The sequence below is a fragment of the Streptomyces sp. NPDC002669 genome (assembly GCF_042889165.1).
In the GTDB taxonomy this organism is placed as follows: domain Bacteria; phylum Actinomycetota; class Actinomycetes; order Streptomycetales; family Streptomycetaceae; genus Streptomyces.
In genome coordinates this window covers 1-57,671 of the sequence record NZ_JBIAQQ010000028.1, presented here as the reverse complement: position 1 = coordinate 57,671, position 57,671 = coordinate 1, and the positions used below count along the sequence as shown (strand labels likewise).

The window sequence follows — 57,671 nt, the reverse complement described above, 5'->3', positions numbered from 1 at the left end:
TCCAGCCAGGTCCCGGTCGCGGGCCTGGGCGGCGGACGCCACGGCTACCTGCACGAACTGCGGGACCAGAAGGCGTCGTTCCGCGACGTCGTGAAGTCGGTGCACACCGTCCGCGCGGCCTCCCAGATCCCGTCGGCGATCGCCGCCGCCTGGGAGTCCGCGCTGACCGCCCCGCACGGACCGGTCTGGGTGGAGATCCCGCAGGACGTGCTCCTGGCGGAAACCTCCCTGCCCGTCGTCACGGCGATGGACGCCACCCCGCGCGAACCGCAGGCCCGCCCCGAACTGATCGCCGCGGCCGCCGACCTGCTGTCGCGGGCCGAGCGCCCGGCGATCATCGCGGGCGGCGGAGTCGTGCGGTCCGACGCGTCCGGCAAGCTGCTGGCGCTCGCCGAGCGGCTCGACGCCCCCGTCGTCACCACCTTCGGCGGCAAGGGCGCCTTCCCGTGGGAGCACCCGCTCTCGCTCCAGTCCTGGCTGGAGGACCGCTGGACGACGGACTTCCTGGAGTCCGCCGACGTCCTGCTGGTCGTCGGCTCCGGACTGGGCGAACTCTCCTCGAACTACCACACGTTCCGCCCGCGCGGCCGGCTGATCCAGATCGAGGCGGACGCCGGGAAGCTGGAGTCCAACCACCCCGCCCTCGGCATCCACGCCGACGCCCGCGGGGCCCTGGCCGACCTCCTCGACACGGTCGGCCGCCGCACCGACCCGACCGCGCCGGAGCGGGTGCGCGCGGTGCTCGACGCGGTACGGGACCGGATCGCGGCCCAGGAACTCACCCTGGAGCAGCGGCTCGTCGCCTCGGTCCGCGAGGCGCTGCCCGACACGTCCCCCAGCTTCTGGGACATGACGATCCTCGCCTACTGGGCCTGGTCCGCCTTCGACGCCCGCCGTCCGAACACGATGCACTCGGCCCAGGGCGCGGGCGGCCTCGGCTACGGCTTCCCGGCCGCGCTCGGCGCGGCGGTGGCCGACCGCACGAGGCCGGTCCTCGCGGTCTCCGGCGACGGCGGCGCGATGTACTCGATCGCGGAACTCGCCACGGCCCGCCAGTACGACCTCCCGGTGACCTGGCTGATCGTGGACGACGGCGGCTACGGCATCCTGCGCGAGTACATGACGGACGCCTTCGGCGCGACCGCGGCCGGGGCCACCGAGCTGACCCGCCCCGACTTCGTCGCCCTCGCCGAGTCGTTCGGCGTACCGGCGGTCCGCACGACGCCCGAAGAGCTCGCCGACGACCTGGCGAAGGCCCTCGCGGAGCCCGGCCCGTCGGTGGTGGTGCTCCCCGCCCTGCTGAGGATGTTCGAGCCGACGCACCTGTGACGCCGTGACGTGCCCGCAGGGCGTGTCCCCCGCCCGCGCACCCGTTCCCGGGGCGCGGGCGGGGCCGTTCCCGGGCTCACTTCCCGGACAGGTGCTCCTTCGTGATGAGCGCCGCCTGCTCCTCGCGGCCGCGGTGGAAGTCCTCCCGCTCGTCGGGGTGGAGGCTGGTGGGCACGGCCCGCGCCGGCGGCAGGAAGTCGGTCAGCGACCGGAAGACCGGGTCCGCCGCCGCTCCCCGGCCCCGGATCCTGGCCTGCACCAGGTACTGGACGATCTCCCGCAGGGGCTCCCGCAGAACGGGTTCCGGCCGTGCGGCGGCCTTCTCCGCGACTCCCTGCTGCCCCAGCGCATGGTGTTCGTTCTGCGCGAGCCGTTGCAGGGCCGCGACCGCCGCGAAGAGCCGGCCGCAGCGGTATGCCTCGGGGTGCCGGACCGGCTGAGCGCTCGTCAAGGTTCCCTCGATTCGATCAAGGTGCCGGGTCGTACCCGGTGACCGATACCCGCGCGACGGGCGACGAACCACACAGCCGGCGACGCGCAACTTTCCGGCCCGTCGTGAGTCGTTACTCACGGGTGCGCCGGGGGCGCACCGTACCGATCCACCCATGGGGGACCAGCCGCATGAAAGAACAGCCCTGCATATCCCGTCGCGCCAAGGCCCCGCTCGCCGTCGCGCTCGCCGCGGGCGTACTCGTGCCGGTGGCGGTCGGCGCGGCGCCGGCCTCGGCCGCGACGCCGACCGTGAGCTGCACGTCCGCCCAGGCCGGGCTCGCCGCCAAGCTGTCGAAGGACATCACCGCCGCCCTCAAGGGGCGCAAGTCGACCACGGCGGTGGCGCTCTACGACCGGAAGACCAAGACCAACTGCACCCTGCGGGCGACGACGAAGTACGACTCCGCCAGCGTCGTGAAGGCGACCGTGCTGGCGACGCTGCTCTGGGACAACAAGAAGCACAACCGCTACCTCACCCAGCGCGAGATCAACCTCGCCACCGCCATGATCACCAAGTCCGACAACAACGCGACCACCAGCCTGTGGAAGCAGCTCGGCGTGACCAAGATCAAGGCGTTCCTCAAGGCCGCCGGGATGAAGAACACCGTGCCCGGCTCCGGCGGCTACTGGGGGCTCACCCAGATCACCGCCCAGGACGAGCTGCGGCTGCTGCACCTGCTGACCGTGAAGAACTCGGTGCTGAGCGACAACGCGCGGGCCTACGAGCTGGGGCTGATGAAGAAGGTCGTCTCCTCGCAGCGCTGGGGCACCCCCGCCGGGGCGCCGTCCGGAGTGACCGTCCAGGTCAAGAACGGCTGGCTGCCGCGCGCCACCCACGGCTGGCGGGTGCACAGCATCGGCGCCTTCACCGGGAAGGGGCACGACTACGCGATCACCGTCCTCACCCAGGACAACAAGACGATGAACGACGGCGTCGCCACCATCCAGGCCGTCGCCCGCGCCGTGCACAAGGACCTCAACCCGGCCGTCGCCGCCAGGACGACCACGACCGTCGCCCCGCCCGCGGCCCCGCAGGAAGCCGTGCCCGCGGTGCCGGAGGCCCCGGCGGTGCGCATGCTCACCGCGTCACCGCAGCCGTAACGGGTGGTGGCGCCCCGTATCCGGCCCGGATGCGGAACCGCGCCGTCCGTGGAAGGGTCGTACGGCGGTCCCAGGACCGCCGTACGACCCTTCCGCACCTCTGGCCCCGGGTTTGTGACAGCGGGATGAAATCCACCGCCCACCGTGTTGGTTTCTTCCGGTAGAGCAGGTCGAACGGGGAGGTACCGGTGACGGACGCGGCGGACACGGAGGGCGTGGCACGGGCCCCGGGCTGGGCCCGGCGGCTGTGCGGCTACGCATGGCGCTACCGGCTCAATGTGCTGCTGGCGCTCGGCTCGTCGCTCGCCGGCATGGCGGTGATGGCCCTCGTCCCGCTGATCACCAAGGTGATCATCGACGACGTCGTCGTCGACCGGACCCGCTCCCTCGCCCTGTGGACCGGCCTCCTGATCGCCTCCGCCGTGGTCGTGTACGTCCTCACGTACATCCGCCGCTACTACGGCGGCCGGCTCGCCCTCGACGTGCAGCACGACCTGCGCACCGAGATGTACGGAACGATCACCCGGCTCGACGGGAAACGGCAGGACGAGCTGTCCACCGGACAGGTCGTCGGGCGCGCCACCAGCGACCTCCAGCTGATCCAGGGACTCCTGTTCATGCTCCCGATGACCATCGGGAACATCCTGCTCTTCCTCATATCCCTGGTCGTCATGGCGTGGCTCTCCCCACTGCTGACCCTGGTGGCGATAGCCGTCGCCCCCGCCCTCTGGTACATAGCCCGTCGCTCCCGCAACCGGCTCTTCCCCGCCACCTGGTACGCCCAGGGGCAGGCCGCGGCCGTCGCCGGAGTGGTCGACGGGGCCGTCTCCGGGGTCCGGGTCGTCAAGGGATTCGGGCAGGAGGAGCAGGAGACCGGCAAGCTGCGCGAGGTCGGGCGGAAGCTGTTCGCCGGACGCCTGCGGACGATCCGGCTGAACTCCCGCTACACCCCCGCCCTCCAGGCCGTCCCCGCGCTCGGCCAGGTCGCGATGCTGGCCCTCGGCGGCTGGCTCGCCACCCGGGGCGAGATCACCCTCGGCACGTTCGTCGCGTTCTCCACCTACCTCGCCCAGCTCGTCGGCCCGGTCCGGATGCTGGCCATGGTGCTCACCGTCGGACAGCAGGCCCGCGCCGGCGTCGAACGCGTCCTGGAGCTGATCGACACCGAGCCGACCATGAAGGACGGCACCAAGGAACTCCCGGCCGACGCCCCCGCGAGCGTCGAATTCGACGACGTACGGTTCGGCTACGACCGGGAGCGCCCCGTCCTCGACGGGTTCTCGCTGACCATCGAGCCCGGCGAGACCGTCGCCGTCGTCGGCGCGTCCGGCAGCGGCAAGTCCACCGTCTCCCTGCTGCTGCCCCGCTTCTACGACGTGACGCACGGCGCCGTCCTGGTCGGCGGCCACGACGTCCGGGAACTCACCCAGCGGTCCCTGCGCGCCGCCATCGGCCTCGTACCGGAGGACAGCTTCCTGTTCTCCGACACCGTCCGCGCCAACATCGCCTACGGCTTCCCGGACGCCACCCAGGAGCAGATCGAGGAGGCGGCCCGCGCCGCCCAGGCCGACCGGTTCATCGCGGAGCTCCCCGAGGGCTACGACACCAAGGTCGGCGAGCACGGGCTCACCCTCTCCGGCGGCCAGCGCCAGCGCGTCGCGCTCGCCCGCGCCATCCTCGCCGACCCCCGGCTGCTCCTCCTCGACGACGCCACCTCCGCCGTCGACGCCCGCGTCGAGCACGAGATCCACGAGGCGCTGCGCCAGGTGATGGCCGGGCGCACCACGCTGCTGATCGCCCACCGCCGCTCCACCCTGGGCCTCGCCGACCGGATCGCCGTCCTGGAACACGGCCGGCTCGCCGACATCGGCACGCACGAGGAGCTGGAGCGCCGCTCCGCGCTCTACCGGCGGCTGCTCACCGACCCGGACGAGCTGGGCGGCACCTCGCCCGGACACCAGCCGCAGGCCGTCGAGGCCGCCCCCGAGGACGACCGCGCCCTCCAGGAGGAGCTGGACGCCGAGTTCGACGCCGAGCGCGGCATCAGCCCCCGCCTGTGGGTCCGCAAGGAGGAGCCGCGCGACACCGGCGCCGCCGGCATGCCCGCCACCCCCGAGCTGCTCGCCCAGGTCGAGGCGCTGCCGCCCGCCACGGACACGCCCGACATCGACGAGGCACGGGCCGTGCGCCCCGAGGACTCCTACGGGCTGCGCAGGCTGCTGCGCGGCTTCGGGCTGCCGCTGCTGGTGAGCCTGGTGCTGGTCGCGGCCGACGCGGGCGCCGGGCTGCTGCTGCCGGTGCTGATCCGGCACGGCATCGACCAGGGCGTCTCGCAGCTCGCGCTCGGCGCGGTCTGGGCGGCGTCCGCGCTGGCCCTGGTGGTCGTCCTGGTGCAGTGGGCCGCCCAGATCGGCGAGACCCGGATGACCGGCCGCACCGGCGAGCGGGTGCTGTACTCGCTGCGGCTGAAGATCTTCGCGCAGCTCCAGCGGCTCGGTCTGGACTACTACGAGCGCGAGCTGACCGGCCGCATCATGACCCGGATGACGACGGACGTGGACGCGCTGTCCACGTTCCTGCAGACCGGCCTGGTCACGGCCTTCGTCTCCGTCGTCACCTTCTTCGGCATCATGGTCGCGCTGCTGGTCCTGGACGTGCAGCTGGCCCTGGTGGTCTTCGCGACGCTGCCGGTGCTGATCATCGGCACGTTCTTCTTCCGCCGCAGGAGCGTCAAGGCGTACGAGCTGGCCCGGGAACGCATCGGCGTGGTCAACGCCGACCTCCAGGAGTCCGTCTCCGGGCTGCGGATCGTGCAGGCGTTCCGCCGCGAGCACGACGGCGCGGAGCGGTTCGCGGCGCGCAGCGACCACTACCGCGAGGCCCGGGTCCACGGCCAGTGGCTGATCTCGGTCTACTTCCCGTTCGTGCAGCTGCTGTCCTCGGTGGCCGCCGCGGCCGTCCTGATCGTCGGCGCGGGCCGGATCGACAACGGCACCCTCACCACCGGCGCGCTGGTCGCGTACCTGCTCTACATCGACCTGTTCTTCGCCCCGGTGCAGCAGCTGTCCCAGGTCTTCGACGGCTACCAGCAGGCCACCGTCTCCCTGGGCCGCATCCAGGAACTGCTGCGGGAGCCGACCTCCACCGACACCGCCGACGAACCGCTGGCGGTGCCGTCGCTGCGCGGCGAGATCGCCTTCGAGAACGTGTCCTTCGGGTACGGGGGCGGCGACGGCGCCGAGGAGGCGCTCACCGGCGTCGACCTGCGGATACCGGCCGGGCAGACGGTCGCGTTCGTGGGCGAGACCGGCGCGGGCAAGTCCACCCTCGTCAAGCTCGTCGCCCGGTTCTACGACCCCACGGGCGGCCGGGTCACCGCGGACGGCACCGACCTGCGCCGCCTCGACCTCACCGGGTACCGGCACCGGCTCGGGGTGGTCCCGCAGGAGGCGTACCTCTTCGCGGGCACGGTCCGCGACGCCATCGCGTACGGGCGGCCCGAGGCCACCGACGCCGAGGTGGAGGCGGCGGCGCGGGCGGTCGGCGCCCACGACATGATCGCCACCCTGGAGGGCGGCTACCTGCACGAGGTCGCCGAGCGGGGCCGCAACCTCTCGGCCGGTCAGCGCCAGCTGATCGCACTGGCCCGCGCCGAACTCGTCGACCCGGACGTCCTGTTGCTCGACGAGGCGACCGCCTCCCTGGACCTGGCCAGCGAGGCACTGGTCAACCAGGCGACCGACCGCCTCGCCGGCCGCCGCACCACCCTGGTCGTCGCCCACCGGCTGACCACGGCCGCCCGCGCCGACCGGGTCGTGGTGATGGACCACGGCCGGGTCGTCGAGGACGGCACACACGACGAACTCCTCGCCGAGGACGGGCGTTACGCCGTGCTGTGGCGCACCTTCATCGGGGAGGACGAGCCCGCCGGGGTCTGAGGGAACGGGGCCGCCGAGGCCCGACCGCACGGGGTCGCCGGGCACTTCCGGCGGCTCCGTGCGGTGCCGCGTGCCCGGGCCGGTCCCCTGCGGGGTTCGGCCCCGGTCCTCAGTCGCCGATGTCGGAGATCCTGCCGGTCGCCAGGTCCGACCGCACGGTCAGGTACGAGTACGTGGGGTGCTCGCCGCGGCTCCAGGTGAGCCGCACCGTCGACCAGGTGTGCCCGGCGGCGCTGTCGCCCGGGGTGACCCGGAGGGCGAGCGGGACGTTCTGGGCGCGGAGCACCCCGTCCGCGTGGTTGCGCCGCTCCCAGGCGTCCAGCCGGGAGCGCAGCTGCGGGGTCAGGTAGAACTTCCGCAGGGCGGTGGCGAGTTCACCGCCGCCCTTCCCCGAGACGGCGTCGATGTAGGCGCCGTAGAAGTGGGCCACCTGCTGGTACGCCGGGGCGCCGAGGCTCCCGTGCGCCGCAGGGCCGGCCGCCGGTGCCTGCTGCGTCGGCCGGGCCTGCTGGGTCTGCTGTTGAGCCTGCTGTGCCTGCGGGGCCGCCGCGACGGCCGGGACCGCGGCGACGGCGGTGAGCGCGGCGGCGGCGAGCAGCGTCCGGCCGAGGGTGCGCCGGCTCCGGGACCCCTGCGCGATGCGGAGTTGAAGCATGACAGTTCCTGCCTTTCGTATGGCTCTGTCCTGTTGGAGTCATGCTGTGGCGATTCGGTTGCTCCGGGGTGTGGCACGCCGGATGCAACCTTCGGATGGACTCCTGCGTCGTACGCGTGTATGCGTGTGTACCGGGCCGGGGTGTAAATGTTCGATTGGCGATGGGGTTACTGGTGAGCAAAAAGGCCGTTGAGTCCGGAAAGGCCGAGATAGCCGGTTTGTCCTTCGGGGGCGGGAAAACCGCCGCGGCCACCGGTGGGGCCAAGGGCTTCGGGCGGGCGGCGCGTTCGCTCGCCCTGCCGGTGGCGCTCGCCGTCGGACTGGTCCTCGGCGGCCCCGCCGTCGGCAGCGCCGACGCCGTATCGGCCTGCACCGGGCGCCTCGCCAAGACGGTCCCGTTCAAGACCGGCAAACTGCACATCTACAAGAGCCGTTCCTATGCCTGCGCGATGGCCGTCGCCAAGGAATCGGGGCCGCGCCGCTCGATGTCCGTGACTATCCAGGCGCGCGGCGGCAGCCCCGTCACCGACCGGGGCAAGTACACCAAGCAGGCGGGCCCGGTGACGGTCCACGCGCTGAACAGGTGCGTCAGGGCCTCGGCCAGGATCTCGGGCGCGTCGGCCGCCACCGGCTGGATCCTCTGCTGACGGCGCCAATCACAGCCGACCGCTTCCGTCAAGGTCTGGCGGCAGGGGTGCCTCCCCGCTAGGTTCACGGCGAACGTTGTGAATCTTGGGGAGGGTGTATGCGCAAGGCGCTCAGAGGATTCCTTTCGCTCGCGGTGCTCATCGGCACGGTGAGCGCGACGGGCGCCTCGGCCGGGGCGGCCACCGCCGCGGAACCGGCCGGGCCGGTGAGCCGGGCCGTCGACGACGGCACCACCACCGACATCAAGGACCGCATCCTGGCCATTCCCGGGATGAGCCTCATAGAGGAGAAGCCCTACGCGGGCTACCGCTACTTCGTCCTCAACTACACCCAGCCGGTCGACCACCGGAACCCGTCCAAGGGCACCTTCCAGCAGCGCATCACCCTGCTGCACAAGGACACGTCCCGCCCGACGGTCTTCTACACCAGCGGCTACAACGTCTCCACCAACCCCAGCCGTTCCGAGCCGACCCGGATCGTCGACGGCAACCAGGTCTCGCTGGAGTACCGGTTCTTCACCCCGTCCCGCCCGGCGCCCGCCGACTGGTCCAAGCTCGACATCTGGCAGGCCGCCAGCGACCAGCACCGCGTCTTCACCGCCCTGAAGCGGATCTACACCAAGAACTGGCTGGCCACCGGCGGTTCCAAGGGCGGCATGACCGCCACGTACTTCGAGCGCTTCTACCCCCGGGACATGGACGGCGTCGTCGCGTACGTCGCGCCCAACGACGTGGTGAACAAGGAGGATTCGGCCTACGACCGGTTCTTCGAGAACGTCGGCACCAAGGAGTGCCGCGACCGGCTGAACGGGGTGCAGCGCGAGGCGCTGGTGCGCCGCGAGCCGCTGGAGAAGAAGTACGAGGAGTACGCCGCGACGAACGGCTACACCTTCGACATCACCGGTTCGCTGGACCGGGCGTACGAGGCCGTCGTCATGGACTACGTCTGGGCGTTCTGGCAGTACAGCCTGCTGTCCGACTGCGACACGATCCCGGCCGACGCCGCCTCCGCGTCCGACCAGGAGATCTGGGACTCGATCGACTCGATCTCCGGCTTCTCCGCCTACGCGGACCAGGGCCTGGAGCGGTACACCCCGTACTACTACCAGGCGGGCACCCAGCTCGGTTCGCCCGACATCAAGCAGCCGTGGCTCGGCAATCTGAGCCGGTACGGGTACCAGCCGCCGCGCAACTTCGTGCCGCGCTCCATCCCGATGAAGTTCCAGCCGTCGGTGATGCGCGACGTCGACAAGTGGGTCAAGCGGCACGCCGACCAGATGCTGTACGTCTACGGGGAGAACGACCCGTGGGGCTCGGAGCGCTTCCGGCCCGGCGCGGGCTCCCGTGACAGCTACGTCATGACCGTGCCCGGCGGCAACCACGGCGCCAACGTGGCCGGGCTCGGCGAGAAGGACCGGGGCGAGGCCACCGCGGCCATCCTGCGCTGGGCGGGCGTCGCCCCGGCCACCGTGCAGGACGACCCGGCGAAGGCGAAGCCGCTCGCGAAGTTCGACGCCCGGCTGGACAAGCAGGACGTGATGAACGAGCGGGAACTGCGCCCGTAACCGGGCCCTCCCACAACGGGCCTTCCCGTGACGGACCTTCGGGCCGGGGTGTACGCGCGAATCGAGTGCGCGTACACCCCGGCCCTGCTTCTAGCCCTGGTTCTGGCCGCGCCGGCGACGCGTGAACATGAGCAGGCCCGCGCCGAGCACACCGAGGACGGCCGCGGCGGTCGCGTAGACGCCGACCTGCGCACCGGTGCTGGCGAGGAAGCCGCCCTCGTCCTTCGGCTCCGAGGTGGGCGCGGACGGGGTGGGCACCGGCGTCGGGGACTCCTCGGACCCGGACGGCTCCGGCGTCGGCGTGCCCGACTCCGGGGCCGAGGGGGTCGGGGTGCCGGGCTCGGCCGGCGGCTGCGACGGCTGCCCGGGCTCGGACGGCTTCGGCGTCGGGGTGCCGGGCTTGGACGGCTCGGGCTTGCAGGTGAAGGCCGGGGAGCCGTTCCACGGGTAGTTGTGGCTCTCGTTGCCCGTGCCGTGGGTCTTCACGTCCCCACCGACGTACACCCGTCCGTTGGTGCTCGCGGTGAAGTCCGCGGAGGCCTCGGGGGCGAGGATCGAGCCCATGAAGTTCCCGCCGCCGCCGAGGGTGAGCGAGGTGGAGTCCTCGAAGTTGTACAGGATCCGCGAGGCGGCGTCGCCGAAACCGGCCGAGCTGTAGACGTCGACGCGGTCGTCGTTGAAGCCCACGGACATCGGCGATATCGACACCGCGTGGGAGCCCGTCACGTTGACCACGACGGAGTCGCCCTCGGGGATGGAATCGAAGTCGAACGACGAGGCGCCGTCGAGTTCGGCGGCCGTGATCTCGAAGACCTGGAGGTCGCCGTTGCCGGCGCCGGTGCTCTTGAAGGTGACCGTGCCGCCGGAGCGCGTGGTGGTGCCGGTGGCCTTCAGCTTCCCGAGGGAGGACGACTCGTCGCCGATGGTCCGGTCGAACGACTGGTAGGGGCTGAGGGCGCCCTCGGTGCCCAGGCCGGACGAGCGGTTCCCGCCGTTCGTCTCCAGTTCGCCCTTCTCGTCGATCTTCTTCCCGACCCGGACGGCACCGCCGTAGCCGGACTTCGACGTGACGCCGTGGCCGACGTCCACCTTCGTGCCCTTGGCGATCGTCAGGTTGCCGCCGACCGCGAGCATCAGCTCGCCCCCGTCCGGCAGGATGCCGGAACCGGCTCCGGCCCGGCCGACGTTGAAGATGCCGCCCGAGGTCTTGGCGAACGTCGCGTCGCCCTTGACGACGAGCAGCCCCTCCGCCTCCGCGGACGCGCCGTCGACGGTGTAGTCGCCCCCGGCGAAGAGGGCCACGTTGCCGTCGATGAACTGCGGGCTGTTGTTGATGCCCGGAAGCTTCCCGGAGGACGGGCAGTACTTCGACTCGCCGTCGGTGGCGGCGACGGGGGCTGCGAAGGCGCTGCCGGCGCCGGTGCCGAGCAGTCCGAGGGAGAGGAGCACGGCGAGTGCGCTGCCGGTCCGCCCGGCAGTTCTTCCGGTGACGTGCATGATCTTGGTCCTTGTCTTTTCTTCGGGGGAAAGCGGCCGGGCACGGCTGAGGAACCCGCCTGCGCGGCCAGAGAACGAGGGAGGGAGTGCGGGCGGGGACGGGGAACGGATTTCCCGTCCCCGTTCCTCACCGCCCCTGGAACACGGCGTAATCGAGAGACGGGACCGAATTGCCGTACGGGGCCGAGTTCCCGTAGGGGTACGAGTTCCCGTGCGGGCCCGGCTTTCCACGCGGGGAATCGGCTCCGTGCGGGCCCGGGTTTCCGTGCGGGCCCGGGTTTCCGTGCGGGCCCGGGTTTCCGTACCGGGGGGAGTGCCCGTACCGGCCCGAATTTTCATGCCCGCGGGAATCCCGGCCGGCGGAGTCGGTCTCCGCCCGCAGGGCCGCCCGGGTCAACGGCCCGTAGACGCCCGGCTTCTCGGGAATGTTCCGGGCCCTCTGGTAACGGCTCAGCGCGACTTCCACGGCCGTCGTGAAATTTCCGTCGGTGCTGCCCAGGTACAGGTAGAGCTGTTGCAGCCTTCGCTGGAGGTCTTCGACCTCGCGGCCCGTGCTTCCCAGGGCGAGGTCCGGCCGGCCCGCCGCGCGGATCTCATCCCGCGGGGGTGACGGGGTGCGCGCCGGTGGACCGGCCGGGGTCGAGGGGGCCGCGGGCGGCGTCGCGGACGACGTCGCGGGAGGCGGCGTTTCGGAAGTGGACCGCGTGACCTGGGTGTGGGCCGGCTTCTGGGCCGGAAGCGCCGTACCGGTGGGCGCGGCGGTGGACGAGGAGGAGGAGGGGGACGGCGTGGCGGAGTCCCGGGTGGAGAGGGTGGTGGAGACGGGGGCGCTGAGATCGGTGTGCCGCGCGGTGAACGCCTCACAGACCAGGGAGACCGATATCGCGGCACTGATCCCCACCGTCACCGTGCCGATGAGCAGTGCGGGTGACTGCCTCCGCCTTCCCGCGGAACGTCCGGCGGAATGTTTCGCGGAACGTCCGGCGGGCCTGCGGGCGGGGCCGAGGACGGCCGGCTCCGGCCCGGACGGGAGCGAGGACGGGGAAGGGGGCGAGGAGGGCGAAGGTGTTCCCGGCAGGTGGACGTTCTCCTCGAAGAGCTCGATGTCGGCCGGGCGGGCGCCCTGGCCGTCCCGGCGGGAAGCGGACACCTTTCCGAAAACCCGGTCCTCGCCGGAGGGCACCGGGCCGCGTGCCGACTGCGGGGCAGATTCTTCTTCCGGTGTGCGCGACGCGAATTGCTGAAAGCCCACGTGCTCCGAGCTCCTTGTCCGGGCAGTTCGACAAAAGTTGATCAACGTGCGGGGGTCCGGGCTCGTCTCACGTGCCCGAACGGCGAATGCGCGCAGGGGGAAAGGGGGTCGCGCGACACATCGAGAACTCCAGGTTGTGGCGGAACCGAGGGTGTGGGGAGGGGGTCCCGTGACCCTCGCTCACAACGTGAGCAGGCGTCAACTTTGAGCAAAGCGCATCAAGGTCACAGCAACCGGACATGCCACCTTAATTGGAAATTAAAGCGTGGCGCACGTCACACTTCAGAGGTGAAATGTGGGCGCCCCAGCGGCTGCTCGGCGGGGTGCTGCCCGGCCCCGCGGGCAAACGACGGACGGCGCGCGGGACCGGGTGGTCCCGCGCGCCGTCCGTCGTTCCGTGCCCCCGAAGCGCCTCGGCGCCCCGGGTCTCAGTACGTCAGGCCGTACCCCACCGGGTACAGCACCCGCGCCGGATCGTCCGCGCGCTGCACCGGCACCGGCAGGGTGCCCCGCGGCTCGACGCGGCCCGCGATGACCCGGGCGGCGGCCCGTAGCTCGACGTCGGTCCAGGAGTACGTGGCCAGGTTCGCCACGAACCCGGTCCCGGCCAGCCGGGCGATGTCGTACGGGTTGCGGATCGCGACCGTGATCACCGGGACGCCGGTGGCGGCCAGGGCGCTCACCAGGGTGCGCTGCGAGCTGGTCGCCGAGACGTTGTACGTCGCCACGACCACGGCGTCCTTGCCCCGCGCCGCCGCCACCGCCTCGTCGATCTTCGCCTTGGTGGGGGCGGTGCCGGTGGACAGCGCGGTCGCCGCGTACCCCAGCTCGCCGAAGGCGGTGGCCAGGGTGGTGGTCGGCGGTCCCGTGGTGCCGGACGGGGAGGCCGGGTCGGCGCCGACCACCAGCAGGTTCTTGTGGGAGCGGCGGGAGAGCGGCAGCACCGCGCCCTCGTTGGCGAGCAGGGTGGTGGTGCGCTCGGCGATCCGGTCGGCGGCGGCGAGGTGCGCCCGGGTGCCGACGGTACGGTCCACTTCCCGGCGGCTGACGAACGGGTCGTCGAACAGCCCGAGCTTCGTCTTCAGCCGCAGGATGCGCAGGATCGATTCGTCGAGCCGGGCCTCGGTCAGTTCGCCGTTCTTCACGGCCGCCAGGACGGCGTTCCAGGCGACGTCCAGGCTCGGCGGGTTGAGCAGCTGGTCGACGCCCGCCTTCAGGGCGAGTACCGGCACGCGGTCGTCGCCGTACTTCGTCCGCACGCCCTCCATGCCGAGCGCGTCGGTCACCACGACGCCGTCGTAACCGAGTTCCTCGCGCAGGATGCCGGTGAGGATCGGGTGGGACAGCGTGGCCGGGTCCTCCGCCGGGTCCAGGGCCGGGACGACGATGTGCGCGGTCATGATCGAGTCGATGCCCGCGGCGATCGCGGCCCGGAACGGCGGCGCGTCCAGCTCCGCCCACTGCTCGCGGGTGTGGTTGATGACGGGCAGCCCGGTGTGGCTGTCGGTGCTGGTGTCGCCGTGGCCCGGGAAGTGCTTGGCCGTCGAGGCGATCCCGCTGCTCTGGTACCCCTTCACCTGCGCGGCGACCATCGCGGCCACCGACTGCGGGTCGGAGCCGAAGGAGCGTACGCCGATGACCGGGTTGGCCGGGTTGACGTTGACGTCGGCGTCCGGGGCGTAGTTCTGGTTGATGCCCATCGCGGCCAGCTCGGCGCCCGCGATCTGGCCGGCCCGGCGGGTGTCGGAGCGCGAGCCGCCCGCGCCCAGCGCCATCGCGCCCGGCATCAGGGTGGCGGGCTCGCCGACCCGGCAGACGATGCCGTGCTCCTGGTCGGTGGAGACGAGCAGCGGCAGCGGGGTGGGGCCGGCGAGACCGGCGCGCTGGATGCCGTTGGAGAGGTCGGCGATCTGGTGCGGGTCGCGGGTGTTGTGCGCCCAGGCGAAGTAGATGATCCCGCCGACGTGGTACTTGGCGATCATCTCGGTGGCGGTGCGGACCCCGATCTCGGCCAGGTTGGCGTCGATGTCGGCCTGGTCGGGCTCGGTGGCGGAGTGCCCGTACACCCGCATCACGAAGAGCTGCCCGACCTTCTCCTCCAGGGTCATCCCGGAGATGATCCGCTTGAGCCGCGCGGTGGTGGCGGCTGAATTGTGGTGCCCGCCGCCGTGGCCGCTGTTCGCGGCCCGCTGGGCTGCGACGGCGCCGGGGGCGACGCCCGCACCCGTGGCGACGGCGGCGACCGTCGCGGCGGTGGCGGTGAGGAGGGTGCGTCTGGAGGGGCGGTGGTGCACGTGAGCTCCTTCGGCCGTACTCGGGGACGAGAGGGTGTTGAAAGAAACTTCCAAGGAGCACGGATATCCAGAAAATAACTTCCGGTCAAGGGTCCGGACCGTTTTGGCCCCGGCCCGTCGCCGCCGGACCGGGCCGGATCGGGGCAGACGGGATCAGGCGGGCTCCGGCGACGCGGGGCGGCGGCCCCGATTCCGGTCGGCGGATCAGGCCGGGGAGGGCGGGGTCAGCCCCACCGAGACCCCGTGCCCCTGGAGCGCGGCCACCGCCGCCGTGATCGCGGGCCGCCGGGCCGCCTCCGTGCGCCACAGCGCGTACAGCCTCCGCACCGGTACCGGATCGAGCGGCACCGCCACCACTCCCTCGGGCAGCGCGCCCCGCCCCAGCCTCGGGATCATCGCGACCCCGAGACCCGCGGCGAGCAGGGCCAGCTGGGTGTGGTTCTCCTCCGCCTGGTGCCGGATGTCCGGCTCGTAACCCGCCGCGCGCAACGTCCGTACGAGCCAGTCGTGGCAGACCGTCCCCGGCGGCTGGCAGATCCACCGTTCCTTCGCCAGCTCCTCGCGCCGCACCGCGCCGCGCCCGGCGAGGCGGTGCCCCTCGGGCACCAGCAGATCGCAGCGGTCGTCGCCGATCACCGCCTGCGCCACGCCCTCCGGCGCGGGCAGCGGGGCGATGTCCCAGTCGTGCGCGACCGCCAGATCGATCACGCCCTTGGCCACCAGATCGACCGAGAGGTGCGGGTCGACCTCGGTCAGCCGCACCTCCAGGGCCGGATGGTCCCGGTCCAGCTCCGCCAGCACACCGGGCAGCAGCCCGCGCGCGGCGGACGCGAACGCGCCGATCGACAGCCGCCCGGTCGGCAGCCCCCGGCGCTCCTCCAGCGTCGTCTCGGCGCGCTCCACGATCGCCAGCAGCTGCTGGGCCGTCGCGGCCAGATGGAGCGCCTCCTCGGTCAGCGCGACACCGCGCCCGCGACGTTCGAGGAGCGTCGTGCGGGTCTCCCGCTCCAGCTTGGTGATCTGCTGCGAGACCGCCGACGGGGTGTAGCCGAGCGCGGCGGCGGCAGCCGCGACGGAACCGTGTACGGAGACCGCGTGCAGCGCGCGCAGCCTGGCCAGATCGAGCACCGGAACCTCCCGGAGGCAGGGCCCCGCCCGTGCGGAGCCCCTTGCCGGTTCGACACCGTCCCGGCGGCGTCTCCTCGGCGATTCATCAGCAATGCTCAATTCCACCATGAAGAAATCCGCGCTGGTGCTACATGGTCGGTGCGGGTGATCCTCGGTGCATGCGTCCCCTCCACATCGCCCTGGCAGCCCTGGTGGCCGCCGTCTGGGGTGTCAATTTCGTCGTCATCGAGGTCGGTCTCGGGCACTTCCCGCCGCTGCTCTTCTCGGCCCTGCGCTTCCTGGCCGCCGCGCTGCCCGCGGTCTTCTTCGTCGGCCGGCCCAAGGTGGCCTGGAAGTGGATCGTGGGCGTCGGGCTGGCCCTCGGGGTGGCGAAGTTCGGGCTGCTCTTCATCGGCATGGACCGGGGGATGCCCGCCGGCCTGTCGTCCCTCGTGCTCCAGGTCCAGGCGGTCTTCACCGCGCTCTTCGCCGCCGTCGCGCTCGGCGAGCGCCCGGGGAGGGTGCGGGTGCTGGGGATGGGGGTGGCCCTCGCGGGCATCGGGGTCGCCGCGGTCGACGAGGGGGCGAACGGGCCCGTGCTCGCCTTCGTCCTGGTGATCGCGGCGGCGGCCTGCTGGGGCGTGTCCAACGTACTGACCCGCAAGGCGGCCCCGCCGGACCCGCTCAACTTCATGGTCTGGGTCTCGACCGTGCCCGTGCTCCCGCTGCTCGGCCTCTCCCTCGTCTTCGAGGGCTGGGACCGCGACGCGGAGGCGCTGGCCGCACTCGACTGGAGCGGCGTCGGCATCATCGTCTACGTCGCCTGGATCACGACCGTGTTCGGCTTCGGCGCCTGGGGCTACCTGCTGAGCCGGCACCCGGCGTCGTCGGTGGCCCCGTTCACCCTGCTCGTCCCGGTCTTCGGGATGTCCTCGGCCGCGCTGCTGCTGGGGGAGTCGGTGAGCCCGCTGCGGTGGTGCGCCGCGGCACTGCTGGTGGGCGGGGTGGCCCTGACGTCCCTGGCCGGAACGCGCAGGCCGCGCTCCGTACCGACCCCGGAGACCGCCCCCGACAAGGGCACCCCCCAACCGGTGGTGACCGGCCGGTAGCGCAGGCTCACTGCTCCCCGACCGGCGGCTGCCGGGCCAGGAACTCCTCGAACGCCGCCGCCTGCGCGGGACTCATGTACCCCTGACGCGCATGCATGGCCATGTCCTCCAGCCACGCCACCTCATCGGCATCCAGCTGCACGGCCACGATTGCCCCACCCCGGCCGAAACTCACCCGCCGCCCGTCGGCGCGCACGTAGCGGGTGTAGGGCCCGTACTCCTCCGGCTCGGCCAACGCCTCGACCCGGAGCCGCCCGACGTCCCGCACGCCCCCGTCCGTCTCCTCGCTCTGCGCCTCCGGCCCGGGGGAGGGGAAGGGGGCGCGGACCCAATGCTCCAGCTCGGCGAGCTTCCCCGCCGGAAGCAGCACACTCACCGGCACACCCTGCTCGGTGAGCACGACGCGTTCCCCGGTGGACTCGACCAGCGAGACGAGACGCTCGTAGTCGATGGGGTCCGAGGCGTACCGGCGCTCGACGACGATCTTCACAACGTCTTCCATGCCCCAGGACGCTACCGAGGGGAACTGACAGAACTGCAAGAGGAACTGACAGAACTGCAAGGGGGACCGACGCAACCGACAGAGCGGACGCCCCCCGCCCCCGCCCCGCTTCGCCCCGTCAGTCGAAAGCGCGCAGCAGAAGCCGTACCGTGCCCGCTATTCCCCGTCCGATCAGCCTGAACAACCCTGTCTCCAGAGCCAGTTCACCGGCATCGACAGCCGTTTCCGCACGGTCCGCGCCATGTCGGCAATGAGGACAGGACCGAGGCCACCGGCGCTTCTGTCCCCCACACTTCCTGCAGTTCGCCATGCCGGCCATTCTCCCCTCCCTGTCGTGCGGCCAGGCTGCGCGGCCGAACGCCCTGGCAGCCTCGTGCCGTCAGTACCGCTGCTGGTGGGGAGGACCATCCCCGCATGCGCGGGGGCCACGCGATGATCCGCTCGAACCCGTGCTTCTTCGGGGGATCGACCCCGCACGCGCGGGGTCCGCGAACAACGCCCCTGAAATTTGCCCTTCAGCAGGGCTTTCCTGTCATCTACGGGCAGGACTCGCCGAACTTGACCGCAGCGAACTCAACAGGCTGCCCGTTGAGCACCGCTCCAGCCTTCGGGTCCTGGGTGCAGACTTTCCAGTTGCTCTCCATCAGGACCATGCGGTCCTCGCGGGCGTCGGTGACCGTGATCGAGGTGCTTGAGTCGAGGGCCCCTCGCGCCACTTTGACGGACTTTCCAACGAAGTTGGGCATGGTGTTCCCGGCCGGAGCAGGATCCTTCTCGTCCTTGGACGGGCAGGACTCCTCAAGCTTCACCGCTCCGAAATCGAGTTCGGTGTCGACCGGGAGGCTCTTCCCCGCTTTGTGGTTCTGGGTGCAGACCTTCCAGTTCCGGTCGAATGCCTGCATGCGGCCACGACCGGCACTGTCGTGGGACGCCAGGAGATAGAAGCCGTCGGCCTGCGCTTTGTCCTGCGCGGACTGCAACCCCATGCCGACGAAGTCCGCGACGGTCGCGCGCTCGACGGGCTTGTCGTCCTTCTCCGGCAGCGCAGCGTCCGAGACGGCCGGGGAAGGCGGCGGAGTGGTGGGCTGCTGGGAGGCGGGTTGCTGGGTGGCGGGTTGCTGGGTGGTGGTGGCCGGCTCGCATCCGGTCAGGGCAATGGCAGCCAGGCAGGCGAGCGCGGCAGTGACTGTGCGGGTGCTCAAGTTGTCCCCCCAATGGTGGTTCATGGAGGAATGACCGTAACCGGGCCTCGTGGCCAGGTGAGGCGTGCACTCCGGAAGTGGCGTATTTGTAATCGAATAGCGGAGAAAAGGTGATCATCGATTGGCTCGCGTGGATACGGCTCACGTTCCGCGCGGCAGTGCCGACGGCCCCGTACACGCTGAACGCCGCGAGTGCCTGCACCCGCCCGGACTTGACGTCGATCTGCTGGGCACGAAGCCTGGTCCCCGCGCGTGGGGATCACTTGGACAGGCCGCCGAGGATGAGCTTCACGCAGGGACTACCCCCGCACACGCGGGGACCACGCAGCGGTCCTGCTTCCCGGAGGCCCGTACGAGGGACCAACCCCGCACGCGCGGGGACCACCACGGCTTCAGCAACGTTGACGACGCCAAGGCGGGACCACCCCCGCACGCGCGGGGACCACGAGGGGTCCGCCCCGATCGGCACGTACAACCGGGGACCACCCCCGCACGCGCGGGGACCACCCGTGCGGCGGCCGTGGCGCGCCGCAGGGCTTGGGACCACCCCCGCACGCGCGGGGACCACACGGCCCCTCAAACGACGCCGTGACGGGTCCGGGGACCACCCCCGCACGCGCGGGGACCACGCAACCGGGTTGAGGGCGCGGCCACCAGGTCGGGACCACCCCCGCACGCGCGGGGACCACTCCGGAGCGCTGATCGCCCTGCTCGTCGCGTGGGGACCACCCCCGCACGCGCGGGGACCACCTGATCGGTCACAGCTCGGTGGAGCCAGATGAGGGACCACCCCCGCACGCGCGGGGACCACTCGTGATCCGGGTGCGCTGCTGGCGTACGTAAGGGACCACCCCCGCACGCGCAGGGACCACTACGGGCTGCCGGGCGTCCGGCGGCTCGTCGAGGGACCACCCCCGCACGCGCGGGGACCACTGGGATCGCCTGTACGCCGAGGCCGAGGACACGGGACCACCCCCGCACGCGCGGGGACCACCCCGTACGGGTCATCAGGAGCCGGATCGTCTCGGGACCACCCCCGCACGCGCGGGGACCACCGCGCCGTCCCCGGGGCCTTCAGGATCTTGATGGGACCACCCCCGCACGCGCGGGGACCACGGAGTATGGGGCGTTCTGGTCCAGTAATCACGGGGACCACCCCCGCACGCGCGGGGACCACCGGTTCCTGGACGCCCCGGCGACGCGGGCGGAGGGGCCACCCCCGCACGCGCGGGGACCACCCTGGTGGTCATGACCCCGATCGCCCTCGCAGGGGACCACCCCCGCACGCGCGGGGACCACCACTGGCCACGGCGTAGGTGTCGGGCGGCGGAGGGACCACCCCCGCACGCGCGGGGACCACCCGTCGCTCGCGCGCTCGCGGTCGTACTTGTCGGGACCACCCCCGCACGCGCGGGGACCACGCGGGTAAAACGGTCGCGTCCATGAAGGTGGCGGGACCACCCCCGCACGCGCGGGGACCACTGGGCCAGCGTCCTCGTCGATGTCCCCGCCCAGGGACCACCCCCGCACGCGCGGGGACCACTGTGCCGCCGGGGACAGCTCCTTCAGCGCCTCGGGACCACCCCCGCACGCGCGGGGACCACACCACGACCCGGCGTATCACACCGGCTGGACAGGGACCACCCCCGCACGCGCGGGGACCACAGGTAGGCACCTCGGGAGCAAGTGTCAAGATGGGGACCACCCCCGCACGCGCGGGGACCACGGCAACGCCGTGTACCAGGTTCGCCGCCGCTCGGGACCACCCCCGCACGCGCGGGGACCACAGTTCGTGACCTGCGGCTTCATCGCGGCAGGGAGCGATTTTTACTTACTTTCAAAGATTCCGACATAGCGCCTAAAAGGTAGATTCTTTTGGTTGGTAGGTAGAGGTCTGTGTAGAGCGATTATCTCAGGTCGGCTTCACCGCAACAGTCGCTCCTCATGGCCGAATTCGCTCCGCAAGCAGACGATTTGGGCCTTCTCCGCAGCAGGGCGGAATGTCCCAACCTCGTGGGAAGCACCACCGCGAAGCCGCCTGGTTCCACACAGAGCGCGGAGCACCCCCGCACGCGCGGGGACTACGAACGGCCCCTCCTCGCCCTGATCGTCAACCAGGGGCCACCCCCGCTGGCGCGGGGAACCTCATCCCTCGCAAGCGGACCCGGTCTTCCCCCTTCGGAGGCCGGGAGCGCTGCGTTGTCGGATCAGGGGCGCCAGAACTCCTCGGTGGGCCGCCACGGTTCCGGAGCAGATGGCAGCGCACTGGACTGCGGGAGACGAACACGCTCCGCTGCGTTTTGGGGGCCGGTCTCCTCCAGGGCTGCAGCATGGTCTTCGGCTACCCCGGAAGGAACCCACTGGTGCCCGTCCCACTCCAGCATTCCGCGCGTCGTAGCCGGGTCAACGTGACCGCCCCGCGCGGGGCCCTCACCGAGAGGAACCGCCCTGCGCGCACCGGGCGCGGGCCGGTGGGCATCCCGGCGTGCAGCCCACTCGTCCAACGGTTCGTCATTCACGGCGCTCCCCTTTCCTGCTCGTGATCGTCCAGTCTGCGCAGTCCCGGGCAACAAAAATTCTCGCCCGGTCACAGGGTGAGGGTCCAGCCCCCGCGGGACAGAGTCGTCGTCCCGTCCGGCGCAATGACCACTCGTGCCCCGTACACGGGCAGTTCACCGGTCTCGACCCAGTGCCAGCGGATCTGCTCCAGGACGTCGTACAGGCGGCGCGGGCCGCCCTGGTGAACGGTCGCCGTGCGGGCGCCCGGCATGGTCTCGGCACGGGCCCAGGAGCCGTCCGTGTGCAGCATCCACGACATCCGGGTGCCGTTGTCGTCGATACCGGTCCGATGCTCGATGCCGGGGACGTGCAGGGTGAGGGCCGACCACACCTCCCAGGCCTGCATGACGTCGAGCACCGGGAACGGCGAGACAGCGACGTCCTCGCCCTCCTGGCCACGGATCTTCTGGAACAGGGTGTCGAGCCGGGGCGGGTAGTCGGCACCTGACCGGGTCTGCATGAACGCTGCCCGGTCCCACTCGATCCGGCCGGCCGCCCCGCCGTCGTCGGTCTTGTCGGCGGTCAGGATCAGCCCGGTCCCCGCGATGGTTGTCACCAGGCGTCCCGCCGGCCGGAGCGCGGACAGCCAGGATGTGGGGATGCGGGGCACGGACACCATGGACACGATCCGGTCGTACTCGTCGGGCAGTTCCTCCATCGCGTCCTGGGTGACCGCCATCGGGCGGCGCCCGATGGCGGCGAGCCGGCCGGCGGCCGACTCGGTCAGGTAGCGGTCGACGTCCACGGTGGTCACGGCGCTGTCACCGAGCCGTGCGCACGCCAGCGCGGAGCTGTAGCCGGTGCCGGTCCCGACATCGAGGAGGCGGTGTCCTTCGCTCAGCTCCCCGAGCGCGAGCATGCTGACCACGAGGCTCGGCAGCGTGCTGGACGAGGTGGGCGTCCCGACCACCGGCCGGGGACCGGCCTGGTCGGCGTGGTGCGGGCCGACCTGGGTCACCAGGGTCCGGTCCGTGTACGCGGCCCTCGCCCACGTTTCCTCGTCTGCGGGCCCGTCAGACCTGGTCCACCCTTCGGGGCCCGCGGTGAACCAGGCCGGTACGCACAGATGCCGGGGTGTGTCCGCGACCGGCTGGTACCAGGGGGAGGACGGGCGCACCGCCGCACGGGCCAGCGCGGCAGCATGCGGTTTCCAGTCCATCAGGCAACTCCTTGCAGTTCGTCAGCGATTGCTGCAGCGATCGGAAGGCCGGTCGCCCCTTGGATCCAGTCCCACTGCCCGCAGGGGTTCACCTCCAGGAACCACCATCGGCCACCGGGGTCGACGATGAAGTCGGCGGCCCCGTAGGAGAGGTGCAGCCGGTCCATCAGGAGGCGCATCCCCGCGGCGATGTCATCGGGAACGTCCGTCGTGCTGTAGGTCAGCGAGCCGTAGTCGGACCGCCAGTCCACGTGCGCGGCCTCGCTGCCCGCGTGGATACGGCTCACGTTCCGCGCGGCAGTGCCGACGGTCCCGTACACGCTGAACGCCGCGAGTGACTGCACTCGCCCGGACTTGACGTCGATCTGCTGGCCGCGAAGTCTGATCCCCGCACGCACGCACGGGGACCACCCCCGCACGCGCGGGGACCACGTCTCGCGCGGATACGTGCCAGCTTTCACGGGACAGGCAATGCGTACGGTCGTTCGTGTATGTGGGCCGTGAGGCTGGGGTCGGTTGTGTCGGGAACCTCGTACGTCTTCGATTCCTCGGGTGCCACAGGCTGTCGGCAACGATCGCGCCTCACCGGCGGGCCTTCCGCCAGGCACGGGCGAGGTGGACAGCGGTCGGGCACGGTGCGCACCGGCAGGCGGCACACGCGCAGGTGTGGGTCACCAGAGCGCGATACGCCTCGTCGCCGGGCGGGTAGGTAGGTTCTGGCGGCGTGGTCACCGGTGGCAATCTCTTCTGTGGGTGGGCGGCAGCGGGGTAGTTGGTTAGGGCTGTTCAGCGGTGTTTCCAGGCGGCTTCGAGCGATCGCAGATACGCGGTGCGCCGCTTCACCCGCTCGAAGAACGTGGTTTTGTCGGCATCCAGTGCGGCCATCAGGCCCTGGTGCATTCGCCAGGCGTCGGCGCTGATCTCGTACGGGCACGCGGCACAGCGGTACCAGCCCGGCCGGGACGGCCCCAACGATCCGGCGCACTGTGGGCATGTCATGCGTCTCCACGCAGCCGGGTTGGCTGTTGCCACAGCCCCAGCACTGCCACCAGCCTCCGACGGTCCGGCTCATCTGGGCCCCGCATTTGCCGCATTGCACAGCGCCGCCTTCTCTCGGGTGGGCGGACGGTGCCCCGCTTCGGCAGTCGTCCTGACAGGGAAGAGGGGAGCCGACGGGAGTAATTGATGGCAGGGGCGTGTGCAATGCAGCTGTCCAGTGGTGCGGCCGCCCGCGACCGTCGCCCGTTCTCCGGGGCACGGGCGATGGGCCTGGTTCAGGCGGGTTGTGCAGCGGCACAGCGGCATCCGGTACGGGCCCTGGGGTGGGGCAGACGTCTTCATGGCGTGGTGGGTTCGCGCCGTCTGCACTGTTCACATCGGCAGGGCGGGTACGCGGCGGTCCGGTCCACGGTTGAGGCCGGAACGACCTCGGCCTCCGGCCGTAGGACGCGAGTGTTTCCGTACCGGTCGACCGCGTACACCTTGAGCGTCATGGTGGATCCGGTCATGGCGTGACGACCTGGGTGGAGGGTTGAGCGGTGAGGAGATGCGCGATGCGGGCAGCGCACCGCTGTTCGTGTCCTTGCTCGCCAATCTTGTGGCCGAAGCTGGTGACGTACGATCCGTCAACGACGGCAACCTCCTCGGTGAGCATCCCGTGCAGGGGGTTGCTCGCGTGGAGCCGCATTTCCGGTTCGAGGGCGACGACCTGCAGACCGTGTTCCCGTAGGTGGTCTGCCAAGCGTTGCAAGCCGTTGACATCCATGCAATGACGTTCTCAACCCCGGCGATCCAGCGGGATATGACGACCTATGACACGGAGTTGATCTTGCGTACGGTGGCGATCACGGGTACTCGCAACACGGGGCATCGGCCCCTGACCGAGTACGCCGACCTGTTCGATCGATACCTCGGTCCTTTCGCGCATGGGCACTTCTACATCGGTGGCGCTGTGGGCATCGATTCCCTCGCCCTGTTGTGGCTCGCGGACCGGACGGCGGCAGGCATCACGATCGTGGCCCCGGGCACCATGGACCAGCAGCCGGTCGAGGCGCGACAGGCTGTCGCTCGTACGAGGGATCGCATCGCGGAGATCGTGGAACTCGGTGCAACCGAGTTGCGTGCCCCGGCCTACCATGCGCGGAACCGGTGGATGGTCGACCACGCTTCGATGACCATCGGGTTTCCCCACGCCACAGAGCCTTCAACGGGCACGTGGCAGACGGTTGACTACACCGCGGAATGCGGGAAACCAAGGCTGATCGTGCCGGTGTGAGCCCTCACGGACACGGATTGCGCCACCATTGCCACCATGGGTGACCGGGCCGCGGGGGCGGCGACACTGAAACGGCTGCGCCACGGACGCGGTCTATCTCTCGCCGGCGTCGCGCGGGCGCTCACGCGAATTGCCGAAGACCTGCATCATCCGCGCCTTCCGGCGGTGGCGAGTGTGCAACGGTCCGTCGCGCGGTGGGAGTCCGCGACCCCCACGTTGCCCGACGAGCGGTACCAGCTCCTGCTCGCCCACCTCTACGCCCGAACTCCGGTCGGACAGATGGCAGTCGGGCCCGGCTCCGACCTGGTCGAGTTACTGGGTGCGCTGTTCGACCTCGGCGAGAGCGAAACACGTCTTGCCGCCCTGCGTACCGCGCTCATCCGTACAGCGACGGATACCGGCGGCATGCTCACCCTGCTGGCCCCACGTGTGCAGGCCGACCTTTCCGCCGCGTTGGCCGACCCGGGCCGGGCCGACGAGGCCGTGGCGGCCGGGCTCGCTGCGGTGGTCGACGAGGTCAATGCACAGGTGGGCGCCGTGCCCATGGTTCGCCTGCAACTGTTGCTCACACCTGTGGTCGACGCGTGCCTCCGGCTCCAGGCCGGATCGCTGCCCGACCCGGTGGCCGGCCAAGTGAGGGCAGTTGCCGTCACTGCGTGCACCCTGGCCGGGCGGCTCGCCTTCGAGACCCGCGACGATGATGCGTCCCGTTCCCTGTACGCCACCGCGACCACCCAGGCCGAGCAACTCGGCGACCCGTGGCGGTGCGCGTCCGTGCACATGAGCCATGCCCTTGTGACCATGTACTCGACGCCCCACCTTGCGGACGCTCAGGCACTCGTTGACAAAGCGGTACGCGCGGCACGCACCGGGGGCAGCACACGGGTTCGGGCGCGGGCGCATGCGCTGCAGGCCGAGGTGGCCGCGCGGGCGGGGTCGCAACGGCAGGCACGGGCGGCACTCGGGCTGGCGTGGTACGACATCGAGGGCATGGCCGACAGCGACCCGTCGGGCAGTAGCTTCTCAGCCGGGCATCTGCGGGGGTTCGAGGGGGTGTGCGAGCTGTATGCGGGAGATCCTGCACAGGCGCACGACAGGTTCGCCGGCTCGGTGGCTGCGCTGTGCGCGCCCCGGGAGCAGGTGCAACGGGCGATCGTGACGACCGATCAGGCACTCGCCCGGATCCGCATGGGCGACCCCCGCGCAGCAGTCGAGCTTCTTCACGAATGCGTGCTTGCCGCCGCGACGACCGGCGGCCGGGTACCGGCCATCCGCCTGCGCCGAGCGCGGACCGAGCTCCGCCCATGGAGGAGAGAAGCTTTCGTGGCTGATCTCGACGACCATCTCATGGACGTGCTGGGGGCCTGACCCCGAGCGTACGAAACCACCTCTGCGGCGGCCGCATCGGGAGCCAGCCTCACAGGTGCAGGTGTTTTTCCTCCCGTGGTTCGGGGCCTGTCCGTCGAAAGCGTGCACCAGGGGACGTACGGTGCCTTTTTCGGTCAACCTGAACAGCCCTGTTTTCAGGGCCAGCTCACTGGCGTCGACGGCCGTTTCCGCGCGGCCCGGGCTGCCGCAGTCAGCGAGGACAGGGGTGAGCTCACCGGCGCTTCTGTCCTCAACACTTCCTGCAGTTCGTCATGGCGGCCGTTCTCCCCTGCCGTCATGCGGTCAGTTCGTGCAGTCGAACGACCTGGCAACCCTGCCGCTCCTGCAGGGCGGATCACCCTGCAGGAGCGGGGACCACTGCATCGCCCCGCGCATTGTGTAGGAACTGGAGGCCACCCCCGCACGCGCGGGGAACACTCGGCGGTGTTCCACTGCTCCATCAGCTTCTGGGGACCACCCCCGCACGCGCGGGGAACACGCCCTGGTCACGAGTCCGATGAGATGGTGGGCGGGACCACCCCCGCACGCGCGGGGAACACATCTCCAACCTCGCTGGCCACATCGTCGGCCGGGGACCACCCCCGCACGCGCGGGGAACACGAACTGATCCCGCACCTTGACCGGGATGGCGTCGGGACCACCCCCGCACGCGCGGGGAACACACCATGACTGCCAGCTGGACTGCCTGGTAACGGGGACCACCCCCGCACGCGCGGGGAACACCCCGTCGGGTACACCACCGACGACGGGATCACGGGACCACCCCCGCACGCGCGGGGAACACCATTTCCTCGCCCGGCAGTGGCGTACGTTCGCGGGACCACCCCCGCACGCGCGGGGAACACCTCACGCGGTCCGGCTGGCTGGGAAGGGGCGGGGGTCGCTCGGGACCACCCCCGCACGCGCGGGGAACACGTCGACCAGCAGCGTGGCGCGCTCCTCGGGCCGGGACCACCCCCGCACGCGCGGGGAACACCGAACCCGATCCACGGCCACCCGCTGGTCAAGGCCCTGGGACCACCCCCGCACGCGCGGGGAACACCGGAACAGGCCGACGATTCCCGAGATCAGGCCGGGACCACCCCCGCACGCGCGGGGAACACGGTTCCGGCGTCAAGGGCGTTGAGCTGGGCCCGGGACCACCCCCGCACGCGCGGGGAACACACCCCGTACTGGGCCGCGTACGCCCGCACCCGGGGACCACCCCCGCACGCGCGGGGAACACAGGAGCCACCAGCCGCCAGCCGGGGGCGCGGCGGGACCACCCCCGCACGCGCGGGGAACACCGCGGTATCGCGAAGAAGGACAGCAAGAACCCGGGACCACCCCCGCACGCGCGGGGAACACTATGCGGGACCGACTCACCGCCTGAAACAGGAGGGACCACCCCCGCACGCGCGGGGAACACAGAAGGGGACTGCCGTAGCCGTGCTCGATGCGGGGACCACCCCCGCACGCGCGGGGAACACGTGTCCAGCCGGTCCCAGCGAGTCGATGCAGTGGGACCACCCCCGCACGCGCGGGGAACACCTCTACGACATCCCCCTGTGCCCCAACGGTGTGGGACCACCCCCGCACGCGCGGGGAACACCTCTCGCCTCTCGTCAGCCATGGCCTCGGCATGGGACCACCCCCGCACGCGCGGGGAACACCCCATCGGCAGGTCAGGAACAGGGACGACCTCGGGACCACCCCCGCACGCGCGGGGAACACCCATAGGGCGACCCTCCGCCCAGGGCACGTGAGGGACCACCCCCGCACGCGCGGGGAACACAGTTCGTGAGCTGCGGCGTTATCGCGGCAGGGTGTCGATTTTACTTACTTTCAAAGATTCCGACATAGCGGGCGCAAAGGGCATTCTTTTGGGTGGTGGATAGAGAGCCCGGGCAGAGCGATTGTCTCAGGCCGCCTCGCCCCGGCAGCTCTTCCTCATGGCTGGACTCGGTCCGCAAGGTGGGGATCGGACCTGCTCCACAGCGGAGAGCGGAATGCCCCGCCCGCGCAGGGAGAACTCTTCCCGGGCTGTGCCTTCAGCTGGCCTTGCCGGTTTTTCAGGGCACGCGGAAAGGGCTACCGCCCCCGCGTCGCGTCCAGGCTCAGCAGGTGTTCGCGGCCCGCGGTCAGGAGGGCGGGCAGTTCCGCCGCGGTCGGGTGCCAGCGTTTTTCGTATTCCCAGCAGACCCAGCTGTCCGGGTCCAGGGTGGCCAGGCAGGTGGCCAGGGGGAGGACTCCGGCTCCCAGGGGGAGGGGTTCGGTTTCTTCGGGGGAGGCGATGTCCTTCACCTGGACGTAGCCCAGGTACGGGGCCAGTACCGCGTGGCTCGCGGACGGGGTCTCGTCCGCCAGCCAGGTGTGCATGATGTCCCACAGGGCGCCGATCCGGGCGTGGCCGACCGTTCCGACGATTCGGGCCACGTCCGCGCCGGAGCGGTGGGAGTCGTGGGTCTCCAGGAGGATGCGCACGTTGCGGTCGGTGGCGTGCGGGGCGGCGGCGGCCAGGCGGCGGGCGGCGTTCGCGTCGGCCTCGGCGGGGGGCAGGGCGCCGCCGCCCGGGAAGACCCGGACGTTCTCCGCGCCCAGGTCGTGCGCCAGCTCCACCAGGTCGGCCAGCTCCTCCAGCACGGGCGCGTCGTCGCCCTCGGCGGCGGCCCTGACGTACCCGGCGACGGTCAGGATCTGTACGCCGCCCTTCTCGAACTCCTCGACCACGGCGGCCCGTTCGGAGGCGGAGAGGCCCGGGTGCACCGGCTCCTCCGGATGCGCCCGCAGCTCCACCCCCTGGTAGCCGTGGTCGACGGCGAGCCGGACGACATCGGCGATGGGCAGCCCCGGCACTCCGAGGGTGGAGAAGGCGAACTTCACCTGCGTGGTCCTTCCGTCGGCGGCGTCCTGCCCCCGGGGCTCAGCAGGGCTCCCGGAGCAGCTGCTCCAGACTACCCAGCAGCCTCAGCGCGTCCGCACGCTGACGCGGCCCCAGCCCCGCGCCGAGCCCCTGCGCGCCGGGGGCGGCCGGGGCGTACGACGCCATCCGCAGCGCCGCGGCGGCCTGCCGGGCGAACATGGCGAGCAGGTCCAGTTCCCGCATGTCCGTACGGGCGCGCGGCGACGGGTCGAGCACCTCCAGCACGCCGAGCACCCGCCCGTCGCTGATCAGCGGAGCCGCCATCAGGGAGTTGGGCACGAACTCGGTGGACTCGGCGAGCGAACGGTCGAACGAGGTGTCCGTGGTGAGGTCGTCCACCACCATCGGCTCGCCGGACGTCGCCACCCAGCCCGCGATCCCGCGGCCGGCCGGGAACCTGCGGCCCACCAGGAACTCCTCGCCCCGCCCGGACACCGCCTGGAAGACCAGCTCGTCGGCCTCCTCGTCCAGCAGGAAGACCGAACTGGCCGCCGCGCCGAAGATCGCACGGGCCACGTCGACGACGGACTGGAGGAGCTCGCGCCGGTGCGGATCGACCGGCGGGACCGTTCCCGCGGTGGACGCCGACGCGGACGCTGGTTCAGTTCTCGGAGTCATCGCAGACCTCTCCTGCCGGGGTGGGAAGCCGCGGACCGAACCGCACGTTGGCCGCGGAGAGATAAAGGGCGTTCTTGAGCTGGAAGGCCGTCATCCTCGGATGGGCCGAGAGGAGACGCGCGCACAGTCCGCTGATGTACGGGGTCGCGAAGCTGTTCCCGGTGGTGCGGATCGAGGTGCCGCCCAGCCACGGCACCGTCACGTTCTGGCCGGGGGCGAAGAACTCCACCGGCGGGTCGGGGTTGTAGAGGTGCAGGTCCGGGTCCTCCTCCTGGTGACTGCCCACGGAGATCACCGAGGCGAACCGCCACGGGTAGCTCTCCACCGGGGAGTTGTGCGCCGAGGCGACGACGACCGTGCGGTTGAAGTAGGCGCGGTCGGCCAGCGAGTGCAGCTCCTCGGCGAACCGGGCCCGGGTGGTGGACAACGACAGGTTCACCACGTCGAAGCCCTGCTCGACCGCCCAGCGCAGCCCGGCCAGCAGCACGTCCCCGGTCCCGGAGAACCGCTCGCCCAGCACCCGTACGCTGTGCAGTTCGCACTCCGGGGCGGTCCTCCGGATGATGCCCGCGCAGGCGGTGCCGTGCCCGCAGGAGTCCCCGGTGTCGGTCGGCCGCACCTCGGTCCCGCCGGTCTCCGGGTCCTTGACCACCACCCATGAGCCCGCGACCGGGCCGACGCCCGGATGGTCGCGCTCGACGCCCGAGTCCACCACGCAGACCCGTACGCCCCGCCCGGTGCCCGGCAGGGCCCCGCCCCCGGGGCCGGGGCCAGGGTCCGCGAGGACCGCCACGTCGTCGGGTCCGCGCCCCCGCAGACTCCAGGTCAGTCCCGGCCCCGGTGCCGTGTCCGTGGTCGTCATCCTCAGCTCTTCTCCGTCGTGGCCGACGCCGGACCGGCGACGAGCCGTGCGGCCCACCGCTCGCCCGGCAGATGTCCCTTCTCCGCGAACCCCTCCCGGGCCCCCCGCGCCGCCGCCGCGGCCCCCGCCGCGTCGCCCAGCAGCGCCAGCGTCCGCGCCCGGTCCAGCGACGCGGTGGCCCGTACCAGCGGGGAGTCGGTCAGCAGGGAGTCCCGCACGGCACGGTCCGCGTGGCGCAGGGCCGCCTCCGCGTCCCCGGCCCCCGCCGCCAGCCGGGCCCGCAGACCCGTCAGGTCCACCCGGTCCGAGTGCGGCAACGACCGCTCCTCCCCGACCCCTTCGAGCCACGGACCCGTCTCGCCGGGCCGGCCGTCGTCGAGCAGCAGCCGGGCCGCCTCCAGCGCGATGGCCGGCCGCATGGACCGGGCCCCGCCGCGCTCCGCCGCCCGGTCCGCCCGCACGAGCAGGTCCAGGGCCGGGCCGGTGCACCCGAGCAGCGACTCGACCGTCGCCCGGAACACCGGGAGGAAGACCTCCGCCTCCGCGTACCCCAGCTCGTCGGCCAGTTGCTCCGACTCGGCCAGGCACTCCCGGGCCCGGTCCGCCCGGTCGTGGAGCGCGTACAGCACGGCCAGCGGGCAGTTCAGCGTGGTGCGGACGGCCGGACGGCCGGCGCCGTGCGCGGCGAGCAGGTCGCGGCAGCGGGTCACCGCGACCGGTACCGGCTCCGGGCCGCGCCACAGCGAGATCCCGATGGCGCCGAGCGCCGCCGCCCGCTCCGGCTCCGCCTCGGCCCGCACCGCGTGGTCCAGGGCCAGGGTCAGATCACGGTCGGCCTCCTCGTGCCGGCCCGCCAGCTGCAACCGCTGCGCCAGCCGCAACCGGGCCCGCGCCTGGCCGACCCAGTCCCCGGCGGACTCGAAGAGCGGCAGCACCGACCGGGCCGTGGCCGACACGCTCACCGAGACCGGGTCCAGCACCGCCAGCGCGAGCCGGGCGTGCGCGGCCTCCACCGGCGCGGTCCCGATGGCCAGCACCTGTCGCAACAGACGCTCCCCGTCCTCGGAACGGCCCAGCGCCAGACGCACCTCGCCGAGCCGTCGCAGCGCCGGTGCCGCAGCCGGATCACCGGCCGGGTGCAGGGCCACGGCACGTTCCAACAGGCCCTGCGCCCAGTGCAGATCGGAACGGGCCAGGGCCTGCGCACCGGCCGAGGCGAGCGCGGCGGCGGCCCGGACCCGCAGGGCGGCGGCCCGGTCGTCGGCCAGGCCCAGCTCGGTGCGGTACCGGTACGCCCGCTCCAGATGCCCGCCGACCGCAGCCTCGCCCGCCGCCGTCACGCTGGGCAGCTCGGACGCCCAGGCGTGCCGCTCGGCCTTGGCCCGCTTCGACAGCGAGGCGTACGCCACCTCCTGGACCAGGCCGCTGCTGAACCGGTGCCGGCCCGCGCCCGGTTCGCCGCCCGGCGCGGTCTCGACCAGCCGGCGCCCGCGCAGCCGGGCCAGCGCGCGGGCCACCCGGCCCCGGTCGTCCTCCGGAGCGGAACCGTCGGGGTGTGCGGCCGGTGCGGGCCGGGGCGTGTGCTCCGCCTCCCGGGCCGCCCGGGTCAGCCGGACGAGTTCCGGCGCGGTGAAGTCCCGGCCGACGACCGCCGCCAGGTCCAGGGTGGCGCGTTCGGCCCGCTCCAGCGCGCCGATCCTGGCCCCCAGCAGCGCCTGGAGGGTCGGCGGCAGCGCCGCGCCCCGTACGTCCCGCGCCCCCTCCGCCCCCGGGCCCGCCGCGTCCACCGGATCAGGGCCCGTCGGGACGAGGAGCTGCTCCAGGTAGAGGGGGTTTCCCTCGGCCCGGTCGTACAGGTCGTGGCCGTGGGCTTCGGAGGCGTGCGGGGTACGGGGGCGGGGGACGCGGCCCCGGGCGTCCGGGCCGTCCGGGGCCGTCCCTGCGGCCGGGCCCGCCAGTTCGCGGATCAGCAGGGCGGCCTCGGCACGCGGCAGGCCGGTCAGCGGCAGGATCCGGGCCGTCCCCGCGGCCGGGTCGGCGGTGGCCGGCGGCCCGTCCGGGCGGCCCGGACACACGATGAGCCCGCCCGCCCGGCCCAGCGGTCCGGCCAGCCGGTTCACCGTCCGCACCAGCAGCGGTTCGGCCCAGTGCCAGTCGTCGACGACCAGCAGCACCGGCCGCCGCTCCGCCGTCCGGGACAGCACGGTGACCAGCGCGGCGCACATGTCCTCGAACGGGGCGTTGGGCGTGCCGTCGTGCAGCAGACCGCCGCGCAGCAGTGCCCACGCGTCCGCCACCGCGGCCCCGGACCGCCCCGACGCCCCGGCCGGCGCCTCCCGCAGCGCTTCCCGGGCGAGGGGCGAGCCGAGCACCTCCCGTACCGCGTCGGCCAGCGGCGCCAGGGTGCCGTGGTCCCCGTAGCTGCGGCAGCGGCCGGTGCCGACGACCGGCCGCCCGGGGCCGTCGAGGCCGGTCAGCCACTCGCGTGCCAGCCGGGTCTTGCCGATCCCGGCGTCGCCGACGAGGCGGACCAGCCCCGGACCCGCCCCGCGCGCCGTGTGCTCCAGCGCCTCGTCCAGCGCCGCCCGCTCCGCGGCGCGGCCGATGAACGGCACGTCGAAACGGCGCAGCAGCTCCGGGTCGTCGGCGCCGAGCGCGATCAGCCGGTACGCGTGCACGCGGTCGGCCTTGCCCTTGAGCCGCAGCGGTCCCGTCTCCTGCACGACCACCGTCGGACCGGCGGCCTCCAGGGTCTGCGGGCCGATCAGGATCTCGCCGGCCGCCGCGTTCTGCTCCAGCCGGGCCGCCACGTTCACCGTCTCGCCGGAGATCAGCGCCTGCCGGGTGCTGGCATCGGAACTCGCCACCACCTGACCGGTGTTGACACCGATCCGGATGTCGAGCCGGATGCCCAGGGTGGCTTCCAGCTCGGTGTTCAGCCCCGCCAGCGCCTCCCGCATGCCGAGCGCCGCGGCGAGCGCCCGCCGGGCGTCGTCCTCACGCATCACCGGCACCCCGAACACCGCCATCACGGCGTCGCCGATGAACTTCTCCGGGGTGCCGCCGTGCGCCTCGATCTGCTCGCTCATCACCGCGAAGTAGCGCAGCGTCACGGTGCGCAGGGTCTCCGGGTCCAGCAGCCCGGACAGCGCCGTGGAACCCACCAGGTCGCAGAAGACCGCGGTGACCAGCTTGCGTTCGTCCTCCGGCGCCGCGGCGACGGGCGACGGGCACGGGGTGCCGCAGGACGGGCAGAACCGTGCGGCGGCGGGCAGCTCGTGCCGGCACGATGTGCAGTTCATCAGCGCTTCCTCTCTGCTTGGCCCGGCCGGAGCGGCGGGCCGGGTCACGGGAACCGGCCCGCCGCAGGGCGGGTCCCGACGGAGCGGGACCCGGGTGCCCCGGGGCGGACGGCGATCGTCGTCCGCCCCGGAGTCCGTCGGGCGGCCTCAGAACAGGGCGCCGCCCGCGATCTCGCCGTGTGCCTGCACCTCGGGCCCCACGGCGTCGAGCCGGCTCTTGATGTCGAGCAGCACGGTCAGTTCCTCCGGGGCGAGGTCGTTCAGCACCTGCCGCTGTTCGTCGGTGAGCAGATCGACGGCGAACCCGGCGCCGTACAGCACGGCGAGCCGGTCCGGTGGTTCGGTCATGTCTGGCCTTCCATCGAGACGGACCGCCCGGCTTCCCGCACCGGCGGCGCCGGTCCGGTGCGCCCGAGCCGGACGAACAACTGGGTGAGCGCGTCCGTGGTGTGCAGGGCGCTGACGGCCACGGCCGCCTCCTGGCCCCGCGACAGCGGCAACCGGTCGAGGAGTGCGTACAGTTCGTCGGCATGGCCGTCGTCGAGCCGCGCGTGCTCGTGCACGGTGCGGAAGGCCGGTGCGGGCAGCCCGGTCAGCCGGGCCAGCCGGGGCGCGAGCCCCGCCGCCGGGGCGTGCCCCTCCAGCACGGCGATGTAACCGAGCAGCGCCACCGGGTGGTGGTGCTCGATCCAGTAGTACTGGGCCCCCGCCAGGGAGGCGACGAGCGGCGGCGGGACCGGGTCCAGCGCGGCCCGGGGGCCGCTGCCCGCCGCCGTCAGGTCCTCCAGCAGCCAGGCGTCGTGCTCCGCCTCCTCCCGGATGTGCCCGTCCAGATAGGCGGCCAGCGGCGCGCCCAGCGGGTCGCCGCGCCGGGCCAGCAGCCCGGCCCGGTCGGCGGCCCGCTCCATCAGCGGTACGGAGGCCCGGATGACCGTGTGCATCGCGCACAGGTAGGCCCGGTAGCGGGGCAGCAGCCCCTCGGGCCGCCACAGTCCGGCCGCCGAGGCGCGCAACGCCGGTTCGGCGAAGGCGAGTTTGACCCGCAGCCGTTCGGAGGCCGAAAGCCCGCGCCCGCCGCCGCGCGCCGGGAGTCGCGTCGCGACCGGTTCCGCGGTGCGGCCCGGCGGCTGCGTCACGGGGCTCATGTCCCGGCGCCTTCCGCCGCCGGGCGCGGGGACCAACTGCCGTCCGCCGCCGGGTGCGGGGGCCGGCCGCCGTCCGGGGCCGTCACCAGGTCGGCGTACGCGGCGCAGCCGTGGCGGCGCACCAGCGTCACCGGCCCCTGGTCGTGCTGCCGGCGGGCGGCGGTCAGGTCGAGCAGCGCGCCCGCCGCGCCCGAGGCCAGCGCGTCGGCGGCGGCGACCACCTCCGGCAGTTCGCCCAGCCGCCGGCAGTCCCCGCAGTAGGAACCGGCCGGGGTGCCGGGCGACCAGCGCCGGCGCAGATGGGCCGGGCCGACCGTGCGCACGAGCCGCAGCAGCGGCGACCCGAGCGCCCGCGCCCGTACGGCGGCCCAGTCGTCCCGGGCGATGTGGCCCAGCAGCAGATGGGGCGGTACGGGGCGGCGGTCCACGGTGTCCTGGTTGCAGCAGGCCAGCACCGTGCCGTCGAAGGCGACCACCGGCCAGGCGGCCATCGCGCACGGCAGCACGCCCCCGCCGTCCGGCACGGTGCGGGCCGGGCGGGCCCAGGACGCCGCCCGGCCGAACGGCCGCACCTCGTTGACCAGGGACGGCACCGTTCCGCCGAAGGTCCGGTCGATGTCCGCGGTGACGTCCGCGAGGTACGGGTCGTCCTCCCCGGTCCCGGTGAGGTGGAAGCTGACCGCCACCCCCAGCTCGCGGATCTCGCGCACCGCGCGGAACACCGCCGCCCGGGGCACCTCCCGCTCGTGCGGCAGGTCGAGGCTGGCGGAGAAGTGGTCGAGCGTGCGCACCACCCGCCGTATCGGGGCCGGAAGGCCGGTCGAGAGACCGTGGGACCGGGCGAAGAACATGCCGCTGAGCAGCGCGGTCCGGGTGCCTGCGGCCCGTGCGGAGCGGGTGAGCGAGGCCACCAGGTCCGGCCGGAGCAGCGGTTCGCCCCCGGTCAGCATCAGCACGTCGGGCCGGTCGGCGGCGGTGAACGAGGAGACGAAGCGCTCCAGCGCGTCCGCCTCCGGTTCCTCCCGCACCTGCGGCCCGGAGCCGGTCGAGCAGTGGGAGCAGCGCAGCGGACAGCGGCGGGTGAGGGTGACCAGCACTCCACCGGCCGGGACCGGCCGCAGTCCGACGAGTTCGGCGAGTTCCACCGGCCGTCTCCTTCGGGCGTAGGGGTGCGGCGCGCGGCCGCCGTGCGCGGGTACAGCGTCCCGCCGGGCGGTTCGGCACCGGTCCGAAACCGGTTCGGAACCGGTATGGCCGCAGGCCGGCCCGGGCCCGGCGGACCGCCACCAGGACCGCGAACCACCCGTACGACCTCGTCCGCCCCCGGTGAACTGCCGCGATACCGCCGCCATACCGGCGTCGAACCGTTTGCCAGGCCGGGGCTCCTAACTTTCTGGTCAGCGGCAGGCACCCGCCGACCGCAACCGGAAGAACCGGGCCAGCCCCGGAACGACCGGACCACAGAGTCGTACGAGTGGACGGAGACCACCATGGCTGAGAACACCAAGCCGGCCGGCGACGAGAACGAGACCCCCGAGGTCGAGGCGCACTCCGTGCTGGACCTCCAGGAGACCGCCGCCACCATCGAGCCCGGCACCGGCACCGGCAGCTGCGTCAGCGTCGTCAGCGTCGTCATGTCGGACCAGTAAGGGCTGACGACCGGATCGTGGTGCCACCCGGGGAAGGAAGTTTCCCCGGTGGCGCCCGGTCGGCCGAAACGGGGCGGCTCCGTGACCAGGAGACCGCCCCGCCTCGATTTTCCGGGCCGGGCCCCGCACGCACCGGTCCCGCGTTCACCGGGCCCCGCCCCCGCCGGACCGTCGCCTCAGCCGGGCCACCGGCCGGGCCCTGTCCCCGAATCACCGACCGGGAGCCGACGATGGCCGCCTCGTTACGAACCAACCGGGACTTCCGACTGCTGTGGATGAGCGGTCTGTTCGCCGTTCTCGGCACCCAGATGACCGCACTGGCCCTGCCGCTCCTCGTGCTCCGCGAGACCGGATCGGCCGTACAGGCCGGTGCGATCGGCACGGTGTCCATCACCGCGCTCCTGATCACCATGCTGCCCGGCGGGGTGATGGCCGACCGGGTGGAGCGCCGCAGGCTGATGCGCCTGTGCGACCTGGGCAGTTTCTGCGTCGTCGGCGCCCTCGTCGTGGCCGTGTGGCTGGGGCACGTACCGCTGCCCCTGGTGCTGCTGGTCGCGGGCGCGGGCGCCGTCATCGGCAGCCTCTACGGGCCCGCCGCGTTCGGGCTGATGCGGACCGTCGTGCCCCCCGAGGACATGGGGACCGCGACTGCCCGGCTCCAGGCCCGTACCGCCACCGCGCGGCTGGTGGGGCCGATGGTCGGGGGCGCCCTGTTCGGGCTGCACCCGGTCCTGCCGTTCCTCGCCGAGGCAGTCGGGCTCCTGCTGTCCACCATCTGCGTGGCCCTGGTGCGCACCCGGTCCAGGGCCGAGACCAGGGCCGGATCGGCTTTCAGCAAGGCCGAGTTGACCGCCGGGCTCTCGTTCCTGTGGCGGCTGCCCTATCTGCGGACCGTGCTCCTCGTCTTCGGACTCGGCATGAACTTCGCCTTCGGTGCCCTGACGTTCACTGCGCTGACCGTCTTCTCGGGCGGCGGAAAGTCCGGGCTCGGCGGCGGCACCGTGGTCACCTTCATCTCGGCCGGGGCCCTCGTCGGCGCGCTCCTCGCGCCCCGGCTGCGCCCCGAACGGCACACCTGGGCGCTGATCACCGCAACCTGCTGGCTCTGTGTGGCGAGCGCCCTGGCCCTGGCCTGGATCCGGGTCCCGTTGTTCGCCGGGCTGCTCTGCGCCGCCTGCATGTGCCTGTCCACCGTGGCCAGCATCGGCTTCCTCTCCACCCTGCTGGTCGTCACCCCCGGCAATCGGGTGGGCAGGGTGCAGAGCGCGGCCGGCTTCCTGTCCTCACTGGTCCAGCCGTTCGGTCCGCTGGCCGGGGGCGCGCTCCTCACCGCCTTCGGCAGCCGGACGACGTTCGGGGCGATCGCCGGGGTCCTCGCCGTGTCCGCCGCCGTCGTCACGTTCGCCCCGTCCGCCCGGCCCGGCCCGGAGGCGGTCGCGGCGGCGGAGGCGTCCGGGCGCTCCGGCTCTTCCGAGCCGTCAGGACCGCCCGAGCCGTCAGGTTCCCGCGACTCCCGCGACCTCTCCGACTCCTCCGCGGACGAGGTCGTCGCGCACGGAACCCCCGAGGACCGCACCGGGCCCCCCGAGGACCGTCCCGGGACCGGCAGCCCCCGCCCCTGACCACGAACCAGCAGGAGGTATGCCGTGCCCGGCATCCAGGAGACCCAGCTGTACTGCCTCGCCGACCGCCGCTACTACGAGACCCCGGCCCGGCTGCCCGACGAGGAGACCCGCTACCCGCTCGACCGCGCCGAACCGCCCGCCGGCTGGCGGCGCGGCACCACCGGCCTGTGGACCGTGCTGCACCCCGCGTCCGCCGAACTGCCCGAGCAGGGCTGGAAGATCCACATCTCCACCGTGCCGGAGGAGGCCGAGCGCACCCTCGCCGACACCGCCCGCATCTGCCTGGAACAGGGCGTGACGTTCAAGTTCCTGCGCAGCGGCCGTGCCCTGCGGCTGATGTCGGCGAAGTACATGAACCGGTCCAGCGCGGGGAAGTTCATCACCGTCTACCCCGAGGACGAGCCCGCGCTCCTGAAGCTGCTCGACGCCCTGAGCGAGGCCCTGGAGGGGCGCAGCGGACCGTACATCCTCAGCGACCTGCGGATCGGGAACTCTCCCGTGTACGTCCGTTACGGCGCGTTCGTCGAACTCTGGTGCAGGGACGACGAAGGGGAACGGGTCCGCGCGATGCGTCACCCGTCGGGCGAACTCGTCCCCGACGTCCGGGGCGTGGCCTTCCGGATACCGGAGTGGGTCACCGTCCCCGAGCCGCTGCGCCCCCACCTCGCCGCCCGCGCCGCCGCCCGCGACGACGACTTCCCGTACGTGGTCACCAAGGCACTCCAGTTCTCCAGCGCGGGCGGCATCTACCTGGCCGAGCACCGCACCACCAAGCAGCAGGTGGTGCTGCGCGAGGCCCGGCCGCACTGCGGACTCGACCCCGCCGGGCACGACGCCGTCACCCGGCTGCACCGTGAGCACCGGGCCCTGACCCGGCTCGCCGGACTCGACTGCGTGCCCGAGGTGTACGGGGTCCGCACGGTCTGGGAGCACCACTTCCTGATCGAGGAGTACATCGAGGGCGCCACCCTGTTCAACGAGATCGTCGAACGTTTCGCCCTGGCGCGCGGCGAACGCACCCCCGCCGAACTCGACGCCTACTCCCGCTGGGCGCAGTCCGTCGCGGACGGGCTCGGCCGGGCCCTCGACCTCATCCACGCCCGCGGGCTGCGGTTCGCGGACGTGCACCCCGCCAACGTCATCATCCGCCCCGACGGCCGGGTGGCCCTGATCGACTTCGAGTACGCCACCGACCTCGACGACCAGGACACCCCGCCGGCAGGTGCCCCCGGACTCCAGGCGCCGCCCGGCTTCAACCGGAGCGGGGCCGAGACGGACGCCTACGGGCTCTGGGCGATCTGGCTGCACACCCTGATGCCGTTGCTGGAGGTGGCCGAACACGACCGGGGCAAGATCCTCACCCTGGAACGCTGGGCCCGTGCCCGGTACCGGCTGGGCCCCGACGCGGGGCCGCCACGACCCGCCGCACTCGCCCACGGCCTCCCGGACGACAGCGGCGAACCGACCGTGGACGCGCTGCTGCGCGGCCCGGTGCCCGACTGGCCCGGCATCCGCGAACGGCTCGTCGCCGGCATCCGCGCCGACGCCACCCCGGAGCGCACCGACCGGCTCCACCCCGGCGACCTGACGGGCTTCGCCACCGGCGGCGCCTGCGCCGCGCACGGCGCCGCCGGGGTGCTGTACGCCCTGGACCGGGTCGGCGCACCCGTCCCCGAGGAGCACGTCGACTGGCTGGCACGCACGGCGCTCCGCCGCGATCCGGGCGCCCCCGGCGGACTGTTCGACGGGCTGCCCGGCATCGCGCTGGTGCTGTCCCGGCTCGGCCGCCGCGAGGAAGGGCGCGAACTGCTCGACCGGGCGCTGCGGGCCCCCGCCTCCGCCTCGGCCGACCTGCTCACCGGCAGGGCGGGAACGGCACTGGCGGCCCTGCGGCTCGCCTCCGAAGGCGCGGGCGGCGACGGCACGCCCGATCAGGAACTGCTCGACCGGGCCCTGCGGACCGCCTGGGAACTCGACTCGCTGGTCCGCGGCGAGCACGTCGACGACCTGGCCGCCCCGCACTCCGCCGGACTGCTGAGCGGCCTCTGCGGAGCCGCGCTCCTCCAGCTCGAACTGTACGGGCGCACCGGTGAGGACTGGCTGCTGGACGCCGCGGGCGCGGCACTCACCAGGGAGGCCGGGCACTGCGTGACCATGCCGGGCGGCAGCGTGCAGGTGAAGGACGGCAAGCGCCATCTGCTCTACCTGGACCAGGGCAGCAGCGGCGTGGCCCTGGTCGCGCAGCGCTACCTGGCCCACCGGGAGGACCCGGCGCTCGCCGCGCTGCTGCCGGGCATCGCGCAGGGGTGCGTCCTGGAGTTCGTCCGCGAGCCGGGACTCTTCCGGGGCCGCGCCGGACTGGTGGCCACCGCCCACCGGCTCGCGGGCGGGGAACCGGGCCCCGAGGTGCTGGACTCGGTGCGGAACCTCTCCTGGCACCTGGTCGCCGAACAGGACCGGCTGCTGGTCCCGGGCGCCCGGCTGCGCCGCTTCTCCGCCGACCTCGCGACCGGTGCGGCGGGGCTGCTGCTGGCCCTGCACACCCTGTTCGCCGCACCCGAGGAGCGCCCCGACCTGCTGGACGTGCTGACACTGGGGTGACGAAGAGGCATCGCCGGGTCCGGCCCGGCCCGGTTCGACGCCGGGCCGGGCGTCTCCTGCCCGATCGCAATGCTTGAATGGAACGACGTTCCTGGTCGAGCAAGGAGAAGCACTGTGCCCCTGGTGTCCGTGGTGATGCCCGTGTACAACTCGGCAGCCACTCTCGGTGCGGCGGTGCGGTCGGTGCTCACGCAGACCCACAGCGACCTGGAGCTGCTGATCACCGACGACAAGTCGTCCGACGACTCCATGGACCTGCTCATGGAGTTCGCCCGGCAGGACGAGCGCGTCCGGCCGGAAGCGGCACCCGAACAGGGCGGTGCCGGCCGCGCCCGCAACCTCGCCATCCAGCGGGCCCGGGGGGACTACGTCGCCTTCCTCGACAGCGACGACATGTGGCTCCCGGAGAAGACCGAGCGGCAGCTCGCGTTCGCCGCGGCGGGCGATGCGCCCCTGACGTTCACCTCGTACTTCAAGATGGACGCCGACCATGAGGGCGAGAGCACCGATTTCGTCCCGAACGGGCGCGTGATCCGGGCGAGGGAACACGTGGACTACCGCGCGATGCTGGTCCGGGACTACATCGGCGCGCTGACCGCCATGTACGACCGCAACGTCCTCGGCACACGGCTGATGCCGGAGATGCGGAAGCGGCAGGACTACGCCCTGTGGCTGTCGATCATGCGCGACGGCGCCGACGCCCGGGGCCTGGCCGAGCCGCTCGCGGTGTACCGGGCCCACCAGGCGGGGTCGCTGTCCTCCAACAAGCTGTCGCTGGTCCAGTACAACTGGGAGCTGTACCGCGAGCACGAGGGGCTGTCGGTGCCCCGGGCGACGCGTGCGCTGGCCGGCGCCGCGTGGCAGTCGCTGCGCAACTCGCGGATCTAGGGACTTCCGTCCGGAGCCGGCCGGGCACGGGCTGCGGGCGCCGGGTCAGCCCACCGGTATCGCGGTACGGGCCGCCGGTTCCGAAGGGGCGCCCGGCCCCGACAGGGGGTCCGGCACAGGCACGGGCCCCGGCTCCGGGGCGGCGGTGAGTTCGCGGGCGTACAGGCCCATCAGGCGCGGCAGCTCGTACAGCACGGAGTGCGCGGTGACCTCGCCGCTGGGGGAGGTCACCGCCCCGGCGTCGATCAGCGACTCCACCGCCCGCAGCGCCTGCCGTTCGCCGCAGCCGAGCGCCGTCATGGCCTCCGGCAGGGTGAACGGACCCTCGTGGACGGCGGAGGCCAGCCGGGTCAGCGCCAGCCCGCTCCCGGGCGACAGGTCCCGCCAGCCGGAGGCCAGCCGGGCCCGCACCGAGATGTCACCGGCCACCAGCTCGTCCAGCGCCCCGGCCGGATCGGCCAGCCGCTCCGCGTACTCGGCCAGCGGCAGGTGCCGCAGCACCGCCAGCCGCATCCCGCTCACCCGCACCGCCAGCGGAAGCAGCCCGCAGGCGTCGGCTATGCGCAGGGCGGCGGCCCGGTCCAGGCCCACCCGCCCCGCCCCGATCAGCCGGCCCAGCAGCGCCAGCGCCTCGGCGGGGGCCAGCGGCGGCAGCGCGATCCGGTGCACCGGTGCGAGCCCGGCCAGCTGACCGCGCGCCGTCAGGACGAACGAACTGCCGCCGGTGCCCGGCAGCAGGGCCCGTACCGCCGCCTCCTCCGGCACGTCGTCGAGCACGACCAGCGAACGGTGCGTGGCCAGCCAGTGCCGCCAGTGCTCCGGGTCCGTCATCGGCTCCGCCCGGTGCGGGTCGCCGGTCAGCCGGGCCAGTTCGCCGACGAGCGCCGACGGGGGACGCACCACCCCCTGCTCGTCGCGGACCCGGATGTGGATCCGGCCGTCCGGGAACCGCTCCGCCAGCAGGTGCGCCGCCTGCACCGCGAGGGCCGTCTTCCCGGTCCCCGCGGCCCCGGTGACCGCCACCACCCGGCCGTTCTCCCCGCCCAGGACGTCCAGCAGCTCCCGCAGCTGCTCGCCCCGGCCGGTGAAGTCGGGCGTACCGGCGGGCAGCACCGTCCGCAGCGCCTCGGCCCGGCGCGCCGGGGCCGCCGCCCGCGGCCGGTCCACGCCGTCCCGGCCGGTCAGCATCGCGCGGTGCCGGGCGGCGATGGCCGCCCCCGGCTCCAGGCCCAGCTCCCTCGCCAGCAGCTGGCGGTAGTCGTCGTACACGGCGAGCGCCTCGGCCCGGCGGCCGGTCCGGTGCAGGGCGTCCATCCACGCGGCCCGGATGCGCTCGCGCAGGGGGTGCCGCTCGGCGAGGTCCCGCAGCCCGTCCACGACGGCGGGCGCCCGCCCCAGCGAGATCTCCGTCTCGGCCCAGTCCTCGTGCACGGTCAGGCACCGGGCCTCCAGCCGCTCCGCCTCCGCGGCCACCTCCGGGGAGTCCCGCAGATCGTGCATCGGCGGCCCCTGCCACAGGTCCAGCGCCCGGCGCAGCAGACCGGCGGCGGCCCGCGGATCGCCGTCGTCGGCGGCCCGCCGGCCGGCCGCGGCCAGCGAACGGAACCGCAGGGTGTCCAGCTCGTCCTCGCCGACCCGCAGCAGATAACCGCCGCAGGAGTGCACCAGCCGTTCCCCGCCGGCACCGCCGTCGTCCGGCCCCCCGGGACGGCGCGCGCCGAGCAGCGCCCGCGTGGAACTGATGTACACCTGGAGGTTCTTGCGCGCCGTACGGGGCGGCGCGTCCGGCCACACCGCGTCGGTGAGCACGTCCACCGGTACCGGTGTGTTGGGCCGGCAGAGCAGCATGGCCAGGACCAGCCGCTGCTTGCGCGGCCCGAGGAGCAGCGGCCGTCCGTCCAGGTACCCGGAGAGCGGCCCGAGGACCGAGAGACTCAGCGCACCGGACGACGGGGCAGGGGTGTGGTGTCGGGTCATGGGCGGGCCTCCGAAGAACGGGGGACTGGGCGGCTTGCCGGTCATGTCCCTGGATGGTCCGCCGGGAACGGGTCCCCCCACATCGGTGCCGGACCCGCATGTTCCGTAACGGCACCCGACCAAAACCGCTCCGCACCCCCATGTTGGGCCCGCATACCCGTATTCCGTGCCCCACGGGGACATCACGGGCCCCTCGGACCACCGCCCGTCACCCCGTCACCCCACCCGTCACCCCGTCCGCCGCGCCGTCATCCGGGTGCGGTCCGGCGCTCCGACGCGGGGCCGCACCCGTCGCGCTCAGTCGCGTTCCGCCGCGCACTCGGCGGAGAACTCGCACAGGGCCGCCCGGTCCGCACGCCCCGTCTTGTTCAGCAGGCTCGCCATGTGCTTCTCCACCGTGCGCGGCGAGATGGACAGCCGCCGGGCTATCTGCTGGTTGCCCGGCCGCTCCGCCAGCAGGACGAAGACCTCGTACTCGCGCGGCGTCACACCGCTCGTCCGCAGGGCGGCCGGGATGCGGTCCCAGCCGCCCCGGTGCTGTCCGACGCTGGCCCCCGCCTGCCGCAGCTCCGCCCGGCACGCCGCCGCGACGGGCTGGATGCCCGCCCCGTAGAAGTACTCCTCCGACGACCGCAGCCAGCCCACCGGCTCGCCCCACTTCTCGGCGAGCGCCGCGCCGGCGACCAGCCGCAGCCCCAGGTGGCGGGCGAGGGGGAAGGCGGCGGCGTCGGCGACGGCGGAGCGGACCGTCCGGGCGGCGCGCTCCGCGTCGCCCTCCCGACCGTGCAGGACGCCGTCGGCCAGCCGCAGGAACAGCTGGTTCCACGCCAGGTCCGCGCCGGGGCTCCCCAGGATCGCGCCGAGCTCCGCCCGGTCGCCCCGCCCGTCGAGGACCCGCAGCAGCGGACGCAGGCCGTAACGCCCGCTCAGATAGAAGAAGCTGGGATTCTCGCGCTCCCAGGCCAGCGAGGTGTCGAGGTCGGCCAGCGCACGCTCGCGGTCCTCCTCCAGCAGCGCCGCGAAGGCGCGGCAGAGACCCAGTTGCAGCGGTACGAGCAAGGACTCCTCGCCGCCCGCCCGGCGGAACCGGACCATGGCCCGGTCCAGGTCCCGTCTTCGGCCCCGGTGCGCGGCGAGCGTCGCCGAGGCCAGCAGCAGGTAGCGGTGCGCCCCCAGGTTGCGGACCCGCGCGCTGGCGGCCAGCGAACGCTCGATGATCTCGTGCGCCCCGTCCCACTCGCCGCGCATCACCGCGTTCATCGCGAGCAGCCCGTCCACGGTCTGGGTCGGCACCAGCGCGCCCAACGACTGGGCGGCGGTGCGGGCCGTCTCCAGCCGGGCCGGGTCGCCGGTGCGCATGAACGTGTTGGCGCCGAGCCGGACCAGGGCCTCCACCCGCCACACCGGCAGGGAGTGCTGCTCGGACACCGCGAGCATCCGCTCCAGGCAGGCGTCGGCCTCGTCGAAGCCGCGCTGCCGGGACAGCAGCGCCAGTAACTGCCACGCCTGGCAGGCCACCACCGGAAGGTTGCGCTCCTCCGCGACCGACGCGGCCCGGCGCGCCGCATCCTGCGCGCGCTCCTGCTGCCCGTGGTCGACATGGCCGGGCAGCAGGGCCAGATGGCCGTCCACCACGTCGAGCGCCGCCTGCTGCTCGGGGCGGACGGCCGTACCGAGAACGCCCCGCGCGGCCCGGATCTGCCCGGCCGCCTCCGCCATCCGTTCCGCCATCACGGCCGCCCAGGCGATCTTGATGTGGGTCTCCCCGCGCTGTTCGGCGGCGTCGGAGCGCGGGGGCACCGGCGGCAGCTCCCCGGTCAGCGCCAGGGCCGTGTCCAGCTCGCCGGCCTCGGCATGGGCGACCGCGAGCGATTCCGTGACGCTCCGCAGATCGCCCTCGTGGGCGAGCGAACGGGCCCGCTCCAGCAGGATGACGGCGGAACCGGACGCCCCCGCCGTCAGCATCCGGCGGCCGACGGCGGCGAACTGCCGGGCGGCACCGTGCCGGTCGCCCCCGGCAAGTTGCAGAGTCGCCATCAACTGCCGCTGCTCGTCGCCGAGTTCATGCACCACGGCAGCCAGCGACAGGGCCGCGCGGCGGGCCGTGGCGGCCCGCTCGGCCGGTGCCAGCGAGGCCACCAGCGCCTCGGCGGTCAGCGCGTGCCGGAAGGTGTAGCGGTCGGGGTCCGCCCCGTCGGGGGCGATGATGTTCGCCTCGACGGCGGAACGCAGATGGCTGAAGAGCGTGCGGTCGTCGAAACCGGTGACGGTCTGGAGCACGGTCACCGAGAACCGGCTGCCCAACGTGGCCGCGCACAGGAGCAGTTCGCGCACCGGCTCGTCGAACCGGTCCAGCCGCCGCGACCAGCTGCGCACCACCCCGGTCGGCACCGACGCGTCCGGGTTGACGTGCTCCTCCCAGCGGTCGCCGGTGCGGCGCAGCTGGCCGGAGTCGAGCAGATCGGCGAGCAGCACCTCGACCAGGTACGGGTTGCCACCCGCCCGCTCCGCCAGCCGCTCGTGGGTGGTCCGCGGCACCTCGTCGGGGTCGGCCTCCAGGCACGAGGCGGCCATCTCCCGCACGTCCGCGTCGCCGAGCGGGGACAGCTCGTGCACGGTGGCGACCTGCCGCCGCTCCGCCGAACGCACCAGGTCCAGGGCGACCCCGGGCTCCGGGCGCAGGGTCCCCAGTAACAGCACCGGCAGGTCCGCCACGTTGTCGATGACGTACTCCACCACCGCGATCGTCTCGGTGTCGGAGTCGTGCAGGTCCTCCAGCAGGATCACGCAACCGCGCTCCTGGCCGAGCACCGACAGCAGCCGCAGCAGCGCCTCCGCCAGCTCGATCACCGTCTCCGGATAGCCGGGGGAGGAGCCCTGGCGCCACTCCGGCACCAGCCGGGCCAGCGCCGGACGGTACGGGTCCAGCTCCGGATCGGTGGGCGTACCGGCCGCCCGGAACCGTGAGGACAGCGCCTCGATCAGCGGGCGGAACGGCACCACGAGCCCGGTCGACGTGGCCCTGCCGCGCAGCACCGGCATGCCCCGCTCGTACGCCCGGTAGGCGCACTCGCCGGCCAGCCGTGATTTCCCGATGCCCGGGTCCCCCACGAAGAAGACCGCACGCCCCGAACACCGCGATGCGGTGTCCAGGGCGTCGCTCAGCAGGCCGGTCTCAGCGGCTCGCCCGACAATCACCGACGAAGTGGCACGCATGTACGCAGGCTACTCGAGGCACTGCCCACCGGTCAGCGCGTCAAATCTCTTGATCTGAAAAGGAGTTCATTCAGTTCCAGGTCATGGTGGTCCACGGCAGGTCCGTGGTGCAGCCGTTGTTGCCGTCCGTGGCGCTGAGAATGCTGCTGCGCAGCCCGAGTCTGCCGCTCGCACCCAGGGTGATTCTGCCGGCGGGGTGCTCGTCGGCGAACTCGTCCATGGAGTCGGTGGAGAGGATGGCGGAAGCTTCGGTGCTCTGCATGATCTCTGCCTCTTCTGTAGGGGGTTGTCGTTCCGTGAGCCGTGCGGTGGTGAACGGTGCGGAGAAGGAACGGAGGAGAAGGAACGGAGGTGGAGCGGGAAGGAGGAACGGTACGGGGCGGGTGGGCGGTCAGTGGGGTGCGGCGGGTGCGGTGGGTCCGGCGAGCAGCAGCAGGGACGGCACCCGGTCGGGGAAGCCCGCCCGCAGCAGTCCGTGCCCGATGCCCGCCAGCCCGGTCAGCAGCCCCGGGTGCGGCACCTGGCCGGGGGTTCCGCAGCGCGGCTTCGCCCGGTCGGCCGCCGCGAGCAGCGCCCCGGCCCGCTCCACCCAGCGGGTGCGCGCACCCGAGGGCTCGCCGAGGCGCAGCAGTTCGAGGACGCCGAGCTCGCCGTGGCACAGGCTGTCGTCCGGCGGCGGCTCGGACCGTGCGATGTCCGCCGCCGCCTCGCGCGCCCAGGCGGACAGCGACGGATCGGTCCGCGCCGCCGGGCTGTCCAGCACGGCCAGCGCCACGCCCGTCCGGCCCCGGCACCAGGAGACGTCCGGGCCCACCGCGCCGGTCGCGGCCCGCAGCGCGGCGAGCCCCGAGGCGCGGTACGGCTCGCCGCCGCCCGCCTCGGCGAAGCGCAGCAGCGCCCAGCCGATCCCGGCGGACCCGTCGGCGAATCCCGGCGCGTCCGGCAACGGCGCCTCGCGCAGCAGCCCGGCGCAGTGTTCCGCCCCGCGCCACACGTCGGACCGCCCGGTGGTCCGGTACCCGGCGAGCAGGCCGACCAGTCCGCCGGCCGTGCCGCCGCGCACCCCGTACTCGCTCTCGGCACTCGCCGCGGCACCGGTCAACCGCAGTGCGGGCAGCACCAGTTCACCCAGGCGCGGGTCGTCCAGCGTGTCCGAGACCTGGGCCAGTACGTAGGCGATCCCGCCGAGCCCGGCGAACGCGCCCGAGCCCACCGGGCCCAGGTCGTCCGGGCGCGAGTGCAGCGCGTCCAGCAGCCCGGCGAGGGGCGCCAGCGCGTCCCGGGCGGCCGCCGCGTACCGGTCCGCCCCGGTGAGCGAGGCGAGCTGGGCGAGGAAGCACGCCGTACCGGTGTAGCCGCCCGCCACGTCGGCGGCCATCGGGCCCAGCCGCCAGTAGCGCTCGCCGAGCAGTTCCAGACCGATCCAGTTCAGCCGGGTGGAGCCGGAGTACGCCTGGGAGACCAGCTGGTCGCCGACCGAGCGGGCCGCCGCGAGCAGCTGCTCCGGCTCCGGCGCGGTCGCGGCCGTACGGGCCCGGCGCGGGCCGGGAGCGGCGATGTGGGCCGGTTCGCGGGAGGTGGTCACCATCGCGGCGCGGATGATCCGCTCCTGGTCCTGCCGGTCCACCGTGTCCATGGCCGCCAGCTTCTCCCGGACCAGGGACAGCCCGGTCCGGGCGAGCGTCCCGGGCAGCAGCCGGCCGTTCCCGCTCCACAGGTCGGTGCGTTCGGGCAGGGCGGTGAACAGGGGCACGTCCCCCGCCCAGAGCTGGGCGATCTCCTCGTCCAGCAGATCGGGCAGCGCGGAGGAGCCCAGGACGTCGGTGCCCAGCAGCGCCAGCACCTCCTGCCGTTCGGCGGCGTCCCTCATCAGGTCCGGATGCGTGGACTCGTCCAGGAGCGAGGAGTACACCCAGGTGGGCCGCGCCACCACCCGCACCTCGTCGTGCGCGAAGCGCTCCAACAGGCCGCCTGAGCGCAGGAGTTCGGCACGGGCCGCCTTGATCGCGGTGTACCCGGCGCGGAAACCGGCGCACAGCGCACGGGTGAAGGCGGACGGATCGGCGGGCGTTCCGGTCAGCCGGGGCCGGTTGGCCGACTCGCCGAACCGGGCCGTCCGGCGCACCAGCCGCATCCGGTCGGTCCCCGCGTCGGCCCAGTCGGCGCTGCGCACCGGCGAATCGGCCGCCTGCCCGCCGCCGATCCCGGACATGTCGAGCGCCGTCTCGTCCCCGACGAGCAGCTGCGGCAGCAGCCCCACCCGGTGCACCGAGGCGTGCAGGGCACGGGCCGCCGGGTCGTCCGAGGCCGCGGCGGGCAGCGGCGGGTGGAACAGCGTCTCCACGTCGACGAGCACCGGGTGCTCCCCGTCCGCGATCAGGTTCTCGTGGTGCAGATCGGTGCCGTCCAGCGCGTGCAGCAGGGCCAGCAGGGCCCCCTGGCGCCGGTAGAAGACCTCGATCTGGCGGGCCGAGCGGCAGGGCCGTTCCGCGACGAACTCCACCCAGCCGTACGACCCCCGGTCCAGCAGGGCGAGCGTACGCAGACCGGGCGTGCCGGGCAGCGCGTTGAACCACTGGACCAGTTCGTTGAAGTGCCGGTGCGCGGCGAGCGGGCGAGGCTTGTAGACCAGCCGGGCGCCGTCCTCGAACCGGAGCAGCATCACGGTGCGCCCGCCCCGGTGGCCGTCCCCGGCCCCCGGTACGACCCCCACCAGCCGCCCGACGCCCGCGGTCCCCTCGGCGGGGCCTTCGCCGCGGGTGGTGCGGTCGCCCGGCAGCACCGGACGGTCCGCGGTGAACCGTACGAGCATCTCGGCCAGCGCGGCGGCGGCGTCGAGCGCCGCACGCCCCAGGATCCGGGCCAGTACGGGGTACGTCGTGCAGAGCGCGGCCAGCCCGGAGCGGGAACCGGTCAGCCGCAGGAAGTCCGTGAACCGGTCCTCGGAGGCCGCCCCGGTGAGCCGGCCCTCCCGCCGCGCCGTGTGCAGCTCCAGGACCAGGGTCCGGGCGGCGAGCCGGGCGAGCCGCCGGGCCAGATGGCGCTCGAAGTCGTCGCGCACGGCGTCCAGATCGGCGCACCGGCCCACCCGCGGGGGCAACCCGTCCAGCATCCGCCGCGCCGCGCGGGCGGTGAACGGGGCGAGGACGCACTCGAACCCGCGCAGCCCCGGCCGGTCCGCCCGGTCGGCGATCTCCGCCCGCTCGGGGGCGGCGGAGACCGCGTCCCGGACGAACAGCGCCCAGTCCGGGGCACGGTCGCAGAACCGTTCTCCGGTCAGCGCGGGCCGCCACCACGAGCCGTCCGCCCAGGAGTCCCCGGGCGTCGCGGGCCGCTCGGCCTCCAGCAGGCCGACCGCATCGGCGGGGTGTCCCGCTGCCGCGGACGGGCGTGACGCGGAAGAGACGCACAGCCGTTCGTTGCCGCCCGTATCGATCTCCGTCATCGCACCTCCTCGGTCCGGCGCCGGCACCGACCGGTCCGCCGAACTCCATACTTCCGGTGGAGGCTCCGCGGGGCATGGGGGCAACACCCCCATCTTTCTGCCGGAACCCGAACGGAGAACGGGACGGACCTCGGTCCGGCCCTGCTCCAGACCCGGACGAGCTTTGGCGGAGCCCCAGGTGAGGGCACGTTCAGAGGCGTGCCGGAGGCTGTCGCGGGCCGTGCGGGGGACCGGTGCGGGTGGCGTGGTGGGCGGTGTCGGTTTCCGGTGCGGACAATCGGTGAGGGCCCGTCACCGGGGCAGGGGCCGGTACCGGAACACCGGAACCCCCCACCCGCGCACCGGACTTCCCACCCGCTCACCGCCCCCGCGGTGGCGCCGTCGAGCCGCGGACCATCAACTCGGCCGGGATCGTGGCGATTCCGCCGGGCGGCGGGGTCTCCTTGCCCATGGCCAGCCGTCCCGCCCGCGCCCCCGCCTCGAAGAGCGGCAGCCGTACGGTCGTCAGCGCCGGCACCGCGTCCACCGAGAACGGCAGGTCGTCGAAGCCCGCCACCGAGACGTCCTCGGGGATGCGCAGCCCGCGGTCCCGGATCGCCGCGCTCGCGCCCAGGGCCACCGTGTCGTTCGCGGCGACCACGGCCGTCACCTCCGGTTCGCGGCGCAGGAGTTCGACCGTGGCGTCGTAGCCCGACCGCCGGTCGTAGGGACCGTGGACGACGAGCCTTTCCTCGTACCGGCCGAGGAGCGGCGCCGTCGCGTCCGTACCGTCGCCGACAAGTCCCGCCGCGCGCATCGCGTCGAGGTGTCCCTCCAGGCGGTGACGGGTCGTCGTGCGCTCCGAGGGGCCCGCGACGTAGCCGATCCGCCGGTGGCCCAGCGCGAGCAGGTGCTCGGTGAGGCGGCGGCCCCCGCCCCGGTTGTCGAAGGCCAGCGTGGCCACGACCGCCTCGTTGTCCGGCAGCGGGGGCCGTCCGCACAGCACCACCCGGGTGCCCGCGTCCGCGAGCCGGGTCAGCTTGGCGGACGTCGCGGCCCGGTGCGCCGGATCCTCCACGGCACCCCCGGTCAGCACCACGGCCGCGGCGCGCTGGCGCTGGAGCAGGGTGAGGTAGGTGAGCTCGCGCTCGGGCGAGCCGCCGGTGTTGCAGATCACGGCGAGCTTCTCGCCGCCCGCCCGGCCCGAACCGTCCCCCGGCCCGCCGATCTCGGTCTGCGCCGCCCCCGCCATGATCCCGAAGAACGGGTCGGCGATGTCGTTGACCAGGATGCCGACCAGGTCGGACGTGGCCGCCGCGAGCGAGCTCGCCGGGCCGTTGAGCACGTAGTCCAGCTCGTCCACCGCGCGCAGCACCCGCTCCCGGGTGGACGCGGCCACGGGGTAGTTGCCGTTCAGCACGCGGGAGACGGTCGCCGGGGACACCCGGGCGCGAGCCGCCACATCCGCCAGGGTGACTGTCATGGCTTTCCTCCGAGGAGCGACGAGGGGGGACGGGGCGGGAGGAGACGCGGGGGAGCCCCCTCTTGTCCGGATTGCTGTCGGCAGGCTAGCGTCATCACCGATAGAAAGCGCTTGCTACGGTTGCTTGGAGGAAGTTTCGTGACACGCAGGACAGTGCGCATCGCCATGAACGGCGTCACGGGTCGCATGGGGTACCGGCAGCACCTGGTGCGCTCGATCCTCGCGATCCGCGAGCAGGGCGGCCTCGACCTCGGCGACGGGGACGTGCTGTGGCCCGAGCCGGTGCTGGTCGGCCGCCGCGCCCACGCGCTGGAGGAGCTGGCCGCGAAGCACGGCCTGACCGAGTGGTCCACCGACCTCGACGCGGTGCTCGCCGACGACAGCATCGACATCTACTTCGACGCCCAGGTCACCTCGGCCCGCGTCGAGGCGATCAAGAAGGCGATCGCGGCGGGCAAGCACATCTACACCGAGAAGCCCACCGCCACGGACGTCGAGGGCGCCCTGGAGCTGGCCCGCGTCGCCCGCGACGCCGGCATCAAGCACGGCGTCGTCCAGGACAAGATCTTCCTGCCGGGCCTGCTGAAGCTGAAGCGCCTCATCGACGGCGGCTTCTTCGGCGAGATCCTCTCCGTGCGCGGCGAGTTCGGCTACTGGGTCTTCGAGGGCGACTGGCAGGAGGCCCAGCGCCCGTCCTGGAACTACCGCGCGGAGGACGGCGGCGGCATCGTCGTCGACATGTTCCCGCACTGGGAGTACGTGCTCCACGAGCTGTTCGGCCGGGTCACCACCGTCCAGGCGCACGTCCAGACGCACATCCCGCAGCGCTGGGACGAGCAGGGCAAGCCCTACGCCGCCACCGCCGACGACGCCGCCTACGGCGTCTTCCAGCTGGAGAGCGGCGCGGTCGCGCAGATCAACTCCTCCTGGGCGGTCCGCGTCAACCGCGACGAGCTCGTCGAGTTCCAGGTGGACGGCACGCACGGCTCCGCCGTCGCCGGCCTGCGCAACTGCCGCGTCCAGCACCGCTCGGCCACCCCCAAGCCGGTCTGGAACCCCGACCTCCCGGTCACCGAGTCCTTCCGCGACCAGTGGCAGGAAGTCCCCGACAACGCCGTCTTCGACAACGGCTTCAAGGCCCAGTGGGAGCTCTTCCTGCGCCACGTCGTGCTCGACGAGCCGTACGGCTGGGACCTGATGGCCGGCGCCCGCGGCGTGCAGCTCGCCGAGCTGGGCCTGAAGTCCCACGCGGAGGGCCGCCGCCTCGACGTCCCCGAGCTGTCCCTGTGACGTCCGCCCTCCCGCACCGCCGTCCCGGATCCGCCTCCGGGACGGCCGCCCGCCCGTCCCGGAACCCGGGACCTCCCCCGCGACGACCCGACTCCCGCACCGCGCACCGGAGCTGATCCGCGTATGACCATCCACCTCCCGCAGGGCCCCTACGAGCCCCGCACCACCCCCCTCGACCTCGCCCCCGGCGGCAGCCCGCTCGCCTCGCGCACGGTCTTCTCCGCGGCCCACGTCGTCGCCGACCCGTACGCCGACGTCAGCCCCGACTCCCCGGCGGCCGTCGACTGGGACGCCACCCTCGCCTTCCGCCGCCACCTCTGGTCGCACGGCCTGGGCGTCGCCGAAGCGATGGACACCGCCCAGCGCGGCATGGGCCTGGACTGGGCCGGCGCGGCCGAACTGATCCGCCGCTCCGCCGCCGAGGCGAAGGCGGTCGGCGGCCGCATCGCCTGCGGCGTCGGCACCGACCAGCTCGCCGGCCCCGCCGGCCTCGCCGAGGTCCGCGCCGCCTACGAGGAGCAGCTCGCCCTCGTCGAGGAGAGCGGCGCCCAGGCCATCCTGATGGCCTCCCGCGCGCTCGCCGCGGCGGCGAAGGGACCCGAGGACTACCTGGAGACGTACGCGCACCTGCTGCGCCAGGCGTCCGAACCGGTCGTCCTGCACTGGCTGGGCCCGATGTTCGACCCCGCGCTGGACGGCTACTGGGGCTCCTCGGACCTCGACGCCGCCACCGACACGTTCCTGAAGGTCATCGCGGAACACCCGGACAAGGTCGACGGCATCAAGATCTCCCTGCTCGACGCGGAGCGCGAGATCGACGTCCGCCGCCGCCTGCCGGGCGGGGTGCGCTGCTACACCGGCGACGACTTCAACTACCCCGAACTGATCGCGGGCGACGACCAGGGCTTCAGCCACGCCCTGCTCGGCATCTTCGACCCGCTGGGCCCGCTGGCCGCCCACGCGGTACGGGTGCTGGACACCGGCGACGTCCAGGGGTTCCGGAACCTTCTCGACCCCACGGTCGAGCTGTCCCGCCACCTCTTCCGGGCACCCACCCGCTTCTACAAGACGGGCGTGGTCTTCCTGGCCTGGCTGGCCGGCCACCAGGACCACTTCACGATGGTCGGCGGTCTCCAGTCCGCCCGCTCGCTGCCGCACCTGGCGAAGGCGTACGAACTCGCGGACCGGCTGGGCCTGTTCCCCGACCCGGAACTGGCCGAATCCCGGATGCGCGCCCTGCTCGCGGTCAACGGAGGCACCCGATGAGCGACGGCCGTCTCTCCATCAACCAGGAGACCATCAAGCAGTGGTCCCTGCCCGAACTGGCCGAGGGCTGCGCGAAGGCGGGCATCGACAAGGTCGGCCTGTGGCGGGGCCCCGTCCAGGAGTACGGCGTCGAGCGCGCCGCCGCCCTCCTCGCCGACCACGGCCTCGCCGTCACCAGCCTCTGCCGGGGCGGCTTCTTCACCGCGCTCGACCCGGCGGAACGGGCCCGCGCCCTGGACGACAACCGCGCCGCGATCGACGAGGCGGCGGCCCTGTCCACGGACACCCTGGTCCTGGTCTCCGGCGGACTCCCGGCGGGCAGCAAGGACCTGCACGGCGCCCGCGAACGCGTCGCGGACGCCCTGGGGGAGCTGACCCCGTACGCGGCCGAACGCGGCGTGCGCCTCGCGATCGAACCGCTGCACCCGATGTTCGCCTCGGACCGCTGCGTGGTCTCCACCCTGTCCCAGGCCCTGGACATCGCGGAGCGCTTCCCCGCCGAACAGGTCGGTGTGGTCGTCGACACGTACCACGTCTGGTGGGACGACCAGGCGCCCGCGCAGATCGCCCGCGCGGGCGCGGGCGGGCGCATCCACTCCTTCCAGCTGGCCGACTGGATCACCCCGCTCCCGGCCGGGGTCCTGCTCGGCCGGGGCCGGCTCGGCGACGGCGCGGTGGACTTCCGGGCCTTCCGCTCACTGGTCGAGGCCACCGGCTTCGACGGCCCGATCGAGGTGGAGATCTTCAACGAGGACCTCTGGGCCCGCGACGGCGCCGAGGTCCTCGCCGAGGTGGCCGCCCGGTACGCCGAACACGCCTGCTGACAAGCCCCTTTGCCCCCAAGGTAAAGAGATCGTCAAGGCGTGCAACCGTTCGGCACCCCGCCGAGTCGTATCTGGCGTCGGGTGCTTCCGGGGAGGGATCTGGGGGGATCGGGAAGCCCTGACGGAGGGGGAAAGCGAGGGGGGTCCGGCCGATTCGGCCGGGCCCCGTTTCGCGTTTCCGGGGGCTCCGCTCCCACGAGGGAGCCCCCGGCCACGACCTGACCTCCGTCAGGAGCCCGAGGCACCCCGGAAAGCCGCCTGGAGGAGCTCCGCCGCCTCGATGTCACCGATCTGCGCGTAGCCGGTGTCGGTCCGCTTCTCGTCGGCGAGCCGGAGAAGATCCGTCGGCTCCCAGCGCAGCTCCGCCGTGAACGCCTCGTCGTGCTGCTCCGACTTGAGCAGACGCCGCCGCAGCACGGGCCCCGAACGGTCGGCCGCCACGTGGTAGGAGATCCGGCCCTTGGCGTCCAGGGCGTCCAGCACGCGCCCGTCGAACGTGAGGAAGGGCCGGTCCGCGAGGTGGTTCCCCGGGCCGCGGGGCCTGACGGACACACCGGTCAGGTCGAGGAGCCCGGCCCCGTCCTGGAGGAACTCGCCACCCCGCTCGTAGAAGAGGACCAGGGGCTCGTAGAGATCGGGCAGGTCCGGCAGCGCGACATCGCCCCGCTCGCGGAGCGCCGCGAACCGCACCGCGGCCCCACAGGTCTTCCGGGCGTCGTACGCGACCTTCTTGAGGCCCTCGTCGAGCGCCGCGGCGAGCTCCGGCGGGAGCTGGAAGTCCTTGTCGGCGTACCGCGTGACGTCGAAGAAGGGCCATTCGGCCTCGGCGCCGTACGCCTGGGCCCACAGCGCGGCCCGCCGAAGGTACTCGTGCATCAGCAGACGGCGGGACTGCGCGTGCTCGAAGGCGTGGTCCCAGTCGCCGGACCAGTCGGCCGCACGCAACCTCTCCAGCAGGGCGAGCGTCGATCCATCGGTCATTTAAAGGTCCAGTCCCTTCGAACGGAGCTCCTGGAAGGCAGCCTCCATCACCTCGTCGATGTTCGAGAGGTCGGTGGCCAGCTCGATCTTCGGCGCATCGAGCCCCAGCCCCTCCCACTGGGCGAACCCGCCCCTGCGTTCACTCACCGTGAGTTCGTGGGCCCCCGCGTCCGCCCAGCTTTCGGGCCAGGCGCGGTAGTGGCCGTCGGCGACACCGTTCACCATGTCGACCTCCCACGAATTCGCGTTGTCGAACACGTAGGGGAGCCCTGCCTCCATGAGGTGGCTTTCCATGTACTCATGAGCGATGAGGCGCTGGAGTTTGAGCGCCTCGTCCGCGTCCAGGCTACGCTGCCCGGCCGCCTGCCAGAGATCGCCGATGTCGTCGCGCGGAGTGAAGAGCCCTTCCCTGGCCATGCCCTTCTCCACGACGACCACGTGCTCGGTGCGGAACAGGTGCGTCTTGACCCGTTGCAACACGGACGGGTCGATGCCGGTGTTCCCGGAGATCGCCGGAATGTCCACCGAGTCGGGGGTGGCCCGGATCTCGTCGTAGACCCGCCCCGCGTGCGGGGAGGGCTCGTCGACGTAGCGCGCGCCGTCCGCCCTGGGCTCGGTCAAGGGCTCCGACGGCGGACGGTCGAGGCTGCTGACGTGCTCATCGGGCACGTCGGGGCCATCACCGTGGCCGCCGGTGTTGTCCGGGGTGTGGTCGCCGCCGTTGCCGGGCCCGTCGCCGGGGCCGTCGTTGTGGCCGCCTCCGCCGGGTCCGTCGTTGTGTCCGCCGGGTCCGTCGCCGCCGTGCCCGCCGGTGGGGGGCGGGTCCTGGTGTCCGCCGCCTCCGCCGTTGTTGTGGCTGCCGTCGCCGGTGTGGGTGTTGGGCCCGGGGCCGTCGTTGCGGGGGCCGCCGGTGGGGGGTTCGTGGCTGTTGGAGGGGCCGTGGCCGAGGTCGTCGGCGCGGCCGCCGGGGAGGTGGTCGCCGGTCTGGCCGGTGGGGAGGTGGTCACCGGTGTTGCCGCCGGGCAGGTCGTCCCCGATGCGGCCGAGGTCGCCGAGGCCGGCGGGGTCGCTGCCCAGGCGGATGACGTCGTCGCCGTTGCGGGCGCCGACGCCGGCCGGGACGGGTTCTCGCACGGGGGTGGTGTGCGGGGCCGGGTTGTTGCTGTCGGTGTGCGGGGTGGTGGGGGTGGGTTCCTTGGGGGCGTCCTTGGCGTGCTGGACGACGTCGCCGTTCTTGTCCAGGAGGTTGCCGTCGCGGTCGACGTACTGGATGGGGTCGTCGGCGGCGGTGGGGAGTTTGGTGGTGCCCTCGGGCAGCACGGGGGCGTCGTCGGGGAACTTGACGCTTCCGTCGGGCAGTTCGATGCCCCCGTCGGGGACCTTGGCGCCGTCGGGGAGGTGGAAGGTGCCGTCGGGCAGCATCGTCGCGCCGTCGGGCAGGGTGATGGCGTCGTCGGGGAGTTTGGGGATTTCGATGTTCTCGATGCCCTTGAGGCCCTTGGTGATGTCGCCGATCTTGGACAGGCCGGTGCCGGCGCCCTTGGCG

42 protein-coding genes, 1 pseudogene and 2 CRISPR repeat arrays (1 of these 45 running past the window's edge) are annotated in these 57,671 nt (G+C 73.0%); of the genes and pseudogenes, 16 read left to right on the top strand and 27 right to left on the bottom strand.

The window, feature by feature from the left end; genetic code table 11:
• Window positions 1-1,329: the 3' portion of a thiamine pyrophosphate-binding protein gene (locus tag ACFYW1_RS31515; RefSeq protein WP_389000839.1), read on the top strand. The gene continues 363 nt to the left of window position 1, outside the view; only the last 1,329 of its 1,692 coding nucleotides appear in the window; the start codon falls outside the window, past its left edge; its stop codon occupies window positions 1,327-1,329.
• 76 nt (window positions 1,330-1,405) lie between these two features.
• Here ACFYW1_RS31515 and ACFYW1_RS31510 read toward each other — a convergent pair whose 3' ends face one another.
• On the bottom strand, window positions 1,406-1,780 hold the full coding sequence (locus tag ACFYW1_RS31510) for a hypothetical protein (protein WP_389000836.1): 375 nt from the start codon (window positions 1,778-1,780) through the stop codon (window positions 1,406-1,408).
• Window positions 1,781-1,950: 170 nt separating this feature from the next.
• On the opposite strand from ACFYW1_RS31510, the gene ACFYW1_RS31505 reads away from it, so the two are divergent.
• Window positions 1,951-2,922: a serine hydrolase gene (locus tag ACFYW1_RS31505; protein WP_389000833.1), complete on the top strand. Its 972-nt coding sequence runs from the start codon at window positions 1,951-1,953 to the stop codon at window positions 2,920-2,922.
• A gap of 188 nt (window positions 2,923-3,110) precedes the next feature.
• Complete coding sequence (locus ACFYW1_RS31500; RefSeq protein WP_389000830.1) at window positions 3,111-6,860, top strand: ABC transporter ATP-binding protein; 3,750 nt, start codon at window positions 3,111-3,113, stop codon at window positions 6,858-6,860.
• Between the two features lie 109 nt (window positions 6,861-6,969).
• Here ACFYW1_RS31500 and ACFYW1_RS31495 read toward each other — a convergent pair whose 3' ends face one another.
• The gene (locus tag ACFYW1_RS31495) at window positions 6,970-7,515 is read right to left on the bottom strand and encodes a hypothetical protein (protein WP_389000827.1); all 546 of its coding nucleotides are present in this window, start codon (window positions 7,513-7,515) and stop codon (window positions 6,970-6,972) included.
• Between the two features lie 173 nt (window positions 7,516-7,688).
• Between ACFYW1_RS31495 and ACFYW1_RS31490 the strand changes: the two genes are divergently transcribed.
• Both ACFYW1_RS31490 and ACFYW1_RS31485 read left to right on the top strand, forming a co-directional pair.
• Window positions 7,689-8,162 (top strand): hypothetical protein, encoded by a 474-nt coding sequence (locus tag ACFYW1_RS31490; RefSeq protein ID WP_389000824.1) that lies wholly within the window; start codon window positions 7,689-7,691, stop codon window positions 8,160-8,162.
• 98 nt (window positions 8,163-8,260) lie between these two features.
• Complete coding sequence (locus ACFYW1_RS31485) at window positions 8,261-9,727, top strand: S28 family serine protease (protein ID WP_389000821.1); 1,467 nt, start codon at window positions 8,261-8,263, stop codon at window positions 9,725-9,727.
• Window positions 9,728-9,817: 90 nt separating this feature from the next.
• Here the strand turns inward: ACFYW1_RS31485 and ACFYW1_RS31480 are convergent, their stop codons facing one another.
• Window positions 9,818-11,224: a choice-of-anchor A family protein gene (locus ACFYW1_RS31480; protein WP_389000818.1), complete on the bottom strand. Its 1,407-nt coding sequence runs from the start codon at window positions 11,222-11,224 to the stop codon at window positions 9,818-9,820.
• A gap of 127 nt (window positions 11,225-11,351) precedes the next feature.
• The gene (locus tag ACFYW1_RS31475) at window positions 11,352-11,786 is read right to left on the bottom strand and encodes a peptidoglycan-binding protein (RefSeq protein WP_389000954.1); all 435 of its coding nucleotides are present in this window, start codon (window positions 11,784-11,786) and stop codon (window positions 11,352-11,354) included.
• 142 nt (window positions 11,787-11,928) lie between these two features.
• Between ACFYW1_RS31475 and ACFYW1_RS31470 the strand changes: the two genes are divergently transcribed.
• On the top strand, window positions 11,929-12,468 hold the full coding sequence (locus ACFYW1_RS31470; protein WP_389000965.1) for a hypothetical protein: 540 nt from the start codon (window positions 11,929-11,931) through the stop codon (window positions 12,466-12,468).
• Between the two features lie 436 nt (window positions 12,469-12,904).
• On the opposite strand, the gene ACFYW1_RS31465 is transcribed toward ACFYW1_RS31470, so the two are convergent.
• Together ACFYW1_RS31465 and ACFYW1_RS31460 are read right to left on the bottom strand one after the other, a co-directional pair.
• Window positions 12,905-14,770, bottom strand: a complete 1,866-nt coding sequence (locus ACFYW1_RS31465; RefSeq protein ID WP_389000815.1) for a glycoside hydrolase family 3 protein — start codon at window positions 14,768-14,770, stop codon at window positions 12,905-12,907.
• Window positions 14,771-14,974: 204 nt separating this feature from the next.
• Complete coding sequence (locus ACFYW1_RS31460) at window positions 14,975-15,898, bottom strand: LysR substrate-binding domain-containing protein (protein ID WP_389000812.1); 924 nt, start codon at window positions 15,896-15,898, stop codon at window positions 14,975-14,977.
• 158 nt (window positions 15,899-16,056) lie between these two features.
• Here ACFYW1_RS31460 and ACFYW1_RS31455 point away from each other — a divergent pair, with 158 nt between their 5' ends.
• Window positions 16,057-16,986, top strand: coding sequence for an EamA family transporter (locus ACFYW1_RS31455; RefSeq protein WP_389000809.1), 930 nt, complete (start codon window positions 16,057-16,059; stop codon window positions 16,984-16,986).
• Between the two features lie 7 nt (window positions 16,987-16,993).
• On the opposite strand, the gene ACFYW1_RS31450 is transcribed toward ACFYW1_RS31455, so the two are convergent.
• The 7 genes from ACFYW1_RS31450 to ACFYW1_RS31420 all read right to left on the bottom strand — a co-directional run bounded on the left by ACFYW1_RS31450 (window position 16,994) and on the right by ACFYW1_RS31420 (window position 24,173).
• Window positions 16,994-17,488, bottom strand: a complete 495-nt coding sequence (locus ACFYW1_RS31450; RefSeq protein ID WP_389000807.1) for a type II toxin-antitoxin system Phd/YefM family antitoxin — start codon at window positions 17,486-17,488, stop codon at window positions 16,994-16,996.
• Between the two features lie 536 nt (window positions 17,489-18,024).
• Complete coding sequence (locus tag ACFYW1_RS31445) at window positions 18,025-18,714, bottom strand: hypothetical protein (RefSeq protein WP_389000804.1); 690 nt, start codon at window positions 18,712-18,714, stop codon at window positions 18,025-18,027.
• A 271-nt stretch (window positions 18,715-18,985) separates the two neighbouring features.
• A CRISPR array of direct repeats spans window positions 18,986-20,477; the repeat unit is 29 nt; unit sequence GGGACCACCCCCGCACGCGCGGGGACCAC.
• A 420-nt stretch (window positions 20,478-20,897) separates the two neighbouring features.
• Complete coding sequence (locus ACFYW1_RS31440; RefSeq protein ID WP_389000801.1) at window positions 20,898-21,209, bottom strand: DUF6087 family protein; 312 nt, start codon at window positions 21,207-21,209, stop codon at window positions 20,898-20,900.
• 68 nt (window positions 21,210-21,277) lie between these two features.
• On the bottom strand, window positions 21,278-22,408 hold the full coding sequence (locus ACFYW1_RS31435; RefSeq protein WP_389000798.1) for a methyltransferase domain-containing protein: 1,131 nt from the start codon (window positions 22,406-22,408) through the stop codon (window positions 21,278-21,280).
• Window positions 22,408-22,806 carry a hypothetical protein gene (locus tag ACFYW1_RS31430; protein WP_389000796.1) on the bottom strand — a complete coding sequence of 133 codons (399 nt, stop codon included), beginning with the start codon at window positions 22,804-22,806 and terminating at the stop codon, window positions 22,408-22,410. The genes ACFYW1_RS31435 and ACFYW1_RS31430 overlap by 1 nt, the downstream gene beginning before the upstream one ends.
• A gap of 388 nt (window positions 22,807-23,194) precedes the next feature.
• Entirely contained in the window at window positions 23,195-23,407 is a 213-nt protein-coding gene (locus tag ACFYW1_RS31425; RefSeq protein WP_389000794.1) for a hypothetical protein, read from the bottom strand.
• A gap of 505 nt (window positions 23,408-23,912) precedes the next feature.
• The gene (locus ACFYW1_RS31420) at window positions 23,913-24,173 is read right to left on the bottom strand and encodes a hypothetical protein (RefSeq protein ID WP_389000791.1); all 261 of its coding nucleotides are present in this window, start codon (window positions 24,171-24,173) and stop codon (window positions 23,913-23,915) included.
• Window positions 24,174-24,176: 3 nt separating this feature from the next.
• Between ACFYW1_RS31420 and ACFYW1_RS31415 the strand changes: the two genes are divergently transcribed.
• Both ACFYW1_RS31415 and ACFYW1_RS31410 read left to right on the top strand, forming a co-directional pair.
• A complete protein-coding gene (locus tag ACFYW1_RS31415; protein WP_389000788.1) occupies window positions 24,177-24,683 on the top strand; it encodes a hypothetical protein in 507 nt (168 codons plus the stop codon).
• Between the two features lie 36 nt (window positions 24,684-24,719).
• On the top strand, window positions 24,720-26,051 hold the full coding sequence (locus ACFYW1_RS31410) for a hypothetical protein (RefSeq protein ID WP_389000785.1): 1,332 nt from the start codon (window positions 24,720-24,722) through the stop codon (window positions 26,049-26,051).
• Between the two features lie 350 nt (window positions 26,052-26,401).
• A CRISPR array of direct repeats spans window positions 26,402-27,846; the repeat unit is 29 nt; unit sequence GGGACCACCCCCGCACGCGCGGGGAACAC.
• A gap of 296 nt (window positions 27,847-28,142) precedes the next feature.
• Here ACFYW1_RS31410 and ACFYW1_RS31405 read toward each other — a convergent pair.
• The 7 genes from ACFYW1_RS31405 to ACFYW1_RS31375 all read right to left on the bottom strand — a co-directional run bounded on the left by ACFYW1_RS31405 (window position 28,143) and on the right by ACFYW1_RS31375 (window position 36,046).
• Window positions 28,143-28,934, bottom strand: coding sequence for a sugar phosphate isomerase/epimerase family protein (locus tag ACFYW1_RS31405; protein WP_389000782.1), 792 nt, complete (start codon window positions 28,932-28,934; stop codon window positions 28,143-28,145).
• 40 nt (window positions 28,935-28,974) lie between these two features.
• Window positions 28,975-29,592, bottom strand: coding sequence for a GAF domain-containing protein (locus tag ACFYW1_RS31400; protein WP_389000779.1), 618 nt, complete (start codon window positions 29,590-29,592; stop codon window positions 28,975-28,977).
• Window positions 29,576-30,454, bottom strand: a complete 879-nt coding sequence (locus tag ACFYW1_RS31395; protein WP_389000776.1) for a S8 family serine peptidase — start codon at window positions 30,452-30,454, stop codon at window positions 29,576-29,578. Before ACFYW1_RS31395 ends, ACFYW1_RS31400 begins: the two co-directional genes overlap by 17 nt.
• Before the next feature lie 2 nt (window positions 30,455-30,456).
• A complete protein-coding gene (locus tag ACFYW1_RS31390) occupies window positions 30,457-33,756 on the bottom strand; it encodes an adenylate/guanylate cyclase domain-containing protein (RefSeq protein ID WP_389000773.1) in 3,300 nt (1,099 codons plus the stop codon).
• A gap of 147 nt (window positions 33,757-33,903) precedes the next feature.
• On the bottom strand, window positions 33,904-34,104 hold the full coding sequence (locus ACFYW1_RS31385; protein WP_148836333.1) for an aroma-sacti cluster domain-containing protein: 201 nt from the start codon (window positions 34,102-34,104) through the stop codon (window positions 33,904-33,906).
• Window positions 34,101-34,901: an iron-containing redox enzyme family protein gene (locus ACFYW1_RS31380; RefSeq protein ID WP_389000769.1), complete on the bottom strand. Its 801-nt coding sequence runs from the start codon at window positions 34,899-34,901 to the stop codon at window positions 34,101-34,103. Before ACFYW1_RS31380 ends, ACFYW1_RS31385 begins: the two co-directional genes overlap by 4 nt.
• Window positions 34,898-36,046, bottom strand: a complete 1,149-nt coding sequence (locus ACFYW1_RS31375; protein ID WP_389000766.1) for a radical SAM protein — start codon at window positions 36,044-36,046, stop codon at window positions 34,898-34,900. The genes ACFYW1_RS31380 and ACFYW1_RS31375 overlap by 4 nt, the downstream gene beginning before the upstream one ends.
• 345 nt (window positions 36,047-36,391) lie before the next feature.
• Between ACFYW1_RS31375 and ACFYW1_RS31370 the strand changes: the two genes are divergently transcribed.
• The 4 genes from ACFYW1_RS31370 to ACFYW1_RS31355 all read left to right on the top strand — a co-directional run bounded on the left by ACFYW1_RS31370 (window position 36,392) and on the right by ACFYW1_RS31355 (window position 41,664).
• Window positions 36,392-36,550: a hypothetical protein gene (locus ACFYW1_RS31370; RefSeq protein ID WP_356933597.1), complete on the top strand. Its 159-nt coding sequence runs from the start codon at window positions 36,392-36,394 to the stop codon at window positions 36,548-36,550.
• Window positions 36,551-36,780: 230 nt separating this feature from the next.
• A complete protein-coding gene (locus ACFYW1_RS31365; RefSeq protein WP_389000762.1) occupies window positions 36,781-38,172 on the top strand; it encodes an MFS transporter in 1,392 nt (463 codons plus the stop codon).
• Window positions 38,173-38,196: 24 nt separating this feature from the next.
• Entirely contained in the window at window positions 38,197-40,776 is a 2,580-nt protein-coding gene (lanKC, locus tag ACFYW1_RS31360; protein WP_389000759.1) for a class III lanthionine synthetase LanKC, read from the top strand.
• Between the two features lie 114 nt (window positions 40,777-40,890).
• Complete coding sequence (locus ACFYW1_RS31355; protein ID WP_389000756.1) at window positions 40,891-41,664, top strand: glycosyltransferase family 2 protein; 774 nt, start codon at window positions 40,891-40,893, stop codon at window positions 41,662-41,664.
• A gap of 45 nt (window positions 41,665-41,709) precedes the next feature.
• On the opposite strand, the gene ACFYW1_RS31350 is transcribed toward ACFYW1_RS31355, so the two are convergent.
• The 5 genes from ACFYW1_RS31350 to ACFYW1_RS31330 all read right to left on the bottom strand — a co-directional run bounded on the left by ACFYW1_RS31350 (window position 41,710) and on the right by ACFYW1_RS31330 (window position 51,764).
• On the bottom strand, window positions 41,710-43,641 hold the full coding sequence (locus tag ACFYW1_RS31350; protein WP_389000753.1) for a BTAD domain-containing putative transcriptional regulator: 1,932 nt from the start codon (window positions 43,639-43,641) through the stop codon (window positions 41,710-41,712).
• A 297-nt stretch (window positions 43,642-43,938) separates the two neighbouring features.
• Window positions 43,939-46,857, bottom strand: a complete 2,919-nt coding sequence (locus ACFYW1_RS31345; RefSeq protein ID WP_389000750.1) for an AAA family ATPase — start codon at window positions 46,855-46,857, stop codon at window positions 43,939-43,941.
• A gap of 70 nt (window positions 46,858-46,927) precedes the next feature.
• Window positions 46,928-47,119, bottom strand: coding sequence for a hypothetical protein (locus ACFYW1_RS31340; protein WP_389000747.1), 192 nt, complete (start codon window positions 47,117-47,119; stop codon window positions 46,928-46,930).
• Window positions 47,120-47,248: 129 nt separating this feature from the next.
• On the bottom strand, window positions 47,249-50,302 hold the full coding sequence (locus ACFYW1_RS31335; RefSeq protein ID WP_389000744.1) for a type 2 lanthipeptide synthetase LanM family protein: 3,054 nt from the start codon (window positions 50,300-50,302) through the stop codon (window positions 47,249-47,251).
• 358 nt (window positions 50,303-50,660) lie between these two features.
• Complete coding sequence (locus ACFYW1_RS31330) at window positions 50,661-51,764, bottom strand: LacI family DNA-binding transcriptional regulator (protein ID WP_389000741.1); 1,104 nt, start codon at window positions 51,762-51,764, stop codon at window positions 50,661-50,663.
• 138 nt (window positions 51,765-51,902) lie between these two features.
• Between ACFYW1_RS31330 and ACFYW1_RS31325 the strand changes: the two genes are divergently transcribed.
• The 3 genes from ACFYW1_RS31325 (at window position 51,903) to ACFYW1_RS31315 (ending at window position 55,144) form a co-directional block, all read left to right on the top strand.
• Window positions 51,903-53,054: a Gfo/Idh/MocA family protein gene (locus tag ACFYW1_RS31325; RefSeq protein ID WP_389000738.1), complete on the top strand. Its 1,152-nt coding sequence runs from the start codon at window positions 51,903-51,905 to the stop codon at window positions 53,052-53,054.
• A 123-nt stretch (window positions 53,055-53,177) separates the two neighbouring features.
• A complete protein-coding gene (locus ACFYW1_RS31320; RefSeq protein WP_389000735.1) occupies window positions 53,178-54,320 on the top strand; it encodes a dihydrodipicolinate synthase family protein in 1,143 nt (380 codons plus the stop codon).
• Entirely contained in the window at window positions 54,317-55,144 is an 828-nt protein-coding gene (locus ACFYW1_RS31315) for a sugar phosphate isomerase/epimerase family protein (RefSeq protein ID WP_389000732.1), read from the top strand. The genes ACFYW1_RS31320 and ACFYW1_RS31315 overlap by 4 nt, the downstream gene beginning before the upstream one ends.
• Before the next feature lie 228 nt (window positions 55,145-55,372).
• Here ACFYW1_RS31315 and ACFYW1_RS31310 read toward each other — a convergent pair whose 3' ends face one another.
• Together ACFYW1_RS31310 and ACFYW1_RS31305 are read right to left on the bottom strand one after the other, a co-directional pair.
• Entirely contained in the window at window positions 55,373-56,125 is a 753-nt protein-coding gene (locus ACFYW1_RS31310) for a hypothetical protein (protein ID WP_389000729.1), read from the bottom strand.
• Window positions 56,126-57,671 (bottom strand): annotated as a pseudogene (locus ACFYW1_RS31305) (hypothetical protein); the annotation flags it as partial.

Excerpts from the sequence above, each read along its gene's own strand:
- ACFYW1_RS31450 (WP_389000807.1), bottom strand. The coding sequence starts at position 17,488 with ATGGAAGACGTTGTGAAGATCGTCGTCGAGCGCCGGTACGCCTCGGAC.
- ACFYW1_RS31505 (WP_389000833.1), top strand. The coding sequence starts at position 1,951 with ATGAAAGAACAGCCCTGCATATCCCGTCGCGCCAAGGCCCCGCTCGCC.
- ACFYW1_RS31420 (WP_389000791.1), bottom strand. The coding sequence starts at position 24,173 with ATGGATGTCAACGGCTTGCAACGCTTGGCAGACCACCTACGGGAACAC.
- ACFYW1_RS31315 (WP_389000732.1), top strand. The coding sequence starts at position 54,317 with ATGAGCGACGGCCGTCTCTCCATCAACCAGGAGACCATCAAGCAGTGG.
- ACFYW1_RS31400 (WP_389000779.1), bottom strand. The coding sequence starts at position 29,592 with ATGACTCCGAGAACTGAACCAGCGTCCGCGTCGGCGTCCACCGCGGGA.
- ACFYW1_RS31385 (WP_148836333.1), bottom strand. The coding sequence starts at position 34,104 with ATGACCGAACCACCGGACCGGCTCGCCGTGCTGTACGGCGCCGGGTTC.
- ACFYW1_RS31340 (WP_389000747.1), bottom strand. The coding sequence starts at position 47,119 with ATGCAGAGCACCGAAGCTTCCGCCATCCTCTCCACCGACTCCATGGAC.
- ACFYW1_RS31480 (WP_389000818.1), bottom strand. The coding sequence starts at position 11,224 with ATGCACGTCACCGGAAGAACTGCCGGGCGGACCGGCAGCGCACTCGCC.
- ACFYW1_RS31495 (WP_389000827.1), bottom strand. The coding sequence starts at position 7,515 with ATGCTTCAACTCCGCATCGCGCAGGGGTCCCGGAGCCGGCGCACCCTC.
- ACFYW1_RS31310 (WP_389000729.1), bottom strand. The coding sequence starts at position 56,125 with ATGACCGATGGATCGACGCTCGCCCTGCTGGAGAGGTTGCGTGCGGCC.
- ACFYW1_RS31415 (WP_389000788.1), top strand. The coding sequence starts at position 24,177 with ATGACGTTCTCAACCCCGGCGATCCAGCGGGATATGACGACCTATGAC.
- ACFYW1_RS31425 (WP_389000794.1), bottom strand. The coding sequence starts at position 23,407 with ATGACATGCCCACAGTGCGCCGGATCGTTGGGGCCGTCCCGGCCGGGC.
- ACFYW1_RS31335 (WP_389000744.1), bottom strand. The coding sequence starts at position 50,302 with ATGACGGAGATCGATACGGGCGGCAACGAACGGCTGTGCGTCTCTTCC.
- ACFYW1_RS31455 (WP_389000809.1), top strand. The coding sequence starts at position 16,057 with ATGCGTCCCCTCCACATCGCCCTGGCAGCCCTGGTGGCCGCCGTCTGG.
- ACFYW1_RS31380 (WP_389000769.1), bottom strand. The coding sequence starts at position 34,901 with ATGAGCCCCGTGACGCAGCCGCCGGGCCGCACCGCGGAACCGGTCGCG.
- ACFYW1_RS31320 (WP_389000735.1), top strand. The coding sequence starts at position 53,178 with ATGACCATCCACCTCCCGCAGGGCCCCTACGAGCCCCGCACCACCCCC.
- ACFYW1_RS31395 (WP_389000776.1), bottom strand. The coding sequence starts at position 30,454 with ATGACGACCACGGACACGGCACCGGGGCCGGGACTGACCTGGAGTCTG.
- ACFYW1_RS31350 (WP_389000753.1), bottom strand. The coding sequence starts at position 43,641 with ATGACCCGACACCACACCCCTGCCCCGTCGTCCGGTGCGCTGAGTCTC.
- ACFYW1_RS31445 (WP_389000804.1), bottom strand. The coding sequence starts at position 18,714 with ATGAACCACCATTGGGGGGACAACTTGAGCACCCGCACAGTCACTGCC.
- ACFYW1_RS31370 (WP_356933597.1), top strand. The coding sequence starts at position 36,392 with ATGGCTGAGAACACCAAGCCGGCCGGCGACGAGAACGAGACCCCCGAG.
- ACFYW1_RS31435 (WP_389000798.1), bottom strand. The coding sequence starts at position 22,408 with ATGGACTGGAAACCGCATGCTGCCGCGCTGGCCCGTGCGGCGGTGCGC.
- ACFYW1_RS31330 (WP_389000741.1), bottom strand. The coding sequence starts at position 51,764 with ATGACAGTCACCCTGGCGGATGTGGCGGCTCGCGCCCGGGTGTCCCCG.
- ACFYW1_RS31410 (WP_389000785.1), top strand. The coding sequence starts at position 24,720 with ATGGGTGACCGGGCCGCGGGGGCGGCGACACTGAAACGGCTGCGCCAC.
- ACFYW1_RS31485 (WP_389000821.1), top strand. The coding sequence starts at position 8,261 with ATGCGCAAGGCGCTCAGAGGATTCCTTTCGCTCGCGGTGCTCATCGGC.
- ACFYW1_RS31365 (WP_389000762.1), top strand. The coding sequence starts at position 36,781 with ATGGCCGCCTCGTTACGAACCAACCGGGACTTCCGACTGCTGTGGATG.
- ACFYW1_RS31390 (WP_389000773.1), bottom strand. The coding sequence starts at position 33,756 with ATGAACTGCACATCGTGCCGGCACGAGCTGCCCGCCGCCGCACGGTTC.
- ACFYW1_RS31345 (WP_389000750.1), bottom strand. The coding sequence starts at position 46,857 with ATGCGTGCCACTTCGTCGGTGATTGTCGGGCGAGCCGCTGAGACCGGC.